Source organism: Flexithrix dorotheae DSM 6795, assembly GCF_000379765.1.
In the GTDB taxonomy this organism is placed as follows: Bacteria; Bacteroidota; Bacteroidia; order Cytophagales; family Flammeovirgaceae; genus Flexithrix; species Flexithrix dorotheae.
In genome coordinates this window covers 173,015-230,685 of record NZ_KB903435.1, presented here as the reverse complement: position 1 = coordinate 230,685, position 57,671 = coordinate 173,015, and the positions used below count along the sequence as shown (strand labels likewise).

General features: G+C 37.0%; 43 protein-coding genes (2 of these 43 running past the window's edge). 25 read left to right on the top strand and 18 right to left on the bottom strand.

The annotated features are described in order from the left end of the window. From A3EM_RS0110710 to kdsA, 3 genes are all read right to left on the bottom strand, one after another. Nucleotides 1-604: the 5' portion of a hypothetical protein gene (locus tag A3EM_RS0110710; RefSeq protein ID WP_020528206.1), read on the bottom strand. Its footprint begins 74 nt before the window's first position; the window shows 604 of its 678 coding nt (coding positions 1-604); it begins with the start codon at nucleotides 602-604; its stop codon lies beyond the left edge, outside the window. Nucleotides 605-703: 99 nt separating this feature from the next. Continuing rightward, nucleotides 704-1,714 carry a transaldolase family protein gene (locus A3EM_RS0110705; RefSeq protein ID WP_020528205.1) on the bottom strand — a complete coding sequence of 337 codons (1,011 nt, stop codon included), beginning with the start codon at nucleotides 1,712-1,714 and terminating at the stop codon, nucleotides 704-706. A gap of 3 nt (nucleotides 1,715-1,717) precedes the next feature. Continuing rightward, a complete protein-coding gene (gene kdsA / locus A3EM_RS0110700) occupies nucleotides 1,718-2,551 on the bottom strand; it encodes a 3-deoxy-8-phosphooctulonate synthase (protein WP_020528204.1) in 834 nt (277 codons plus the stop codon). Nucleotides 2,552-2,942: 391 nt separating this feature from the next. Between kdsA and A3EM_RS0110695 the strand changes: the two genes are divergently transcribed. Next, nucleotides 2,943-4,382, top strand: coding sequence for an aldehyde dehydrogenase family protein (locus tag A3EM_RS0110695; protein ID WP_020528203.1), 1,440 nt, complete (start codon nucleotides 2,943-2,945; stop codon nucleotides 4,380-4,382). Between the two features lie 24 nt (nucleotides 4,383-4,406). Here A3EM_RS0110695 and A3EM_RS0110690 read toward each other — a convergent pair whose 3' ends face one another. Then, a complete protein-coding gene (locus A3EM_RS0110690; RefSeq protein ID WP_157637817.1) occupies nucleotides 4,407-4,706 on the bottom strand; it encodes a hypothetical protein in 300 nt (99 codons plus the stop codon). A gap of 210 nt (nucleotides 4,707-4,916) precedes the next feature. Between A3EM_RS0110690 and A3EM_RS0110685 the strand changes: the two genes are divergently transcribed. Next, complete coding sequence (locus A3EM_RS0110685) at nucleotides 4,917-5,459, top strand: TlpA family protein disulfide reductase (protein WP_020528201.1); 543 nt, start codon at nucleotides 4,917-4,919, stop codon at nucleotides 5,457-5,459. 80 nt (nucleotides 5,460-5,539) lie between these two features. Beyond that, nucleotides 5,540-6,583: a phosphotriesterase family protein gene (locus A3EM_RS0110680; RefSeq protein ID WP_020528200.1), complete on the top strand. Its 1,044-nt coding sequence runs from the start codon at nucleotides 5,540-5,542 to the stop codon at nucleotides 6,581-6,583. A 7-nt stretch (nucleotides 6,584-6,590) separates the two neighbouring features. On the opposite strand, the gene A3EM_RS0110675 is transcribed toward A3EM_RS0110680, so the two are convergent. Then, nucleotides 6,591-10,646: a hybrid sensor histidine kinase/response regulator transcription factor gene (locus A3EM_RS0110675; RefSeq protein WP_169513346.1), complete on the bottom strand. Its 4,056-nt coding sequence runs from the start codon at nucleotides 10,644-10,646 to the stop codon at nucleotides 6,591-6,593. A 167-nt stretch (nucleotides 10,647-10,813) separates the two neighbouring features. Here A3EM_RS0110675 and A3EM_RS0110670 point away from each other — a divergent pair, with 167 nt between their 5' ends. Together A3EM_RS0110670 and A3EM_RS0110665 are read left to right on the top strand one after the other, a co-directional pair. Further along, the gene (locus tag A3EM_RS0110670) at nucleotides 10,814-12,199 is read left to right on the top strand and encodes a 3-keto-disaccharide hydrolase (protein WP_020528198.1); all 1,386 of its coding nucleotides are present in this window, start codon (nucleotides 10,814-10,816) and stop codon (nucleotides 12,197-12,199) included. A 66-nt stretch (nucleotides 12,200-12,265) separates the two neighbouring features. Next, nucleotides 12,266-13,618 (top strand): Gfo/Idh/MocA family protein, encoded by a 1,353-nt coding sequence (locus A3EM_RS0110665; RefSeq protein ID WP_020528197.1) that lies wholly within the window; start codon nucleotides 12,266-12,268, stop codon nucleotides 13,616-13,618. A 61-nt stretch (nucleotides 13,619-13,679) separates the two neighbouring features. Here the strand turns inward: A3EM_RS0110665 and A3EM_RS0110660 are convergent, their stop codons facing one another. From A3EM_RS0110660 to A3EM_RS0110645, 4 genes are all read right to left on the bottom strand, one after another. After that, nucleotides 13,680-14,204 carry a hypothetical protein gene (locus tag A3EM_RS0110660; RefSeq protein ID WP_157637815.1) on the bottom strand — a complete coding sequence of 175 codons (525 nt, stop codon included), beginning with the start codon at nucleotides 14,202-14,204 and terminating at the stop codon, nucleotides 13,680-13,682. 241 nt (nucleotides 14,205-14,445) lie between these two features. Beyond that, nucleotides 14,446-14,619, bottom strand: a complete 174-nt coding sequence (locus A3EM_RS0110655; protein ID WP_020528195.1) for a hypothetical protein — start codon at nucleotides 14,617-14,619, stop codon at nucleotides 14,446-14,448. A gap of 177 nt (nucleotides 14,620-14,796) precedes the next feature. Next, entirely contained in the window at nucleotides 14,797-15,804 is a 1,008-nt protein-coding gene (locus A3EM_RS0110650) for a Hint domain-containing protein (RefSeq protein WP_020528194.1), read from the bottom strand. A 109-nt stretch (nucleotides 15,805-15,913) separates the two neighbouring features. Further along, nucleotides 15,914-17,479 carry a flavin monoamine oxidase family protein gene (locus A3EM_RS0110645; protein WP_020528193.1) on the bottom strand — a complete coding sequence of 522 codons (1,566 nt, stop codon included), beginning with the start codon at nucleotides 17,477-17,479 and terminating at the stop codon, nucleotides 15,914-15,916. 435 nt (nucleotides 17,480-17,914) lie between these two features. Between A3EM_RS0110645 and A3EM_RS0110635 the strand changes: the two genes are divergently transcribed. Then, entirely contained in the window at nucleotides 17,915-18,538 is a 624-nt protein-coding gene (locus A3EM_RS0110635; protein WP_020528191.1) for a hypothetical protein, read from the top strand. Between the two features lie 75 nt (nucleotides 18,539-18,613). Here A3EM_RS0110635 and A3EM_RS45705 read toward each other — a convergent pair whose 3' ends face one another. Then, complete coding sequence (locus A3EM_RS45705) at nucleotides 18,614-19,285, bottom strand: antA/AntB antirepressor family protein (protein WP_083925212.1); 672 nt, start codon at nucleotides 19,283-19,285, stop codon at nucleotides 18,614-18,616. Nucleotides 19,286-19,422: 137 nt separating this feature from the next. Here A3EM_RS45705 and A3EM_RS0110625 point away from each other — a divergent pair, with 137 nt between their 5' ends. From A3EM_RS0110625 to A3EM_RS0110615, 3 genes are all read left to right on the top strand, one after another. Next, the gene (locus A3EM_RS0110625) at nucleotides 19,423-20,739 is read left to right on the top strand and encodes a D-alanyl-D-alanine carboxypeptidase (protein WP_026210223.1); all 1,317 of its coding nucleotides are present in this window, start codon (nucleotides 19,423-19,425) and stop codon (nucleotides 20,737-20,739) included. Between the two features lie 642 nt (nucleotides 20,740-21,381). Further along, nucleotides 21,382-22,104 carry a CRISPR-associated endoribonuclease Cas6 gene (gene cas6, locus A3EM_RS0110620; RefSeq protein ID WP_020528188.1) on the top strand — a complete coding sequence of 241 codons (723 nt, stop codon included), beginning with the start codon at nucleotides 21,382-21,384 and terminating at the stop codon, nucleotides 22,102-22,104. Nucleotides 22,105-22,259: 155 nt separating this feature from the next. After that, nucleotides 22,260-25,709 (top strand): two-component regulator propeller domain-containing protein, encoded by a 3,450-nt coding sequence (locus tag A3EM_RS0110615; RefSeq protein WP_020528187.1) that lies wholly within the window; start codon nucleotides 22,260-22,262, stop codon nucleotides 25,707-25,709. Nucleotides 25,710-25,761: 52 nt separating this feature from the next. On the opposite strand, the gene A3EM_RS0110610 is transcribed toward A3EM_RS0110615, so the two are convergent. Both A3EM_RS0110610 and A3EM_RS0110605 read right to left on the bottom strand, forming a co-directional pair. Further along, nucleotides 25,762-27,507 (bottom strand): hypothetical protein, encoded by a 1,746-nt coding sequence (locus A3EM_RS0110610; RefSeq protein WP_020528186.1) that lies wholly within the window; start codon nucleotides 27,505-27,507, stop codon nucleotides 25,762-25,764. A gap of 261 nt (nucleotides 27,508-27,768) precedes the next feature. After that, nucleotides 27,769-28,977: a pyridoxal phosphate-dependent aminotransferase gene (locus tag A3EM_RS0110605; protein ID WP_052323348.1), complete on the bottom strand. Its 1,209-nt coding sequence runs from the start codon at nucleotides 28,975-28,977 to the stop codon at nucleotides 27,769-27,771. Nucleotides 28,978-29,112: 135 nt separating this feature from the next. On the opposite strand from A3EM_RS0110605, the gene A3EM_RS0110600 reads away from it, so the two are divergent. Then, the gene (locus tag A3EM_RS0110600; RefSeq protein WP_020528184.1) at nucleotides 29,113-29,646 is read left to right on the top strand and encodes a DinB family protein; all 534 of its coding nucleotides are present in this window, start codon (nucleotides 29,113-29,115) and stop codon (nucleotides 29,644-29,646) included. A 10-nt stretch (nucleotides 29,647-29,656) separates the two neighbouring features. Here A3EM_RS0110600 and A3EM_RS0110595 read toward each other — a convergent pair whose 3' ends face one another. The 5 genes from A3EM_RS0110595 to A3EM_RS0110575 form a co-directional block, all read right to left on the bottom strand. Beyond that, complete coding sequence (locus tag A3EM_RS0110595) at nucleotides 29,657-32,275, bottom strand: ABC transporter permease (RefSeq protein WP_020528183.1); 2,619 nt, start codon at nucleotides 32,273-32,275, stop codon at nucleotides 29,657-29,659. Continuing rightward, nucleotides 32,272-32,613, bottom strand: a complete 342-nt coding sequence (locus A3EM_RS0110590) for a PadR family transcriptional regulator (protein ID WP_020528182.1) — start codon at nucleotides 32,611-32,613, stop codon at nucleotides 32,272-32,274. Before A3EM_RS0110590 ends, A3EM_RS0110595 begins: the two co-directional genes overlap by 4 nt. Before the next feature lie 135 nt (nucleotides 32,614-32,748). After that, on the bottom strand, nucleotides 32,749-33,177 hold the full coding sequence (locus A3EM_RS0110585; protein WP_020528181.1) for a DUF1801 domain-containing protein: 429 nt from the start codon (nucleotides 33,175-33,177) through the stop codon (nucleotides 32,749-32,751). A 3-nt stretch (nucleotides 33,178-33,180) separates the two neighbouring features. Beyond that, entirely contained in the window at nucleotides 33,181-33,642 is a 462-nt protein-coding gene (locus A3EM_RS0110580; RefSeq protein ID WP_020528180.1) for a GyrI-like domain-containing protein, read from the bottom strand. A 12-nt stretch (nucleotides 33,643-33,654) separates the two neighbouring features. After that, nucleotides 33,655-34,407: a helix-turn-helix transcriptional regulator gene (locus A3EM_RS0110575; protein ID WP_020528179.1), complete on the bottom strand. Its 753-nt coding sequence runs from the start codon at nucleotides 34,405-34,407 to the stop codon at nucleotides 33,655-33,657. 921 nt (nucleotides 34,408-35,328) lie between these two features. Between A3EM_RS0110575 and A3EM_RS0110565 the strand changes: the two genes are divergently transcribed. The 13 genes from A3EM_RS0110565 (at nucleotide 35,329) to A3EM_RS0110500 (ending at nucleotide 53,611) form a co-directional block, all read left to right on the top strand. Then, the gene (locus tag A3EM_RS0110565; RefSeq protein ID WP_157637814.1) at nucleotides 35,329-36,498 is read left to right on the top strand and encodes a porin; all 1,170 of its coding nucleotides are present in this window, start codon (nucleotides 35,329-35,331) and stop codon (nucleotides 36,496-36,498) included. 91 nt (nucleotides 36,499-36,589) lie between these two features. Then, nucleotides 36,590-38,731 carry a methyl-accepting chemotaxis protein gene (locus tag A3EM_RS45700; protein ID WP_020528176.1) on the top strand — a complete coding sequence of 714 codons (2,142 nt, stop codon included), beginning with the start codon at nucleotides 36,590-36,592 and terminating at the stop codon, nucleotides 38,729-38,731. A 14-nt stretch (nucleotides 38,732-38,745) separates the two neighbouring features. Then, on the top strand, nucleotides 38,746-39,204 hold the full coding sequence (locus A3EM_RS0110555) for a chemotaxis protein CheW (protein WP_020528175.1): 459 nt from the start codon (nucleotides 38,746-38,748) through the stop codon (nucleotides 39,202-39,204). Between the two features lie 16 nt (nucleotides 39,205-39,220). After that, nucleotides 39,221-39,586, top strand: coding sequence for a response regulator (locus A3EM_RS0110550; RefSeq protein ID WP_026210222.1), 366 nt, complete (start codon nucleotides 39,221-39,223; stop codon nucleotides 39,584-39,586). 2 nt (nucleotides 39,587-39,588) lie between these two features. Next, the gene (locus A3EM_RS0110545; protein ID WP_020528173.1) at nucleotides 39,589-41,607 is read left to right on the top strand and encodes a chemotaxis protein CheA; all 2,019 of its coding nucleotides are present in this window, start codon (nucleotides 39,589-39,591) and stop codon (nucleotides 41,605-41,607) included. 7 nt (nucleotides 41,608-41,614) lie between these two features. Further along, nucleotides 41,615-42,751, top strand: coding sequence for an ATP-binding response regulator (locus A3EM_RS0110540; RefSeq protein WP_020528172.1), 1,137 nt, complete (start codon nucleotides 41,615-41,617; stop codon nucleotides 42,749-42,751). A gap of 50 nt (nucleotides 42,752-42,801) precedes the next feature. Then, nucleotides 42,802-43,635 carry a CheR family methyltransferase gene (locus A3EM_RS0110535; protein WP_026210221.1) on the top strand — a complete coding sequence of 278 codons (834 nt, stop codon included), beginning with the start codon at nucleotides 42,802-42,804 and terminating at the stop codon, nucleotides 43,633-43,635. Beyond that, a complete protein-coding gene (locus A3EM_RS0110530; RefSeq protein WP_020528170.1) occupies nucleotides 43,632-44,720 on the top strand; it encodes a protein-glutamate methylesterase/protein-glutamine glutaminase in 1,089 nt (362 codons plus the stop codon). Before A3EM_RS0110535 ends, A3EM_RS0110530 begins: the two co-directional genes overlap by 4 nt. 844 nt (nucleotides 44,721-45,564) lie before the next feature. Next, nucleotides 45,565-48,816: a SusC/RagA family TonB-linked outer membrane protein gene (locus tag A3EM_RS0110520; protein ID WP_020528168.1), complete on the top strand. Its 3,252-nt coding sequence runs from the start codon at nucleotides 45,565-45,567 to the stop codon at nucleotides 48,814-48,816. 110 nt (nucleotides 48,817-48,926) lie between these two features. Beyond that, on the top strand, nucleotides 48,927-50,432 hold the full coding sequence (locus A3EM_RS0110515) for a SusD/RagB family nutrient-binding outer membrane lipoprotein (RefSeq protein WP_020528167.1): 1,506 nt from the start codon (nucleotides 48,927-48,929) through the stop codon (nucleotides 50,430-50,432). A 75-nt stretch (nucleotides 50,433-50,507) separates the two neighbouring features. Then, nucleotides 50,508-50,933: a hypothetical protein gene (locus A3EM_RS0110510; RefSeq protein WP_020528166.1), complete on the top strand. Its 426-nt coding sequence runs from the start codon at nucleotides 50,508-50,510 to the stop codon at nucleotides 50,931-50,933. A 158-nt stretch (nucleotides 50,934-51,091) separates the two neighbouring features. Beyond that, on the top strand, nucleotides 51,092-52,264 hold the full coding sequence (locus tag A3EM_RS0110505) for a pyridoxal phosphate-dependent aminotransferase (protein ID WP_020528165.1): 1,173 nt from the start codon (nucleotides 51,092-51,094) through the stop codon (nucleotides 52,262-52,264). 216 nt (nucleotides 52,265-52,480) lie between these two features. Then, a complete protein-coding gene (locus tag A3EM_RS0110500) occupies nucleotides 52,481-53,611 on the top strand; it encodes an AEC family transporter (RefSeq protein ID WP_020528164.1) in 1,131 nt (376 codons plus the stop codon). A 93-nt stretch (nucleotides 53,612-53,704) separates the two neighbouring features. Here the strand turns inward: A3EM_RS0110500 and A3EM_RS0110495 are convergent, their stop codons facing one another. Then, on the bottom strand, nucleotides 53,705-56,683 hold the full coding sequence (locus A3EM_RS0110495) for a glycoside hydrolase family 9 protein (protein ID WP_083925211.1): 2,979 nt from the start codon (nucleotides 56,681-56,683) through the stop codon (nucleotides 53,705-53,707). A 207-nt stretch (nucleotides 56,684-56,890) separates the two neighbouring features. Here A3EM_RS0110495 and A3EM_RS0110490 point away from each other — a divergent pair, with 207 nt between their 5' ends. Both A3EM_RS0110490 and A3EM_RS0110485 read left to right on the top strand, forming a co-directional pair. Next, a complete protein-coding gene (locus tag A3EM_RS0110490; protein ID WP_020528162.1) occupies nucleotides 56,891-57,652 on the top strand; it encodes an SDR family NAD(P)-dependent oxidoreductase in 762 nt (253 codons plus the stop codon). A 10-nt stretch (nucleotides 57,653-57,662) separates the two neighbouring features. Next, nucleotides 57,663-57,671, top strand: partial view of a TRAP transporter substrate-binding protein gene (locus A3EM_RS0110485; RefSeq protein WP_020528161.1) — the beginning only. It continues 981 nt past the right edge of the window; the window shows 9 of its 990 coding nt (coding positions 1-9); the start codon lies at nucleotides 57,663-57,665; its stop codon lies beyond the right edge, outside the window.

Sequence of the window (57,671 nt, the reverse complement as noted above, 5' to 3'; positions counted from 1 at the left end):
CTCTTTTATCAAGTGTTTCCTCAAAGTTACCATTTACACCCATTATTAATTCACAAGCTTCCCTGACAGCCAATTGTCCACCTTCTGTAGCTGTATAATAATCAAAATGCTTTCTTTTTCTCATATAATCCAAAAACAGCGGGCTACTGTTTCTGCGTATCATAATTCTCAGTCCACAGGCTTGGGCAGCGGAAATATCAAGTACATCATCGAAAAAAAAGGCGATTTCATCAAGTTGTAAACCATGGTTTTTTGCCAGGTCTTCTATGGCCTCAATTTTATGCTTATAGCCCATGTATAGAAAGTTGAAATGCTCCCTATCGGCCAGGGCTTTGGCAACTGAATTGTTAGCTCCGGTGATAATACCCGTAACCGGAAGGGTTTTGCCCAGGGTAAGCCATTTCGAAAACCGCATCAGGTTGGTTCCCATAGAATCCCCTTCTGCATATTGACTTGGAGATTCCGGGCTTTTTATACCATTATTAAAAACTCCGTCCCAATCGAAAACGAATGCCTTTATCTTTTTTACCTTTTCCTCAAAAACAGAAAATGGGCAGAGGAATTCCCCACCCATTTCTGTAAATACTGATTCCAGATGATTCATCTGTTAAATTTTAATTTTAAATAGTTGAACAGTATTTAATTAGTGCCACAACTATTTTATAATGAAATGAATGTACTCAATATAAAATAGTACTGGTACTTAAATCAAATCCTGAATATCAAGGATACCTATTGGTCTTCCACCATCGGTTACCACAATAGTATCTACTTTATGTTCCTTGAAAATTTTAGAAGATTCGAATAACAATTCGTTGGCATCGATAGTAATTGGGGATTTGCCAAATGGTAAAGATCCTAATGTCTTGCCAAGAACAGCCTCTCCTTCACTTTCCAACATTCTTCTTAAGTCACCGTCTGTAAAAACTCCTTTTACGGCATTGTTATCATCCACTATAGTAACAGCTCCAAACTTGGTTCTGGTCATTTCCACTAAAGCATCCATTACCGATTTATTCGCCAGAATAGTTCCTGAATTGTTGCTGATTACTTCTCTTACTTTCACAGTCATCAGTTTGGTATGCTCAAAGAACTGCTGGGTACCGATTTCAGTAAAGTTGTTTTTAGTCAACTGTTGCAATACTCCCCAAGGCACAGTGATCGTATGAACACCTAGTTTCAATCCATTTCTCACATGCTCCGGATATCTTACAGAAGAGAACATGATTTTAGAATTGTAACCATATTTATTCACCGCATTCACACATTGTTCAATCACGCCAAGTGCATCATGTCCCTGATCTTGCAATCTGCCCACCAATGGACAAACGTAATCAGCTCCGGCACTTAGCGCAATGTAGGCCTGCTGAACGGTATAAACCAAATGCAGGTTAACCATCATGCCTTTGTCCTTCAACATTTTACAGGCTCTTGCTCCTTCCAGAGAAATTGGAATTTTGAATACTGTTTTTTTAATATCCAGTCCTAAAGCCAGTAATCTTTCAGCCTCATCTAAGATTTCCTCAGCAGAATGTCCAAGGGCTTCTACCTGAAGTACAGGTACCATTTTGGACAATTTTAAGATCATGCCATCAATATCGGTGATGCCATCCCTGTGCATAAATGTAGGGGTGGTGGTCAGTCCGGCAAGAAAACCTAATTTAAAGCCCTCCTCAATTTCTTTCAGATTGGCTGAATCGAGATATAATTCCATGTTTTATTTGTTTCGGTATTTAACTTCAATATTATGTATTTCAACTAAAGGCTTGATAAACTCCTCCAAATCATAAACACACAATTGACTTGCAGCATCACAAAGTGCATTAGCGGGATCCGGGTGAGTTTCTATAAATAATCCATCGATACCAGCCGCAACACCTGATCGTGCAATTACTGGTAAGAACTCCCTTGCTCCTCCATTAGGATCGGCACTTGGAATTCCGTATTTTCGGATAGAGTGAGTAACGTCAAAAATTACAGGATAACCTGTTTCCTGCATGTGGTAAAAGCTTCTTGGATCTACAATCAAATCATTATATCCAAAAGTATAACCCCTTTCAGTAAGTAGAATTCCCGTATTTCCGGTGGATTCGATTTTCTGAACAGGCTTAATCATATTTTCAGGAGCTAAAAACTGTCCGTGTTTCAGGTTAACCACTTTTCCAGTTTTGGCTGATTCCACCACAAGTGTGGTTTGCATACATAAATAGGCAGGGATCTGGATGATATCTAAAACCTCAGCTGCGGCACTTACCTGCTCCGGGTAATGAATATCAGAAAGTAAGGAAAAACCAAACTCTTTTTTTATTCTATCCAGAATAGCAAGTCCTTCTTCCAGGCCAGGGCCCATATAATAATCAACAGAACTTCTGTTGTCTTTCATAAAAGAAGACTTAAAAATGATGGGAATACCCGTGTTTTCTTCCACTTTTTTAAGGTATTCAGCGGTTTTCATCATAATACTTTCGTCCTCAATTACGCATGGACCGGAAATCAGGAATAAATCATCTCCACCACAATCAATTCCATTTACGTTTACTTTTTTCTTCATTTTTGCTTCCTATAGTTAAACTAAAAGGTAATAAGTTGGCCTGAATATGAACGCCTTAGCTCCTAATTTTCAGGACTTTATACTCAAATTACATTTTAGTGGAAAAACCTTTCCATAAAAATGCGACTGCAAAGAAAAGAACATTATTTGAATTTTCTAAATTCCAGCGACTCAAAGGTGTTTCCTATCCGAAATTTGTGAAGTACAGAAAGTCATTTTTACGGTGGGAATTCTTCCCTTTTCCAAGATGAAATTTTAAGTATACACCAAACAAGTATATTGATGGTAATCTTTAATAAAATAAATAATTTTGGTTAATCAAGAATGAACTTTTTAAATTAGTAGTACATAATAAATAACACCTTAACCAAACTATAAACAACCACAGAAAATGATAGAAACAGCTGAAAATACTGAAGTAAAGGATGAAATTAAACGGATTTTCAATTTACAGCAGGCCAACCGCTTAAAAATAAGCCAAACCACAGCTAAAGAAAGAATTGAGAAGTTAAAAAAATTACATCAGTTAGTCTTAAAAAATCAGGAGAGTATAAAAAAAGCCATTTACCAGGATTTCAGGAAACCAGATTCAGAAGTTGACCTGACAGAAATTTATCCGGTTACATCGGAAATTAAACATGCAGTTAGCCACCTGAAAAAGTGGATGAAACTGAAAAAGGTAAGTACTCCAATGGTGTTTGCAGGAGCAAAAAGTTATATTCAATATGAACCAAAAGGTGTTGTTTTGATCATTGCTCCCTGGAATTTTCCATTCAATTTGGTTTTTGGTCCGCTGGTTTCTGCGATTGCAGCCGGAAATTGTGTGATGATTAAACCTTCAGAAATGACTCCACATGCTTCAGCATTAACGAAAAAGATGATTGAAGAAATTTTTCCGGAAAATGAAGTGGCCATTTTCGAGGGAGATTATAAGGTTTCGGAGGAATTACTAAAACTCCCATTTAATCACATTTTCTTTACAGGCAGTCCTCAGGTTGGGAAAATTGTGATGAAAGCTGCAGCTGAAAACCTGGCCTCTGTTACCCTGGAACTCGGTGGTAAATCTCCTGTAATTATTGATGAAACTGCTGATGTGGAGGAAAGTGCCGAAAAAGTGGCCTGGACTAAGTTGATGAATAATGGCCAGATTTGTATTGCTCCGGATTATGTTTTGGTGCATGAAAGCAAACATGATGGCTTTATTGAAGCATTTAAAAAAGTAGTGGGCAAATTCTATGGAAATTCCCCTGAGGATATAAAAGCTTCTCCCGATTATGCCAGAATTGTAAATCACCGGCACTACCAAAGGGTAAAAGGATTGATTGAAGATGCCAGAAATAAAGGAGCCAAAATAGAGTTAGGGGCAAATTTTGATGATGGTATGGATTTTATATCGCCCACACTGATCAGTAATGTTCCCGAAAATGCCAAGGTGATGGAAGAGGAAATTTTTGGACCGGTTTTACCAGTTTTACCTTACAGCCAGATGCAGGACCCTCTGAATTATGTCAATTCGAGACCAATTCCACTGGCCATGTATATCTTTAGTAAAAAGAAGAAAAATGTGAAAAAAATTCTGAATGAAACCACTGCAGGCGGTACCTGTATTAATGATTGTGGGATTCACTTCTATAACAATAATATTCCTTTTGGAGGCTCAAATAACAGTGGAGTTGGAAAGTCTCATGGATTCTTTGGGTTTGAAGCTTTTTCCAATGCGCGTTCAGTAATGAAGCAACCTTTTAAAAAGAATGCCACACATTTACTTGTGCCACCTTACAATGTGAAATTCAAACAAAAAATGCGGGAGTGGACCATTAAGTATTTGTAGGAAATGGCCAAAAATATCAGTTGATTAATCCCAAATACTCAGTTGGGGTTTGAGATTGAATTTTTTGCCATATTTTCTTCGCATTACATTGAATTGCTGATCGAACCTGAAATGGCATCTCTGGCAAAGGACTTTCAGGTTTTTCCGCTTATTGTGTTGCCTGTTTTGATCCAGATGGGCAACACCCAACACTGCCTTTTTACCATCTTTGAATGTTTCATTGTGTTTTATTCCACATTCCTGGCAAGTCCAATTCACCTCTTCTTTAAGTTCCTCCGCTAATTTTTTCCAATTCTCCGGGTAATCACTTTTTTGTTTGACCATAACCTTCTCCATTGATTTACTGAAATATAATTTTCCAGACCGTATGAGATTTACGGTATGTATAAAGTTAGATAAGATTTTATTCAAATTGATAAAAAATATTCATGAAATGATGCTACTCTTATCAATACTAAGAATCCAACTTTCTTTTCATTAAAATAATCTCTTCAAAAATCAGAGACTAATTTTTAATCAATTCAATCTTAAAAAATGATTATATCCAGTTTTATTAAGGGTTTAATAATGGGGATTTTACTTCTAAATATTTTTCTACCTGTAAAATCCGTTTCTCAAACGCTTCCAAGAGAGGGTCAATTTCCGATTAGTTTTTTGGATTCAGAAGAGTATCAGACTTCTTCACAACTTCTGGAAAAGTTTAAAGGAAGTATAGTATATATCGATTTTTGGGCAACATGGTGTGCTCCCTGTCTGGAAGAATTTCAACACCATGAAACTTTAGAAAAATTAGCCAAAAAGTATTCAGTGGCACTTTTACATATTTCTTTGGATAGAGAAAAACACGAGAAAAAATGGAAAAAGCGGATTTATGAATACAATTTAACCGGATATCATATTAGGGCGAGCTGGGGACTTCAAAGCGATTTTTGGAAGGAAGTTTTTCATCAGGAATCCCGTCCTTCAATTCCACGGTTTGTCCTTATTGGGAAAAATGGAGAGATTATAAATAATAATGCCTCAAAACCCACTGAATTTGAAATACTTGAAAGGGAATTCGAACTAATAGCCAGGTAAATTTAATTCCGATAATTTGTAAATTTTTGTTTTCAGTTGAAATTCATCAACTTTAAAAAAGTACTATTTCCTTAAATCTTATGAAAATAAATATAAATCTCCTCCCAAAAATTATAATCCTATTCATCTGTTTTTCAGCATGTAACCAGAACTATGAAGAAAGTACTGGTTATATCATGACCGTAAATGGGAAAATTTCCCCAGAACAAATGGGCATTAGTTTACCTCATGAACATATCACTACTGATTTTATAGGCGCAGAAAAAGTTAAACAACCTCAGTACCAGCAGGATAGTGCTGTGGAAATAATATTACCTCATTTAAATAAATTGTTGGAAAATGGAGTGAATACTTTATTTGAATGTACACCCAACTATATTGGCAGAGATGTGAAATTGCTGCAAAGGCTTTCCGAATTATCGCAAATCAATATCATTACCAATACCGGATATTATTCGGCTGTAGATAAGAAATTTCTACCTGCACATGCCTACACGGAAACTAAGGAAGAGATTTCTGCGCATTGGGAAAAAGAATGGATGGAAGGTATTAATGGCACTGGAATTAAGCCGGGATTTATAAAACTCGGTGTTGGCAAAGGTAAACTGGATTCCATAGAAGTTAAATTATTGGAAGCGGCTATTTTGCTGAGTAAAAAAAGTGGATTAACTATCGCCATGCATACCGGAGACGGGGAAGCGGCAAAAGACGAGCAAAGGATTTTGGAAGCAAATGGATTGGAGTCAGGGCAAATGATTTGGGTTCATGCGCAAAATGGCACTGATGAAGAAAGGGAATTATTGGCTAAAAAAGGAGTTTGGGTAAGTCTGGATGGCATTAGTGAAAAGCGGATAGAAGAGTATTTGCAAATGGTATCTTACCTTAAGGAGAAAAATTTGCTCCATCAATTGCTAATTTCCCATGATGATGGCTGGAGTGTGGAAAATAACGATGGTGAAATCAGTCTGAAACTTTTTGGCAATGGCAATTCAAAACCTTACAGCACCATTTTTGAAATTTTTGTTGAGCGATTAACCTTTGCTGGATTTACCCGAGATGAAATCACACAAATTATGGTGGAAAATCCTAAAAAAGCATATGTGATTGATCCAATAGGTAATTGAGATAAATTTACCTTACTGCTTTGAATTTAGAAGGCGTATCCCCAAATTCATTTTTAAAAGCTACCCGGAATTGAGCCTGGCTCTGGTAGCCCACCTCAAAACAAATCTGGGAAATGGTGACATTTCCTTCTTCCAGCAATGCCTTTGCTTTTCCCAATCGTATTTTCTTCAGGTATTCATTGGCCGATATTCCGGTCAGTTTTTTAAATTTTCGGTAGAAAGTAGACCTGCTCATTCCAAGTTGGTCCCCAAGTGATTCAATGGAAAATTCAGGTTTTCCCAGATTTTCGATCATGGAAAAGGAAACCTTTTGGATAAAGACCCTGTCTTCTTCTTTAATTTTCATTAAATCAGCGGAATTTAAAATACCCTGGTTAATCCACTTTTTCATTAATTCCCTGTTTTTGAGTAGCGCATTTACCCTGGTTTGCAGTAATCTGGCATCAAAAGGTTTTTCAATATAGTCATTCACACCCAGGTCAAAACTTTCAATTTTGGTCTCCATTTCTCCTTTTGCGGTTAATAAAATGATGGGAATATGAGCAGTATTTTGGTTTTCCTTTAATGTTTTGCACAAGGCAATTCCATCCATTTCAGGCATCATAATATCAGAAATAATCAGATCCGGCAATTGCTTTTCTAGAAAAGATAGCGCTTCTTTTCCATTGCTTACTTCTTCCACCTGATAATCCAGTACAAATATATCCTTTACATATTCCCTTAATTGTTTGTGATCTTCCACCACTAAAATGGTAGCCAGAGGAATATTGATATTTCGGGCAGAAGGCAATTCTTTCCATTTTTCATTTCCCGATAGCGGAATCGTTGAACTTTCCAGCAGATTATCAGTAGCCATGGTGAGAGGAAAATGGTCTTTCCCTTTTTTAAAAGTTAAAGTAAATTTGCTACCTTTTCCTTCCTCACTTTCCAAAGTAATGTCTCCCAGCATCTGTTCCACAAAAGATTTAACCAGGGTAAGCCCAATTCCATGACCGGGGGAATACCTGCTTTCATTTTTGGACCGGAAAAAACTATCAAAAATAAATGGCTGTTCGCTTTTTGGAATGCCAATGCCGTCATCCTTAAGTATTATGGAAATGGTATTCTTTTTTTCTTCCAGAATCAGAGCCACCTGTCCGTTTTCAGGCGTATATTTGATGGCATTGGAGAGCAAATTGTACAGGATATGTTCTGTTTTCTCTCTGTCCAGCCAGATTTGATTTTCTTTTAAAAAATTGAATAGTTGGAGATTAATGTTTTTTTTCTTTGCCAATGCTTCAAATCCAGAGAGAATTTCCTGGCAGAATTCCACCAGTTTAAATCCGGATATATTTAAAGAAGATTTTTGCTGATCATTTTTCCGGATTTCAATGAGTTGATTTACCATTCGGAGCAAACGCTGGGCATTTCCTTTAATCACACCAATAGATTTCTGCTGGATTTTGTTCCCCTTCCCTGCATGTATGAGCATATCCAGATGCCCCAATATCAAAGTAAGAGGCGTTCGGAATTCGTGGGAAATAGTGGTGAAAATATTAAGCTTGGCCTGGTCAGTTTCATGAAGTTTTTGCGTGATACTCACCATTTCATCTTTCTGTTTTACAATCCGTTTATTCTGATCTTTGAGTCTGGCCGTCTGAATTTCTACCTGGTTTTTTAGGTAGACATTCAATTTTTTAATTTGAGAAAGTCGATAATAATAGAAAGAAATAAGCATCACGATCACCACACCTGCAAGCAGTATTCTGAACCATGTTTCTTCCCAAAAAGGGGGCGTAATCGTAATTACCAATTGTTTTTCAACTTTTCCCCATTCTCCATCGGACAAAGAAGTATTAATTTTCAGGGTATAAACTCCCGGGGGCACGTTGGTAAAGGCAGCAGACCTGTTTTCATTATTGGCATAAATCCATCGGTCATCATACCCCTGCAGCATGTATCGGTATTTCAGCTCATTGGGAATAAGCACTGGCTGGGCATTAAATCCGAATGAAAAAGTATTGGTTTTATAATTGAGTTGAAGGGAATCAATTTTGTATAAAGGCTTGTCCAATAAAACTTCCCCTTCATAAGTACCATCTGGTTTGACTTCCTCATTAAATATCCTGAAGGTGTGGATAAAAGCCTGGGGAATAAAAGCGGGTTCATTAAAGTTTTTGGGATCAAGAGACACGAACCCGTGATAACCACCAAAATATAATTTTCCATCTTTCCCTTTCACAAAAGCATCATCCATGAAATAGAAATCAGGGAGATAAGATTTGATTTCCAGAGTAGAAACATTTATCCGGTTGAGACCTTTACTTGTACTCACCCAGACATTCCCTAAATCATCAGGGAGAATGCCATAAATTACATTTTCTGATAAACCATTTTTTTCGTAAAGATGGACAGTTGTACGCTCTTTTAAATCGATGATATTGAGACCATTATGTGTTCCAATCCATAATTTGTCAGGTGTTTTGGCCAGGCAATAAACTTTGTCGTTGGTAATCTGAATTTCAGTTGTAGAAGTAGAAAAATGATTAATTTCTTCTCTTGTATCAGGATTGATACAAAAAACGCCATTATTATCGGAGGCTATCCAGAGGAATCCTTCATCATCCATTTCCAAATCCCTGATATTATTGCCCAATTTCTTTCTAACAATGGTTTGAGATTGTTGGGATTTAAGATTGAAACGGGTTATTCCATTTCCTCCCAGGTACAATTCGCCTTTTTTAAATTCTTTGATTACCCTGTAACCTGTCAGGTCTGGTAATTTAAATCTGGTAGTGGCATCTATTGACTGGCCACTAATTTCATTAAATATGAATATGCCGTTCAGACTTCCATACCAGATGCTTTCCTCAGAATCCCTGAATATGGACCTGATTTCATTTACATTTTCGGAGTCTTTTTGCTCTAGTGGGATAAAATATGACTTACTCTCGGAATCTGTAATTTTTCCCAGGCCGGAATGGTCAAAACCCACCATAATTTCCCTATTTTCCAAAGGATAAATAGCTCTTACCGGATCGGTATAATCTTCTTCGAATTTCTGTGGGATATAATGAAATTTAAATCTGTTTCTACTTTTACTATAGACATTCACCCCGGTTTTCAGGGTAACAATCCAGGTATTATTTATCTTGTCCTGAAATAAAAATGAAGGTAACTCTCCTACCAGGCTTCCTTTTTTATTGGCATCCACTTCATGACTGGAAAAAATATATTTTCCATCCAGGCTGGTGACGCTGAAAAGTTTTTCATCGGCAATAATCCAGAATTTTTCTCTATCAAAAGAGATTTGTGAAATAGCGCTTTCATCTACTTTCCCCCCGCTTAAACCTGAAATATTAAAATACTTTTTCTTCTCAGTATGATTAAATTTTTGGGAAAAGCACCCGTCTTTAGTGACATATATAATTTCATCTCCCAAAGAGGTACAGGCGAAAGTTTTATTTGGAATCACAAAGTTTTCTGGTTTCACATCACCCAGTCCATTTATTGAGATATCATAAAACTGAATTTTTCCTGTGCTTCTGATCCCTACAATAGAAGGTGTTACCTGAATCAGCTCCATATTGCTAGAAATAGAATCTATAAGGGTATAAGTTCGGGTAACAGGATTAAATTCCGCAAGTGCATTTCTATAATTGAGCAGTAGGTTTCCATTAGGTTCTTCCAGCATTTGGAAAATAGTATTCCTTTGAGGCAGAAGGGAATCCGGATAAATGATGAACTGCTCTTTTTCGGCATTGTAATAATTAAGATCACCGAGGTTGGACAGGGCCCAGATATTTCCATTTTTTCCTGCAGCCAGAAGTGCTATAAAATTACTACTTATAGCATTGTTAGTACCTGGTTCGGGTTTGTATACTTTAAAATCATGACCGTCAAAACGATTTAGGCCATTGATGGTTCCGAACCAGATATAGCCCAGATCATCCTGTACAATACTGTGAATGAAATTTTCTGACAAACCATTGGCAGTACTGTAATGATAGAAAAAAATATGATCTGCCTTTAGAGGGAAGACAGAGCAGAAGAAAAGAAGAAATATAATAAGTCTGGAAATCATTAAAATAAATCTGGGAATAGTCAAAAATAAGAGATAAATTCCAACTAGACACAAATCCATCTGTTTTTGCAACAAATCAGACCCCATCCTCTATTGATGCTGCTTAGCTTTGGAAAATAAACATTGTTTTAAATTAATTCATTCTAAATTTTATAATCAGACTGGAAATGGAAAAAAGGAGAATTATAGCATTTATTCTAATCGGGATACTTCATGCTATTTGTGTAACGGCCAATGATGGAGATTGGAAACCGCTTTTTAATGGTAAAAATTTTAAAGGTTGGAAAGTACTGAACGGCACCGCAGAGTATACTATTGACAATGGTGAAATTGTAGGGACTTCAGCGATGAATACCCCAAATACCTTTTTAACTACAAAGACGCATTACGGAGATTTCATTTTGGAATACGAAATGAAAATGGACAGAGGATTGAATTCTGGTGTGCAAATCAGAAGCAACAGTATTCCTGAATATAAAGATGGAAGGGTTCATGGCTATCAGGTAGAATGTGATGATTCTGAAAGAAGATGGGCAGGAGGAATTTATGACGAAGCCAGAAGAGGATGGCTTTATCCTTTGGAATACAATCAGGATGCGAAAAAGGCTTTCAAAAACGGGGAGTGGAATAAATACAGAGTGGAAGCAGTTGGGAATTCAATCAGAACCTGGATAAATGGTATTCCCTGCTCTAATCTGGTAGTAGATTTTACAGCTTCAGGATTTATCGGTTTACAGGTGCATTCTATTCACGATGAAAAACATGCAGGGAAAACGATCCGATGGAAAAACATCAGAATCAAAACTGAAAACCTGGAAAGTGACAGGAAGCAGATGGAAGGCATCAGGGAAGTAAGTTACCTGAACAATCAATTGACGGAAACTGAAAAAGCAGAGGGATGGAAACTATTATGGGATGGCGAAACTACCAATGGGTGGAGAGGTGCTAAAGATGATAATTTCCCCTCAGTTGGCTGGGAAATTAAAGATGGGATGCTTTCAGTGATCAAAGGAGGAGGAAAAGAATCTGCAAATGGTGGTGATATTATCACTAAAGATAAGTACAAAAGCTTTATCCTTGAGGTAGATTTTAAATTAAGTGAAGGAGGAAATAGTGGAATTAAATACCTTGTGGATCCCGGATTGAATAAAGGATCAGGTTCGGCTATTGGTCCGGAATTCCAGATTTTGGATGATAAAAAACATCCAGATGCTAAAAAAGGAGTGGAAGGTTACAGAACACTTGCATCTCTTTATGACCTGATTCCTGCAGATGGAAGAATTTTTAATCCTAATTTGAAACAAAAAAGATTTAATGGAATTGGATCATGGAACAGAGCTAGAATTGAAGTGAGGGGAAACCAAGTTCAGCACTTCCTGAATGGTGTAAAAGTATTGGAATATGAAAGAGGTACCCAACAATGGAAAGCGCTTGTAGGCTATAGTAAATATGCCAAGTGGCCAAACTTTGGGGAATTAGAAGAAGGACATATTTTATTGCAGGATCACGGTGATAAAGTTGACTTTAGAAATGTAAAAATCAAGACACTTTAAAAAAATAATTCATAAGTTTATTGACGTACAGGTTATCACCGACTTCAATAACTAATTTTCACGAATATGAAAAAAATGAAAAGTAAAAATTCAAGAAGGGCATTTATTAAAAATACAGCCCTGGCTTCGTCTGCAATTTCTGTAGGGCTTGTAGGTGGAGTTTCAGCAAAAAGTTATAGTAGAATTCTAGGTGCCAATGACAGGGTTACTGTTGCCCAGATAGGTTGTAAGCGAAGAGCTGGTGCTATGAAAGATGCATTCAAAGCGATTAATGATAAGCTCAATATCAAGTATGTTTGTGACATTTATAAGCCACAAATGGAGAAATTTGGTAATGAGATAAAGGAGGAGACCGGACAAACTCCTCAGCACGAAGGAGATATCAGGAAATTATTGGAGGATAAGGAGGTGGATGCCATTTTCAATGCCACTCCTGACCATTGGCATGCTCCGGGTACCTGGCTGGCGCTGGAAGCAGGAAAACATGTTTATGTGGAAAAACCATGTAGCCACAATCCATGGGAAGGAGAATTGCTGGTAGAGTTCCAGAAAAAGTATGGAAAAGTAGTGCAGATGGGTAACCAGCAAAGATCGGCTCAGGAAACTCAGGAAATTATTGCCGAAATTCATAAGGGAGCTATTGGTGAAGCTTACAAAGCGGTTGCCTTTTATAATAACTCAAGAGACAGCATTGGAAAGGCTAAAGCCGTTTCTGTTCCCGAAGGTTTTGACTGGGAATTGTTCCAGGGACCAGCTCCAAGAGCAGAATATTTAGATGTTTATTTTGACTACAACTGGCACTGGTTCTGGCCATATGGCACCGGGGAAACTGGAAATAACTCTGTGCACGAAATAGATATCGCAAGATGGGCATTGCAACTGGATTTCCCGGATACTGTTTCCGTAGATGCCGGAAAATATCATTTCAAAGATGATTCATGGGTGATGTATGATACTATGGAAGCTCGATTCGAATTTGGGAATAAAACCATTGTATGGGATGGAAAATGCAGAAATAACTACCCTACTTATGGTCCGGGCAGAGGAACTATCATTTATGGTTCTGAAGGAAGTGTGTTTGTAGACAGAAATGGCTATAAAATGTATGACAGAGGCGGAAAATTAGTGAAGGAAGCCGATGCTGCTGTAAAAAGCTCTACTACTGGCTTAGGTGGTGGGGGTAATGCAACCAATGTCCACGTGAATAATTTCATTGAAACCATTAAAGGAACAACTAAGCAAAACTCTCCAATTGATGAAGGTGCAAAAAGTACATTGCTTGGGCATTTAGCTAATATTGCTTACAGGGCAGATTCGGTAATTAAATGTGATCCTAAAACCGGACAACTATTAGATAAAAAATTGATGAAAACCTACTGGAAAAGACAATACGAGCCAGGATGGGAACCTAAGTTATAATAATTACATATTACATGTTTTTTGTTTTTGGAAAGCAGTGACCAGTTTTGGTTACTGCTTTTTAGTTTTTCATCAATTCTGAAATTTCCTGTTCCGTCAGGTTAAACTGAGTCTCAATAGAATATTCATTCAATTTTTTCTGGTTTAGTAAAAAGAGGGTTTTATCACCATCAGTTTTTATTAATTCTTTTTTAGTAGTTAATCCTAATGCCAGTCCCAAAGCCGTAGAGGCAATGCCAATGCCTGTACCATAAAGATACATTTTATCCTCTTTGGAATATGATAAAAAACCTGGGTCATCATCTCCTTCAATTAAAGCTACTAATACCCCAGTTCCTACTCCAATTGCCATTCCCGTAAAGAGACTTTTAATTACTGCGTCTCGTCTCCTAATTTTAATTGATTTGATATTTTGAGAGGGAACAATTCTTATTCCCGAAATATTGATAGGATGATGATAGTTTTTTTTAGTTTTCTTAGCTCGCTCAGCCAGAATAAGGGTATCTTGCCGGACAGCCAGTAAAAAACCAATATCTTTTTTCCCCACATAAGTTTTGAGGAAAGTTTCATAAATTTTAGGCGTCATTTCTTCTTGACCAACTGAAAAATTAGCCAAAGACAGAAACAAAATGAAATAAATTAATTTGATAAGAGATTCCATTGCCAAGCATAATAGTGCCGACAATGTAACATATTTTTTAGGAAAAAAAATCTAATCTTTTATTGCAAATTGAATTAAAAAAATAAGGGAGGAAAGGTGAAAGGAGTAATAATGGAATAACAATAAAAAACCCCCCAAAAAATAATTTATCGGGGGGTTTCAGTAATTATTTTTTCTTGTTCTCTAGAACTTCTTTTCTTACGTCCTGAGCTAGAACTTTGATCTCTTGCATAGCTTTTCTAACTCTGGTTCCAGCTGCGCCATTTCCTTGGTTAAAAAATTTCTCTGCGTCTTTTTCTGCGTTTAAAACGATTTCTTTGATTTGATTAAATTTTTCCATTATCTGTTTTTTTTAATTCCGAATGATGCGAAGATATATTTATGTTTAGATATTTACCAACAATTTTCGCAATTCATTTCAAAAAAAGCTGATTTTTTTGATTTTTTTGACATTATCAGCCGTTTCAACGCATTTATAGTACAATTTTTTAGATTTTTCTTAGTTTCCCCCAACTTTTTATTTGACCTTCACCCCCACTCCATCTGCTATGAAGCCACCTCCTTCGGTCTTTAAATTATAAACTTTTGTTACTTTTTGCCCATTTTTAAGTATATGGAAAACCTGATATTTCATTAATTTCTGATCATTTTGGGACCAGTAAAAAATCTCATCACCACTTTTAATTTTTCCCAAAGGCTTAATTCCATCAGTGGTAATAACCGGATGATTTAAAGTAGCTCTAAGTTCAAAAATTTCAGATAAATGGACTGAAGAAGAACTCATCAAATGGTGTGGGAGAAAATACAAAGTTCCAATCTGAATTTCCACTCTTTGATGAATATCAATTCCGGTGATTTTAGTGGTGGTTACTTCTTTTAATTTCCTATCCAACATTAAAACTTCCTCTCCAATATTCACCTTATCAATGGTTTTCTGGCTTCCATCAGCCATGGTAACCAGAGCAGTTTCGGGAAAACAGTATTCATATTCTTCTTCGGCACTTACTTCAGCAGCCTCCATTCCATTTTCCATAGCGTAAAGCAGGTTTGATAATTCTTTGGAAAAAGCAAATGCTACAGTAGGCAATAATCCGGCTTCCTCTTCTCCCCTATATTTCAATTCGTCAATAAATAATCCCCAGCAGGCTTTGTCAGCCCCAACACCCGGAATACAAATATTGTAGGTTTTACCATCATCAGCATTAGAATAGATCGCCAGGAAACCAATGGTATTCATCTCTTCCGTTTCATAGACATTATACAGATAAACCTTCCGTTCTTTCCCATCTGCAAAATTAAAAGCGTATGGCTTTTTCAATTCATACCTGTCCAGTACATAACCCTCATCAAACTTCACATAAGTATCCTTTTCCAGGTTTTTAATTTTAAGGGTTTTGATTGTTTTGAAATCCTCCTCAGTCATGCCCTTGGTTGTCCCTTCATCCTGGGCCTGAATCAACATGGGAAAAAGGAAAAAAATTGCCGCAGTCGTCCAGTATTTGATTTTTAAATATTTGAATATCATGATTATATGTTTATGTATTAATTAATTGGGTAAAATTTAATTTATCGGGTTGAGGCCGAAGTTATTTATGAGGGAATTGAAAATGCTCCATATAAAATAATGCTGCTACTTAACCTTTAACTACCCTGTCCTGAATATTTTCCACTACCCTTTGAGCCGATTCGAAAGCACCAGCCATCCAGGCGGTGAGGTAAGTGGTATGTTCCCCTGCAAAATAGAAATTTCCATCGGGTTTTAATAATGTCTGAAAATGATTGTTTCTGCTTTCTTCGGAATAATTGGCCCAGCCTCCTAAGCTATAGGGGATTTTATGCCAGGCAAGTGAAAAAGCATTATCGAACTCTGCTTGATATTGAGGATGGATTTTTCCTCCCTGATCCAGGGCGAGTTTTTCCCTTTCTTTTAAGGAAAGATCCCCCACTTTCTCTGCCAGCCGGTTAAAATTATAATAGCCTTTCAATACCCCTGTTTTTGCCAGAAAATCTGAGGAAGGATAAAAAATCTGGGTGATATCCATATTGGTTTTGGTGATGCCTCCAAAAATTTTATCATCTTCTTCCCAGAACCTGCGCTTAAACTGGATGCCAATTTTTCCGGTTTTCATATACTCAATTTCCGAAATAGCGGCTTTTACCGGCTCAGAAAAATCATTGGGAATATCCTTTAATACAGGTAGGGGAATAGTGCAAATACAAAAGTCTGCCTTTAGCTTTTTGGCTTTTCCCTGAGCATCCAGATATTCAATGTTTACACCCTTTTCAGTTTTCCTGATAGCCTGAACAACAGCATTCAATTGAATAATATCTTCTAATCTGGAAGCAAATGCTTTGGGCAAAGTATCTGTACCACCAACTACCTGTAATAAAGTAGGTTGTTGATGATAAGTATATTCCCCCACATTATGAAAAGCGGGATGGGTAAACCCGGAATATAAAATTTCCCGCAATAAATATGGATCTGCATAAATAGGTTTGCCCGTAGCTCCCTTTGCCAGGGGATAGCCTCTTCTTTCCGAACCTTTGTAGAACATATCCGGAGATAAATCTCCTTCGGCTCTTAAATAGGCCAATAACTTCTCCACATCTTTGGGAGACATGGGAAGGTCCAATGATTTTTGATCAATGGCTTTGGCCAGAAGTTCGCAGGTATATCCACGGAAATCCGATTTAATTTCCCGCATGCGAATGCTTTTATTGTTCAGAGGGCCTCTCCCTTTGCTGTAGAAATAAGCCGCATCATTCACATTGTTGAAAATCTCCAGTTTTATTCCGAGTTCTTTGCAGTATTTCAGAGAAATTTCGTGGTGATGGGGGATTCTTGCTGCTCCGGCATTCAGGTAATTGCCATTGGTAAATTTGCAAATCTGTTCCTGCCCATCCACTTCTGTTTCCCGTGAACCTTCTCTAAGTGTCCAGACCCGACCTCCTACCCTGTCTCTGGCTTCCAGAATGGTACAATCGTAGCCCAGTTTTCCCAATTCATATGCGGCAGTCATTCCGGCCAGACCAGCCCCTAAAATAATCACTTTTTTGCCCTTAGCTTTGGGACTATTCTCTACATTCAGACCTTTGGCGGGACCAGCTTTTATCAATCCCAGGGCAAATAAAGTGGCATATCCGGCTCCTCCAACCACGGAAGATTTATTGATAAATTCCCTTCGGGTAATTCCTTTCATGTTGTTTGTTTATAGGATAAAGTTTCAGTTAAAAATAATCGATCAAGTTTAAAAATATCAGTAATTCCCAATGTGATAAACATGGGCTTGTCCAACAGGGTCTGTGCTTGTTTAACCCAGAGTCCTTTCCGCTTCAGAAGCTCGATTTACACAAGGTCTTTACTGAAGACTTTGCTGGGTCAAAGCGTTTTTTGGGTACATGGGGAATTGCGGTAAATATATTCTATTTTGCTGCATTGGAAAAGATTAAAAAATGAAGATTTAATCCAGCATCACAAATACTGGATTTTTGGCTGTTGAAATTTAAATGCTTCTGAGTTTGGTTTTCAGTTACAAACTGAAAATTATATAAAGGCTTAAGTTTCAAACTTAAGCCAGGGAAAAAGTACTTGAAATGAATTATGGTTATTTTTGCAAATCCCAAAGCATAATTTTATGAAAATTCTTCAAATAGCCCTAATTATTGGAATTTCCTATTCCTGCTTGGATTCAAAAAGACGAAAAAAAGCGATTGTAAAAGAAAAGATGGAATTTATTAATCAATCTCTTCACAATCAAAAGGCCACTTATGATAGGTCTGAATTATTAAATTTTATAGAAAATTTTAATGATGAGTTACTTTCACAGAAAGCAATTAAAATTTATGATTTTACCTCTGAAACCTTAGAGTATTTAGAAAACTTTAAGTCAGAATTAATCGAATATGCTGGAGGTTATGATAGTTTGGGAAGGATTTTAAATACATTTGAAGTTGAAAAACAAATGGAATTTACCATAGGAAAAAATGAAGATGGAGAAGGATATAATCTTATGAAGAATCTGGAGAAATTTACAGAAAGTGTGAATCATTTGGATTCTACCTTTAATTATAAATTAGTATATCATGGGAATGAATTTGAAGTTTTGTCAAATAGCGAGGCGGAAAAGGCAGATTTCGTGTCACTAAATTTTGAAAATACGCCATTAGTTACTGCTCTTGCTATTATTAGTCAATTTGAAACTCAGGTTAAATTAATTGAATCAGATGCTATTTCCAGACTAAAAAAATTGGATAAGTAAACTTTCTCTAGTTTCAGTTTGTAACTGAAACTCCTTAATAAAATGAAGTTTACAACTTCACAAAGCAAAAAACCATTATTCATCTAACTTCTTGATTTCCTGATCCGGATTGTAGTCCTCAGGGAGCTTTCCTGTGTTTTGTTTGAGAAGTTTCCTTACATCTTCATGGTTGTGCTGATGGGTTTTGGAAATATTTTCTAAATCTGAAATCTGATTTTCTTCCAGAATTTCCTTTGACATTTCCACTGCAAAACTTCTGGCAGTTAACAAAATATTGGGTAAAACTTCATCAGGCAGGGGTTCCCCATTGAAAAGTACTTTTCTACCCTCATAATCTACCTGCACATAGTTTTCCTCTGAGTGTCCTTTTCCCAAAATATAATCTTTGAAAGCGGCTTTCACGGCTTCCAGCTTCTGCCAGTATTCCATCCGCTGGTTTTGCTGGATATTTTTTAGCGTTTCTTCTGCTTTTATGAAATATCTTCTCGCTTCCCGTCCCCTGTCATTATTTTCCACCATGGAAAGCTCCTTAGCCATATTGAGGGATAGGGCGTAATCTATACTTTCCTGCTTTCCTCCAGGGGTGTCTAAAATTTTAGATACCCTTTGGTAATCTTTATTTTCAGTGAATTCGTACTTTTTCACCCGGTTGCGGAACCAGTCCGCAAACTTGCTTTTGGCTCCCAAAAAAGCATGTAATTCCTTCGCTGATACTACATTTCCCTGATAGATTTTTATCAATTCCATAGCTTCTTTTTTTACCAAGATAAGGCTTATTCGGGGAAAATGTTAAATCCTTTACCTTTTCAGTAATTTTTTAGAAAAAGTTCTCCTAATTTTAGACAGTAAACCACATTATTGAACAACTATAAAATAACAAACACTTGCAAACACTTCGCTATTTACCGACCTTGTTGGCATTGCTATGCCTTTTTTCAGGATGTAAAACCTATAAAGTCCGGAAATCACTTGATAAAAAACTGGTGAAAAATGAAAAACTGAAACACAATTTTAGTGGCCTGGCTGTGTATGATGCCACCAGTGAAAAAATGATTTATGAACACAATGCCGAAAGGTATTTTATCCCCGCATCAAATACTAAAATTTATACTTTTTATACTGCCCTGAATAGTCTGGGAGATTCAGTACCGGGAATCGAGTATATCATTCAAAATGATACCCTTACTTTTTGGGCAACCGGAGCTCCGGATTTACTCAATACTTATTTTGAAAAGGACTACGACCGGGTATTTGAATTTCTAAAATCCCGAAAGGAAGTTTTGGTATTTGCTGAAAGGCCATATGAAGATCCTGCCAGCGGATATGGTTGGGCCTGGGATGATTATAGTTCTTATTATTCTGCAGAAAGAAGTGCTTTTCCGATTTATGGCAATGTAGTTCATTTTGAAAAGGACAGCGGAAGTGCTCTGCTAACAGTCATTCCCTCACTTATGGGTGATTCCCTTGTGTTGGGAAAGCCGGGGAAATATCCTTATGTAAAGCGGAAAAGGTTTGCCAATCAGTTTCAGTATTACTTTGCAGATAGTGATGCCTATAACAATGAAATTCCTATGATTACGGATTCCAGACTGGCTATAGATTTATTAAAAGATACCCTGCAAAAGGAAATTGGCTTTACCCAGTTTGATTCGACTCTGTTAACTTTTCCTGTAAAAACAATTTACAGTATTCCCACCGATACTTTATTGCTTAGGATGATGCGACCTAGTGATAATTTCCTGGCAGAGCAAACCATTATTTTGTCCAGTCATGTAAGACTTGGTAAGTTAACCACTGGGGAAATGATTCAGTTTGCTTTGGATTCTCTACTCCCCGATCTTCCTGACAGGCCTCGTTGGGTGGATGGTTCCGGGCTTTCCAGATATAATTTATTTACGCCCAGAAATACAGTTCATGTGTTCCACAAACTATATCATCAGCTAGAAGAAAATCGGCTATTCAACATGCTGGCAGCAGGTGGGGAGTCTGGTACACTTAAATACTGGTATGGAGCAGAAAAACCATATATTTTCGGAAAAACCGGGACTTTATCCAATAACCATAGTGTAAGCGGTTACCTGAAAACCAAATCCGGCAAAACATTGATTTTTAGCTTTATGCATAATAATTATATGGTATACAGCAGCGCAATCAAGCGGGAAATGGAGAAGATTTTTGTGTATTTAAGAGATCATTATTAGCTGTAGAGTTGGTGTTACCAGGTTTAGCTTTACTGCACAAGTAGCACCAACTTTTCCATCAAATCACCATTTTCATCACGTTTTCACTGCACAACCAGCACCAACTTTTGGGGAATTTTAAGTACAATCTTTTAAAATGATCTGTTTCCGGGAAAGAAGACTCTTTTTCCCGTGTTCCCTCCGTGTAGAAAAAATCACAATGCTCAATGATTTTTTGCCTGAAATTATGATAGTCAATAGAAAAGAAACACAAGGAAGAGGCTCAACAAAAATGGGAATCAGCATTGTCTGCTAATTCCCATTGAAGATAGTTTTAATAATTGTTGTTGTAATTTAATGTAGTTGTTGTAAATAAAAATTTGTGTTCATTTTATGTGGTGATGTGTTAAGCCACCACTGTTGTTTGGTTGTTCAAAAAGAGGGCAAAATCTATAAACTTTCCTATGAATTTATTTGAGTTGTTTTCCTCTGTTTTGATAAGGCAAACATATAACTGAAATATTTACCAAACAATACCTTGGGTAAAAAAATATCCATTTTTTTCAATTATTATAAAATTTACTTAATTAGTGGGTAAAATATTTACGTAAAAAATATAAATTTACGTAATAAATGTATTTATAGGGTAAAATTTAAACTCATATGAATCTATTAATCACATTTGAAGCAAGAAATGGTAAAAATCTACCCCTTAATTATCAAATTGCCATCAGTAAATGGTTGAAAGAGGGTATTGGGTTATCTGAAAACTTTACCTTTTCAAATATTTTGTTGGAAAGTACTTTAATGAAAGCTACACCAGTGAATATTAATTTAATGTCAAGGCATTTGAGTATTCAGGCCAGTTTATTCCATCAGAATCTTGATTTGGAATCCATTAAAAATACGCTCGCACCCCAGGAAATTCATTTGAACGAAACCAATACCACCCTGAGCTTAAAGGAAATTACCCCACTTCCTGAGTTTTCAGTGGATGGTAAGGTACAATTGGTAGGATTATCTCCAATAATCATTACCCAATCTGAAAAAAAGAAAAAAGGGAAGTTAGTTAGATACATTGCACCGGATCATCCGGATTATGCCCACTTGTTCTTTAAATCCTTAATAAGGAGGTATGCTCAAAATGAATTGGAAAATGGAAGAAAGTTTTATTACAATGCTAAATCAATTGCTTCCATGAAACTGAATGTTTTGGGGAAAATACCAAAAAAGAAAAGTATTCAGGCGTTAGGTCCGGGAGAAAAAATTTCGGGATATCAATTTGAATTTGAAATAGAGGCACCTTCTGAATTGGTAAAATTTGGACTAAAAGCCGGTTTTGGAGAGTTCAACCAATTGGGATTTGGTTGTTGTGCAGTGGCTTAGTTCATTGGATAGTCTCTGGAAAAGAATCCTTTCCGCTTATTTAAGTCAGGGAAGGATTCTTTTTTTCGCACTGTTTTTTAGTGGCTATTTAACTGGTTTCACAAGATGCATACACCAGTAAAACTTTGCCTGTGCTCCCTGCAATTTAATTGTTGATGAAGGGTTTAATTAATATTTATAAAGCAATTTATTTGTCGGCAAACCCTTTTGATTTACGAATGATTAAGCACCTAATTACCACAATTTTTCTTTGTTTATATTCAATAGTTGGAATTTCGGATAACATCGGATTAACGTTTAAGCATCTTTCCAAGAACGATGGCTTATCTGCCAATGAAATTTTAACCATTTATCAGGACAGTGATGGCTTTACCTGGATAGGAACCGTGGATGGATTGAATAAATATGATGGCTATGACTTTCAGGTTTTCAGAAATATAAATGGGGATTCATCCAGCATCATTAATAATGTAGTCAGGAGTATTATTGAAGATCCTGATGAAAACATACTTTGGATTGGAACTGCTGAAGGGCTTACAAAATTTCGAAAAGATACTCAAAGTTTTGAACCTTCCTCTATAATAAATGAAGGAATTTCCTCCCTGTTTGTGGACAGTTCACATAACCTTTGGATTTGCACTGATAATGGAAATGTATTTTTAAAAGAAAGAGGCAAGCTTTCCATAGCAATTTATGAACCTTTAAAGGATTATAATCTGAACAAAATCCTTGTGGATAGTAAAGGAAATTTTTGGGTAACCGAAGCCAGGCGAATGGGACTTTTCGATCCGCATACGGGTAAAATAAATTACCTGATAGAAGAAATAAAAGTTGATCATTTAATAGAAAGTGCCGAAGGGCATATTTGGGTTGGGGCCAAGCATGAAGGGTTATACAAAATTGAAAATGGAAATACCCAAAAAATTACCCGATATGGGAAAAAGGAAGGCTATTTTATTGCAGATAATATTTCAGGAATAGTGGAAATCAGCCCTGGAAAATATTGGGTAGCGATTCGAGATGGGGGCCTTTATTTGCTTGATGAGCAAAACAATACCTGTGAAGGCTATTTTTACGATATTCATAATCCAAATGGACTTAGTACAAATGCGATTACCTCAATCTATAGGGATAATTTGGGTAACCTCTGGCTCGGTACTTTTAATAAAGGGATTAATTTTCTGGACCATTGGAAGAAAGCTTTTGTGCATTACAAATTCAATTTTAAAGCCAATGGACTACCCAATAACAATATTAGAAGCATTTATCAGGATAGAGACGGGGATATCTGGATTGGTACCAAAGAAGGAGGCAGCCTGAGTAAATTTGATCCTTTAACAGGAACATTTATTCATTATTCCCATAAAAAAAATGATTCAAATAGCATTAGTGATGATTTTATTCTTTCCATTCACGATGCCCATCCCGGTTACCTGTGGGTAGGAACGCTCAAAGGAGGATTGAATCTATTCAATAAATCAACAGGGAAATTTATCCATTTTAAAACTGATAAATATAATCCTCAAAGCATTGTTCAAAATGCAATTTACAGCCTAATAAGGGATAGAGAAAACCAGCTGTGGATAGGCACCGGCTGGAAAGGACTTGATTTGTTAAAAACAGAAAAAGGGCCTTTTTTGCATTTACCCTCCGATCCTAAAATTGATGGTAGCCTGCCACATAAAGGCATAAGAGCTATTTTTGAAACAAAGGATCATCAGATTTGGATCGGCACTAAGAAGGGGCTCTCGGTGTATGAGTCAACAACCGGGACTTTTAAAACTTATAAGTCCAATCCAAAAGATGTTTATAGTATCGGAAATGAAAACATTATCTGTTTATATGAAGATTCCAGGGGTAATTTCTGGGTAGGTACACAAAACGGTTTATTCCTGATGGACCGCAAAACAGAAAAGTTTATCGGAATTTCTGAAGATGATGGATTGCCCAGTAACACCATTATTGGAATTTTGGAAGATGACCATGGGAATTTATGGCTCTCAACTTCAAATGGAATATCAAAATTTACACCCTCTACCCATTTCAATTTCAATGAGTTATCAGAGAATTTAGAAAAAGGAACATTTAGAAATTTTGGTCTGAATGATGGTTTACAAGGAAATGAATTTGAACAGAATGCTTTTTTCAGGTTAAAAGATGGAAGAATGCTGTTTGGTGGTGGAAACGGGTTTAATATATTTCATCCCGATAGTATAAAAGATAATCCAAATGTACCGGAAGTAAGATTCACCGACTTCAGAATTTTTAATAAAAAAGTGGAAATTGGAAATGAAAATTCTCCTCTCAATCAGGCCATAGGAAACACTGAAAGTATTACTTTGGCCCATACAGATCACACCCTTACTTTTCATTTTACGGCTTTAAATTATTCTTCTCCAGAGAAAAATCAATATGCATATAAGTTGGATGGACTTGAGGAAGATTGGAATCTGGTGGGTAATCAACGGTTTGCCACTTATACCAACCTGAGCCCTGGTAAATATATTTTTCAGGTAAAAGCCTCTAATAATGATGGCCTATGGAATGAAAAAGGGATTGAGTTAGAAATTACCATTTTACCACCGTGGTGGGAAACCTGGTGGTTTAGAATTACGGTTATATTGCTGGTGGTTGGTCTTGCCCTAACTTATTACAGAAGGAAAACCCTGGCCTTAAAAAGAAGGCAGGAAGAATTGGAAAGACAAGTGGTGGAAAGAACGTCTGAAGTAGTTGCGCAGAAAAATGAGATTCAGGCACAAGCAGAAGAATTGCATCAGCAAGCGGAAGAATTACAAACACAAAGGGATCATCTGGAAGGGGCGAATCAGGCGATTACTCAGAAAAACCAAATGATAACCGATAGTATAAATTATGCGAGCAGAATCCAACAGGCTATTCTACCAAGTGAGGAGATGTTGAATACAACATTTTCTGATCATTTTGTATTGTTTAAACCCAAAGATATTGTTTCAGGAGATTTTTACTGGATGGCTGAAATAGAGGGCAAAACTTTCGTTGCGGCTGTGGATTGTACTGGTCATGGTGTGCCGGGAGCGTTTATGTCATTAATTGGTAGTTCTTTGCTCAATCGCCTTGTGAAAGAACAGCAGGTATTTGCTCCTTCGGTTATCTTACAAAAACTTGATCAGGGGGTTAGGGAGATATTAAAGCAGAAAGATGGTCATTCCCAGGATGGTATGGACATGGCCTTATGTGTTTTGGAAAAAAAGAATGGGGAAATTGAAGTGAAATTTTCCGGAGCCAAAAGTGATTTGTTCTATAAAAAGAAAGGTGATCATAAAATTAAAAGGCTAAAAGGAACAAGGACTTCTATTGGTGGAAGGTTTGACAAAGAGAAGTACTTTCATGAGCACGAGTTTCAGCTTTCTGAAGGTGACCAGATTTACCTGGCAACCGATGGTATAATTGATCAAAGTAATGTGGAGAGACAGAGATTTGGAAGTAAAAAACTGATTGAATCTTTCATTGAAGCACAAAACCTTGAAATGCAGGCACAACTTCATTCACTTGAAAAACACCTTGCGTCTCATCAACAGCAAACTGAACAAAGGGATGATATTACTGTGATTGGCTTAAAAATATAATGTTAAAAAAAACCTTCGGAAGCAGATTCTTATAGCTCCGAAGGTTTTTTTATCAATCTATCAATAACTTCCAGTTTTGCCCAAAATAGGCTTTTACGATAGTGTTTTGGTCAATAGATGACTTATTTTCTGCCAAATTCATAAAATCAGAAAAAATATAAAATTGCAACCAATAACCGAATCTGTATTTTTCATTGAGGCTTTTGGGATACATGTACTGGGCATACCACTTATAGTTTATTCCAGCCTTTGCCGCAGCTTTCATAGCTAGTTGAGCTTGTTCCCAGGTCTGGTTTGCCGATTTCTCAAAAATATCATTAAGGTCTTCCGGTTGCATTTTGCCGGTATTGATTACCTCATATTCGGTATTTATATTAAATTCTTCCAGGTTGAAAGTTTGCTCAAAAATAGTGTCTCCATCCAGATCGTAGCGAATTTGATTAAAGAAACCATCCCCATTGGTATCATCATAGGCAATGGTGGGAAATTTTTCAGGGATTTTTTGAGACCTTACGTAACCGTCTTCGTATAAACCTCCCCATCCCTGATACGACCAGGCATCCTGATCGATTCTCCAATAGCCTTTCTCTGCTCCAAACAGGTGAATTTTTCCATCAAACCCAATGTAAAGATTTCCCTTACCAGAATTATCCAAATCCCATTCTCCCCTATCTCCGGAAGCGTCTGCCTGAGGGTTATTGTCAATTCCACCTTTATTCATCCCAATGATAAAGGGGTCTTTGGGTTGGTAAAACTCCACCCTTTCCCAGCGTTCACAATCATCATCCTCATCGAAAGTCATCCAGGCTTGTTCCCAATTCCCTTTATTATATACCAAATCCCAGGCAGCATCATGACCGGCATAAATCAATTCATCCATTTTCCGCCACCTGCTATCAAAAAATAAGCTATCTGCAGCCGGTAAACCACGCATGTTTTTAAATTGATGCTTTTGATCCGCATAGGAAAAACCTTCTCCTGAGAAGTACAAACTCATGTCAAAGTCAAATTCATTGGAAGGGCCATTATCATTATCCAGGTCAAATCCCATGTAAACATGATCGATCATGGCTGTAGGATAAGCATCCACCTGAGTGGAATCCAAAGATTTTTCCTCCTTGAATTTTCCGCTATCTTCTAACCGGATGGCTATTTCTGAAAGACCATCTTTATCTATATCGTAAAAAAGAAAAGGATTTTCCCAACTGTACCTCAGGTCATCGTATCTGTAGCTCTGAATATGTGCTTTTTGAAACAAAGTCTGGCCATGGTAATCTTCATAAAAATTGGAGGCCCCATAATGTGACCAGGCCTTTAAAACAAGGTCTTTCCAGTTGATATAGTGAAAGGTATCATCATTTTCCTCATCCACAATCCACATATAATTACTCGACCATTCCCAAAAATTGGTGGTGCCAGATTCCTTATTCTCCACAATCACCTGCATGTCAGCAGCGCCATCTCCATCGTGATCTACCCAGTCGAGGCTTAAATCTCCGGGACCGGCATAAACCCCATCTCTGTTTCGGTCTATAATCAGGCAATCATTATCCATGTCGCCTTCCAAATCACCGTTTTTCATATCATCATCATCATCAATCCAAATGAGAGGAATGGAATCCGAAAGTGAGGAATATATCAGGTCAGGGTCTCCATCCTTATCCAGATCAATGTATTTTAATTCATTAGAAAAATCAGGTTTGAAAGATCGGATAAAGGAATTTTGAATATCAAACGTCTGGGCATGGGAAAAGGTAGAAATAGACAGAAATGCGAAAAGAATTGTAATTTTTTTCATTCAGTTAGACTAATAGTATCAGAAAAATTTATGTATCTCAAAATTATTTCTTTGAGATTAAAAAGGACATAAAAATCCGATCTTATTAGCAATAATACTCGAAAACAGAAAAAATATACCGGAGATAAACGAATGTTTTAAATCCGGTATACCAAATCTGTTTTAAGTAACTGGAATTGTTAATTTAAGTATTTTCAACGAAGCTTCAGCCACATTTTAGTGGTAAAAGAGACAGGAAAAATACCAGGTTTTTATGGTTTTCTATCCTACCACCTCTTTAAAAGCTTCGGCAAATAGTTCTAATTCTTCCATTTTGCCTATGCTTACCCTACACCAGTGCTGTTTGGCAAATTTCCATTTTCTCACTCCTATTCCTTTTTCAAACATAGCTTTCTGGAATTGATCTCCGTGCATTCTAAGTGGAAAAAGGATAAAGTTGGTACTTGATGGCACGTATTCGTAGTCCATTTCCTCTAGTACTTTGTAAACAAAAGCTTTTCCTTCATTTGTTTTATCCACACAGGATTGAATAAATGCTTTATCCTGATAACTGGACATAGCTCCGGCAATTGCCAGTCCCGAAAGGGAAGAGGTAGAAAACTGTTTGGAAATGGTGGAAGAATATTTCATGATTTTATCCAACAATTCCTGCTGGCCTAGAATATAACCCATACGAATGCCGGCAAAACCATGAACTTTGGAAAATGTTCTGGCCACCAGGATATTATACCCTTCTTTGATTAAAGAAGCCATACTCTGTTTACCTGGGTCATCCACATAGTCGATATAGGCTTCATCTACCAATACAGTAGTTTTTTTGGACACTTCTTTACAGAATGAGGTAAGCTGATCAGTATCTACCACTGTTCCGTTAGGGTTTGCCGGATTACAAATATAAACCAAGGGTGTATCCTCTGTAACTTTAGCTGCCATGGCATCCAAATTATGCTTATTCTCTTTAGTTACCGGAACACCTTCCCAGTCCATTCCATGCTCAGCTGCAGAAATCATCAACCAATCGTAAGGTGGATCGGCACAAATTATTTTTCCCTTATTCTTTCCAGCTATTGCCAGATAATAAGCTACAGAGGTAAGTAGTTCAGTAGAGCCCGCCCCTAATAATATATTATCTTTGGTCAGTCCAAAACTTCCGGCAATCAGATCAGACAATTCTCCTGCACCAAAGAATGAATATTGATAGCCAATATCCATGGCTTTTACCATTTCATCTTTCGCTTTCTGGGAGGGACCAAAGGGATTTTCGTTGGCTAATAACCTTGCTTTAAGTTTGGGGAAATCATTAATGATTTTTGCTTCCTCAGCTAATTGGGAAAGCTGGAGACGGGATTTACTTCCTTGAGGTGTTTTTGCCAAAAGTGCTTCCCATTGGGAAGGGAGCAGCCCTAACCCTGCAGATAACATGGCTCCATTGCGTAGCCAGTTTCTTCTTGATATATGGTGTTTCATCATTGAATTGTTGTTTCAGGTGATTCGGATTTGTAATTGTGATTTTCAAGTTATAAAAAAAAGACTGGTATCCAAAGGTAATTTCCACCACAGTTCATATCTTTCCATATTCGGAAAATCTTCTCTTTATTTTAGCAAATGAATAATATTGATTTTTTAATTCGGCAAACCAGACATACTTATATGTGGTTTGATAACTTTTTGGAAAGTATTCCCCGGGAAAAATGGTTTGAAACACCACCAGTTGTGGAGACGAATGTCATCTGGCAGATAGGTCATATGATTTTAAGTCATCATTTTCATGCTATTCTGGTAATCACAGGCCCTCAGAAGGATATTTTGGATGCAGTTCCCATCAAAACCTACATCAAAGCATTTTCCTTTGAATCTCAGCCTTCAGCGGTAAACAAAGACCTTTCTCCCGATAAATTAATTTCCGACTTAAACCTGGTAAGAAATAAATCATTGGACATCAAAAGTGAGCTAAAACCGGAGAACCTCAATGATGAATTGATGCCCACCAGGGTGAAAATTCCCGAAGTCACCAATAAGGGAGAAGCTTTAACCTGGAATATTCAACATGGCATGTACCACTGTGGTCAGTTGGCATTAATTAAAAGAGTAATCCACGAACGATTTGATTATAGTTTGGTCAATTCCAAACCAAACTAGTTGCTAATCTTCAATCCGACCTCAGACTTTGTACGGGATTCATTAAAGCGGATTTTATGGTTTGGAAACTTACGGTCACTAGCGTGATGATCATCGCTCCCAAACTACTCAGACCAAATATCCACCAGGAAATATGAATGCGGTATTCGTAGGATTGCAACCAGTTATCCATAGCATAATAGGCTATAGGAATGGCTATAAAGCAGGAAATTAGAACCAAAATGATAAAATCAAAAGACAATAATTTCCACAATTTAAGTGTAGATGCTCCTAAAATTTTCCTAATCCCAATCTCTTTAGTCCTTTGTTCGGCTACAAATGAGGCAAGCCCAAATAGCCCCAGGCAGGAGATAAAAATAGCCAGTAAAGTAAAAACTCCGGATAAATTCCCTATTCTTTCTTCGGCAATAAATTTCATAGCATATTCCTGATCTGCAAACTTATATTTGAAAGGAACAGCGGGTAATACTTTATTGAAAACAGATTCGATTTTAGAAAGTCCTGTTTGGGTATTGACTTCCGGATTTAGGCGGATATTTATCCAATTCAGGTTATCCCCCTGATAGAATATGGTTGGCATGGGCGTAGCATACGGAGAACTCATGATCATGTCTTTTATCACACCAATAATGGTGTGGTTTTTACGGGTTCCACTCCAACTGACTCTTTCCCCAACAGGGTCTTCAAATCCCATTAATTTTGCAGCAGATTCATTGATCACAAAACCAGTTGAATCACTGGCCAGTTGCGGATGAAAATCCCTGCCTGCTACAAATTGCCAGCCTACGGTTTTTCCATAATGTGGGGTAACGGCTAATGTGGCAAAATCTTCCGGCTGCCAGTCAGGATCTTTTCCCTTCCAGTCAAAACCTCCGTTGGAAGACCAGACCGCAGAAACCGGACTCAATGACCTGGACATAACCTTAACTACACCAGAATTTAAAAGTTCGGTTTCAAGCGCTTCAAATTTGGTGTAAAACTCCTCAGTGGTCATCCGTACCATGAGCAAATTATCCCTGGAATACCCAATTGGCCGGTCTTTTACAAACTGAACCTGTTTAAAAACAACCAATGTTCCTATTATAAGTGAAACAGAAACCGTAAACTGGATAATTACTAATATTCGCCTGGGAATTACTGTTTTTTTACCAGATGGACTAATCCCTTTTAAAGCTTTTACTGGATTGAAAGCAGAAAGGAAAAATGCAGGATAACTACCTGATACAAAGCCAGTAAATGCAATAAATATTAAGCTTCCAAGCCAAAAATGCGGATTGGTCCATGGCATCTCCAACTGTTTACCCGACAATTCATTAAACCAGTTTAAGCAAATTAAAGTGAGTAGGATTGCTAAAATAAATGCCACTAAAACCATCAGGAAAGACTCCATGTAAAATTGAAAAATCAATTGGCTGCGTATGGAACCAACAGATTTTCGTACACCAACTTCCTTGGCTCTTTTCTCTGAGAAAGCGGTACTCAGGTTCATAAAATTAATACAGGCAAGCAGCAATACGAATAAACCTACAAGGCTAAACAACCAGACAAATTTTATAAGGCCTCCTGTGCTTTTTCCATTTTCCCATTCATTATACAAATGCCATTTACTCATGGGGTGGAGGTGAATCAGAGGATGGATTTTAATCATCTGAGGATCATCCTGTACTTTGTTAAAAAGGGATTCCTGAATATGGTTTGAAGCGTCATGGAAACTAACTCCAGGTTTTAATTCCACATAGATATTTAGAAAATTATTCATAAATCCCTGGTCACGAATCCAAGGGTTTTTTGCGAGATATAATGACCATGGCGCCAGGAAATCAATATTATAAAGCCTGCTGTTTTGGGGAAAATCTTTATACACACCTGTCACCTGAACAGCCATTTCGTTATCGAGGGTGAGGGACTGACCTATCGGGTCTTCATCCCCAAAAAGTGCCAAAGCAGCCGAGGAAGAGAGAAAAATGGAATGTAAATCTTCCAATCCATTTATTGTTCCACTGATCATGTCAAAGGAAAACATTTCCGCAGCGCCTTTCTGCATAAAAATTCCTGACCTGATAAGTTTTTCATTTGCTTTGGTGATCAGGTTTTCACTGGGTAAACTGGCCACAATGATATGTTTAAAGTCTTCGTGATAGGCATTTTGTAATTCCTCACCCAGGGCATAAGGCAAATACGGATAGGTAAATTGAGTTCCATTCAGGCTTCCACTTCTCATTACCTGAGCAATTCGCTCATAATTATCATGATTTTTATTAAATGATAATTCATCCCACACCCACAAGCCTATGAGGATAGCCACAGACATTCCAATCGCCAAACCACCAATATTTATAACAGAATAACTTTTATTTTTCAGAAGATTTCTCCAGCCAATTTTGAAATAATTTTTAAACATGCCGTAATGGTTAAGTTGATGAAAACCCGTAATTGGTTTGATGATCCCTGGCCTGAAAAGCATTAAAATATCAAGAATTATTTTCAGGTTAGCACCAAGCCGACCTGATCGCTTTAATTCATCCTGATACAATTCCAGTAAATCTCCTTCAATGTATGGATGAAGGTCTGGCCGGCAAAACCATTTGAAAACAGTTAGAAAAAACCCGGGTGGTTTTGATTCCTTCATTTACTAAACTTTAAATCCAAAACTATTTTTGGGATATCCTCCCATAGATTGTTGCGGGTATTTCTGGTGTATTCCAAAGCCATTTTTCCATAGGCAGTTATTTCAAAGTAACGTTTTGGTCTTCCTGCCCTTTCCTGAGTTTGTTCTCCTTCTTTTGAAAGGAGATAACCTTTTTTTTCCAGCCTGTTTAGTGCTGATTGTAAGGCTCCTACACTTACCTTTCTGGATAATCGTTCCTCAATTTCTTTTTTTATCGCTACTCCATATGCATTTCCATGCAAAACTGCTACTGTAAGCATTACCACTTCTTCAAATTCGCCTAAACTAAATTTTTTCACTTTGAATGTTAATTAATTCCTAATTGTAGTATTACAAAGTAAAGCTAATTTTACATTAATTCCTAATTGTAGTATTATTTTATTGAAAGCTTTTTAAAGCGTATGTTTATTTCCAGCGCAGGTCAGCTAGTTCCATCATATCCCCAGGGTTATCATATGTTTTACATTATGGTAAGTCAGGGAAGCTTTTATACATTCCTTTAATTCCAATTCTGGAATTTTTTGGTTTAATCCAAACACAATTGCCCTGTTGCCTTCATACTGAAACTTACCATCAAACACGATTCTGAATGTGTGAACCAGACGACTTGTACATTGGAAGTACATGGCATATTGTTCAGGAGATTTTTCTTTCCAATCCATTCGCAATGTACTCCCATTTTTGGTTACAAAGCTAGGTTCACCCCATTTCAAAGTTTCTTGCAATTCATCAACATCCTCCGTTTCTTCTGCAGTTTCTATGACCAACGCCCGTAGGAACTGCATTTTTTCTCTAACCTTTTCAGGATAATTGGCAAAAATTTCATCCACCTTACTATTTGTTTTCAATACAAATTTTCCCATGGTTTATGCTTTTAATGCCACATAAAAGTCTACTTCTACATCAGATGGGTTTTGGGCTTTTTCTCCAAATACTTCAAAATCTGCAGAATAGGCTCTATTCAAATTCATTTCCCAAATTTTTGCCCAGTGATTCACAATTAAACCTTTCATCAAATCACCTTTAGCTGTAGTTTTTGAATAAGTTCCGCCTTCAAATGCTTTTCCCACCATGCCTTCAGGAATTTCATTGAGGTCGGAAACTTTGCAACCAAGTATTGCGGTATAAGGCATGGTATGGTCACCTTCATATTCAGTGTAAAGAGAGTAAATAGTAGAATCAACTTTATTGGGGATTTTTTCCAGGATTTTTTCACCCAAAAAGCGTTGCCATAAATTGGCAATTTCATTGTCAGCTTTCTGTCCTTCGTTGCTAGTTCTGATGGCAATTCCAATCAACTTAAATGGTTCAGTTTTAACTTTTTGCATAATTATTATGTTTTAATTTGTGGCAAAGTTAGACTGGGCTTGTGACAGAGGTGTGTCAGGGGTGTTTGAATATTTTTTCCTGCATTCTTCAAAGTATTGTTCCAAAGTGATTTTATGGGGTTCAAAATGTTCTCCTGAAGGGGAAAGTTGCTGAATACGATCTAACCGAAATGCTCTAAAGTCATTCCGTTTCCTGCAAAAAGCAATTAAAATCCAATTATTATTGGTGGTGTATAAAGCAAACGGTTCAATATTTCTTTCACTTCTTTGGTAGTCCAAGGAATAGTATTCTATTTGTACAACCTGAAAGTTGGCAATGTGGGATTGAAGTTGGATGAGGTATTTGCTTGACTTCTCATTGTTTCTATTGTCTCTTATCTGAATGCGTTGGGCAAGAATATCTGCCTTATTTATCTGGGAGATCCGTAAGATAGATTTGATTTTTGTAATGGCATTTTGAAATTGGTCTGCCAACGATTTGTCATTATTTTTCAAAATCAAATGTTCGGCAGTCAGGAGTGCGTTGGCTTCTTCTTCGGTAAACATCACAGGAGGAAGTTTATAGCCTTCCATTATTGCATAGCCTTTCCCCTCTTCTGTGACAATGGGGATTCCGGATTCTTCCAGTGTCCTGATATCCCGATAAACCGTTCGTATACTGACTTGATGTTTTTCAGCAATTTCTTTTGCCGTTACAATCCGTTTAGATTGTAACTGGGTAATGATTGCTGTCAATCTTATAAGTCGTGGTTTCTCAACTGCCATTTCGGTTCTTTAGGTTTGGGGTGGAAACGAAAGTATAAATTAAGCGCATTTTTAAAGTTTAATTATTTCGAAAACCAACCTTAAACCTGGCTGTTTTTTCCAAAAAATCTTATAATAATGAATATAGCTGATGGAATGGAGTAATCCAAGGGATGATGGACTGAAGCCGCTTATCCAGGTCCAAAGCCTGGGGAATTTTGCTGAAAAAGTTGGTTTGTTATAGGTCCAGAAGTGGGTCCCGTTCCGGGGTGGAAAAGCTCCTTTAAAAGGTGTAGTTAAATCAAATCACCAGGTCTAATCATTAGTAAAAGTGTAAAATATTATTATACAATGGCTATATTCAACATTTTAAAGTCGGAGTACCAAAAACCTTTAATATCTATTATTCAGAGTTTCCGGATCATTGTATGCAAGCAGTAAAATATTCTCAAAATGAATTTAGTACAAATGAATGCGCTGGGATAAATATAGCATTATAAGAAAATAAAAATGAGTACACGAAGAAATAATTTATTTTTCTCTCATAATACTTAACGTTTTGGCTAACTGTTTTGGAAACTAAAAATAAAGTATTGATTTTAAGCTGGTTATAAGGAACAAATAGTCAGTTAATTTAGAAAAAATTATTATTCACATCCAAATTGCAAATAACCATTTGCAAAATTTAAAAACCAGATTCTTTTTCTTGGTCGAACCATAAAAATTGTACAATTCAAAGAATACGCCTTAACTTAATTTGGTGATGTACCATTCTCTGAAAAAATCCAAAAATCCCACTCCTTAAGCTTGAGGGAGTATTTTTCCTGTATTTAGATAAAAAATTCTTCAATTTGCGAATAATTACTATATGAACAAAATATTAATAAATCTTTAAGGTTAATAGACTTGGTTAACATAAAATTCAACTAAAAATAACTTCAGATGTTTAAATCACCTTTAATAGGGCTATTAGCCTTTATGCTGATATATTCATTCAAAATCCATGCTCAGGATAAAACTAACAACAAATTCGGAAAAGGAATAAAAGTAGTTGCAGCAGACTCTTCTTTTGCTGTAAAATTTGGTTTTAGAACTCAAAGTCTTTACGCAGGGGTACTCAATACTCAAACTCAGGATTATACCGACAAATTTTTAATTAGAAGGGCCAGGCTGAAATTTTCTGGTTTTGCTTACTCCCCCAAATTAACTTACAAAATAGAATTAGGACTATCCAATAGAGATATTGGTGGAGCAGACCTGGCGGAAACTGGGAATTCTGCCAATATTATTCTTGATGCCGTTTTAAAATATAATTTTTATGGCAAATGGAGTGTTTGGTTTGGTCAAACCAAGTTACCGGGAAATATAGAAAGGGTAGTTTCTTCTGCGAATCTTCAGTTCGTTGACCGTAGCCGGTTAAATTCCAGGTATAATATTGACAGGGATATTGGTATCCAGTTACATTATAATTCCCCGAATTTCAGGTACAAGGGAGCCGTTTCTACCGGAGAAGGGAGAAATATCACTGTGGATAACAAAGGCGGATATGATTTCACCAATAGAATAGAATGGCTTCCTTTTGGCCCTTTTACAGGGAAAAAGGAATATTCAGAATCCGATTTGTTAAGGGAAGAGAGCCCCAAATTAATGCTGTCCATAGCCCATGACTACAATCAGAGAGCTTCCCGTGAGAGAGGACAGAAGGGAGACTTTGTGGAACAGGAAAAAACACTTCAAACATGGTTTGCGGATGCGCACTTTAAATATAATGGATTTTCTGCGCTTGTGGAGTATGTTAATAAAAACTCAATTGACATTGACAATGTAGAACCTGTTGCAGAGGTGACTTTGGAGCCTTTTTATGTGGGAACAGGTGTGAATGCCCAGGCAGGTTATTTATTTAAAAATAATCTTGAATTGGCAGCCAGGTATACCGATGTTACTCCTCTTGAAATTACCCAAAGGAGCCAAAACAAACAATATACAATTTGTTTGTCCAAATACATTGTAGGCCATGCTTTGAAAGTACAGACAGATGCCACAATTATTCAGGAGGAAGGTTCTCCGGAAATGTTCATGTATAGATTTCAGGTAGAGTTTTCTCCATTTTAAACCATCTGTTAATCAACCCTATGTTATAAAAATCTACAATTGTTCAAATAGGATTTAAAAAAATCAACAATTATCGGTTAAATCATAAAAAATGAAACTTAAAAAATTACTTTTTAGCAAAATCAAAGGAAAACTTTTGCTTGCGTTTGGAGCGGTTTTACTTTTTTCCAGTGTGCTGGCAGGATTAGGTTATTTCTCAATAAACAGGATTTTGGAAATCCGCCAAATGAAAGAAGGTTTCATGTCGGTGAACGAAATTGTACTTAAAATGAGAAAAGCAGAAAAGGACTTTTTTCTTAGAGAAACCTCCAGTGAAAGTTTTATGAAAAGCGGGGAAAGTAAATATTTATCCTCTATAAATGCTTACATAAATGATCAGGATTCATTGTTAACCATTCTTGGAAAAAATGATTGGGCAGAGAAATTAATGATCAACAAGGAATTATCGGCTCTGAAAGAAAATCTTGCCGGATATGATCAGACCTTCCGTAAAATAGTGGATGCGTACCGCACCAGAGGATTTAAAGATTACGGTGATGAAGGGGCTTTACGATCGGCTATCCATTCCATAGAAAAATCAAATTTAAAATTCAACAATGTAAGAATGCTTACCCTCAGGAGGCATGAGAAAGATTTTTTCTTAAGAAACGACCTGAAATATGTGGAAAAATTCGATAAGGAAATAGCTGCTTTTGAGTCTGAATTAAATTCCTCCTCCAAAAATAAGCAACTGAAAGAAAAGCTGGATATCTACCAGGAAAAATTCCATGCGGTGGTAAATGCAGAAAAAGCAATTGGTTTTGATCAGAACAGTGGATTGAAAGGTGATATGAGGGCATATATTCATAAAATAGAGCCAATGATTCAGGACCTTGAGGAGGTAATTGAAGCTAAAACTGAAGAAATTACTTTCCAGACCTTGTTGACATTTTTTATTGTGTTTTTTATACAGTTAGGGTTGGGAATAATCATAGCGATGCGTTTTTCAAAATGGCTTACCGATAATATTTTATCTATCCAGGAGGCTGCACTTATGTTGGCTGAAGGTGTCATTCCGGTCCATCTTAAAGTTAAGAGTAATGATGAATTAGGTGAAACTCAGGTTTCAATGAATGAATTAATCGATAGCCTGAACGATAGTATTGTGGTGGCGAATCTGGTGGCTAGTGGAAACCTTCACAGTGCCAAGTCAACCGCGGATGCTAAACTTGATAATGGCCAGCTTGATAGTGCTTTAAAAAATATGATCCGGAAACTGATAGATATCGTGAATAATATTACCCGGGGTGCTGATGAAATCACTATTGGTTCTATGGAAATAAACAGGAGCTCACATGCAGTGGCCCAGGGAGCCACAGAACAAGCAAGTTCACTGGAACAAATTTCCTCTTCAGTAGAACAAATGGTAGGAAATATCAACCAGAATGCTGAAAATGCTTCTCAGGCGAGAGAGATGTCACAAGAGGCTGCCAACAAAATGGCTCAGGTAAAAAATGCTACTAAATTGACTTTCGATGCCATAAAGGAAATTACTGACAATATTGAAATCATAAATGAAATTGCAGATAAAACCAATTTATTGGCTATAAATGCAGCCGTAGAAGCTGCCAGGGCTGGTGAGCATGGGAAAGGATTCGCTGTAGTAGCCAGTGAAGTAAGGAAACTTGCTGAAAGAAGCCAGCAATCTGCAGAGGGCATTATTAATCTTTCTAAAAATTGCATTAAGGAGGCTAAACACTCTGATCAGCTTTTGGATGAACTGGCTCCGGATGTAGAAAAATCATTCCAGTTGGTAAGTGAAATCTCAAATTCCAGTTCAGAACAAAGATCTGGAGCAGAACAAATCAATGCAGCACTTACACAACTTAATCAGGTAACTCAGCAAAATGCCTCTTCCTCTGAAGAATTAGCGTCTGCTTCAAATAACTTCAACAATCAGGCAGAGCAACTGAAAACTACAGTTTCCTTCTTCAAATTGGATAAAAAGGATGAGTCAACCTTTAAACGGGAACAAATAATTAACCAGATTGAACAATTGAAGGCAATTTTAGGAGATCAACCTGGAACTGAAGAATACACCCAGACTAAAAGTTTAAAAAGCGAAAATACTCATAATCTGGGTGGAGGACCAACCATTGAACTGGATGATTTTGATAATGAAAATGGGTTTTCAGGAAAAATAATGATGGATGATGAAGAACAGGGTGATGACAATTTAAATTCAACCAAATAAACCGGAATCAAATTATGAAAAATGATATACACGGTTTATTGTTTTCATTACAGAAAGAATTCTTTGGAATCTCGGTAGAGAATGTCCTTAGAGTGATAAACCTGGAAAATTTAATTCGTATTCCCAAAGCACCAGAATTTATTTCAGGGGCTATAAATCTGGAGGGAAATGTGGTGCCCGTAGTGGATCTTGCTAAAAAGATTGATCTTGGAAAAACACCCATTCATGATAAAAGCAAGGTGATTATCTTAGAAATTAATAATGATGAAGGAGATATTCAGGTGGGGGTAATTATCGATGATGTGTTGGATGTAGTACATATTTCGTCTTCAGAGATTCAGGCTCCGCCTTTGGAAAACATGGGATTTGATACCAATACCCTCGATGGAATGTATAAATCGAATGAACATTTTTATATGATTCTGAGTGCAAAGAAAATTTTTAAAAGAGAATTAGCTGAACTTGTTCAGTAATAAAATAAATACAGACATGAGCAAGAAAATAGTTGTTGCTGAGGACTTTAATGTGTCCAGAAAAATTATAGTGAATTTATTGAGTAAAGCAGGGTATTCAATTTTAGAAGCCGCAGATGGACAAGAAGCCTTACAACACTTCGATGGGCAGGATCTGGACCTCTTGATTACGGATTACAATATGCCGAATATGGATGGGGCTGAGTTGATAAGCGAGGTCAGGAAAAATGAACATTATTCTTATATCCCCATTTTACTTCTTACTACTGAGGTAAAAGAAGAGAAAATTCAAAAAGCATTGGATGAGGATATTACTGCATGGATAAAAAAGCCTTTTCAGGCAGATGGATTTCTTAAAATTGTAAACCGAGCTCTAAAATAAGAATGGATCTTCAACAGGAATACATAGTAGAGGTTAAAGAAATTCTAAAAAACCTGGAACAATCCTTAATGGAATTACAGGAGTCTCCCAATAATCCTGAGGAGATTAATAATGTATACAGGTATTTACATACACTTAAAGGAAGCGCTGGATTATTTGGTTATGAGGATATAGAGAGGCTTTCACATGAAATGGAATACCTTTACTCGGATATCAGGGATGGTATTATCGATCAGGATGATTTTATTTTGGACCTTACCCTCCACTCTGTTGATGTATTTATTGATCTGATCGATGGGAAAAACGCCCGGAATGAAATAGAAAAGATAGTTGGCGATATCCAAACACTTTGTGACAGTAGTCAGAGTAAAGAATCTTCTAACATTAATCAGGAAATTAAAGCCAGGTCTTCAAGTGCTTATATAGTAATTTTAAAACCTGGAGAGAATATCTTTAAAAGGGGAATAAAAATTCAGGCTATACTTGAAGAAGTTGAGGAGTTGGGTAATTCAGAAACAATTATCCATAATGAAACTGTCCCTCTTGAACAGCAGTTGGCCGATAAAAAACTGGTTAGTTTTTTCGAATTATTAATAGCTACTGAAGATGAACCTGATGAGATTAAGGATATTTTTATGTTCTTAAAGGGAGATGAATTTAAAATTATTCCCATTAGGAGTAAAGCCGATTTATCCATTCCTCCTTATAGCGATTCCATAAAACTGAGTGAAAAAGAAATTGAAATCAGGGTGGAGAAGTTTACCAAGTGGATACCGGATTTATTCCATACACAGGCAAAAAAAGAGGCTGTGGAGATTTCTGCTGAGCTCAAAGAAATGAGACAAGAGGAAAAAGAAGACACCATAGAAATTGTTTCGGGTAAAAAGAGAAAAAATGGCCATGTAAATGTATCCACTGAAAAATTAGATTCCCTGATCAATATTGTCAGTGAAATGGTTACTTTTCGTTCAGAACTTCAGCATTTAATGCAGGACCAGAAAAATCACAAACTGAATGAAGCTATAGAAAAACTGGAAAGGCTTACTTTAAAGTTAAGGGATTCTGCATTTAACATCAGACTTGTTCCACTTAATATCATTAAAGTAAAACTCCAAAGGTTAATCCGGACGATTTCCAAAGATCTTGGGAAAGAAGTAGAATTTATAACGGATGGTCTTGATACCGAACTGGACAGGGGTATGATTAATGCCATTGAAGCGCCTCTAATGCACATTATAAGAAATGCCATCGACCACGGACTTGAAACTCCGGAAGAAAGACTTCAGCACAATAAAGAAAAAAAAGGACTGCTCAAATTTTCCTCATTTAATAGTGGAGATCATGTTTTTATTCAAATTCAGGATGATGGGAAAGGATTTGATTTGGAGAAAATCAGGCAAAAAGGTATTGAAAAAGGAATTTTAAATAAGCATAAGGAATATTCTGACAAGGAATTACTAAATGTAATATTTTTCCCGGGCTTTTCTACAGCAGAAAACGTCTCAAAAATTAGTGGAAGAGGTGTGGGGATGGATGTAGTGAAAAAGGAAATTTCTTCCTTAAGAGGAGAAGTGGAAATAGAAACTGAAAAAGGCTTAGGAGCAATATTTACCATACGCTTACCTCTCACCCTCACCGTACTTGATACCCTTGTGGTTAATGTTTCTGAGCAAAAATATTTAATTCCTATTAGCGAAGTAGAATATTGCTATGTAGCAGAGCACGAGGAATTATTCGAAAAGAAAAGCAGGCAAATTCAGTTTAATGGGCAATTGACCCCATTTGTTTCGCTCAGGGAATTTTTTGGAAAAAAAGATTTCCCCAAAAATGAAACTGTAGTGGTGATCAATAAGAATGATACCAAAATAGCGGTGGTGGTAGATGGCATTATTGGCAAGTTGCAAACTGTATACAAACCCCTAAATGAATTACTAAAATCAGTGGATTGTTTTTCAGGCGCTTCCATACTGGGTGACGGGAGTACAGCCTTATTATTAAATGCATTAAAACTCCAAAATTAAGTATTCAATGGCGTATAAAATTTTGGTTATTGATGACATGAAAAGTGTCTTTAATGCGGTAAGGGAAATTCTCGAACCCAGAGACTGTTTAGTCGATTTTGCTGCAGATGGCCATTCCGGAATTGAAAAACTTATAAATGGAGCCTACGATTTAATTATTCTTGATATTCATTTGCCCGATCATAATGGGTTAAAATTATGCAGAAGGATAAAAAAACTTGATTTTTATGGACATATTCCTGTACTGCTTCTCACCTCGGATATAAAAAATCTAGATGAAGGACTGAAAGTTGGTGCTTCTGATTATATTTTGAAACCTTTCAATAAAGTAGAAATGATTGCCCGGGTATTCACTCAAATAAGATTGAGCCAAAAAGGCAAACTGTTACAATCAGAAAAAAAGCAACTCAAAAAGGATTTAGAAGATAAAAGAGAACGATTAATTGAAATTGAAAGCGATTTACAACATTACTTTTACCAAACATCTCATAAGATTCGCTCTCCTATTTGCTCCATTCAGGGCTTAATCAACCTTTTAGGACGGGATTTCCCGGAAGTATTGGAAAATGTTTACTTCCAAAAGATAAATCAATCAGTTAACCGGATAGAATCGGTTAATGAACAACTGGCCATTATTGGAAATATCAGATCGAATGAACCATGTCCATCTATATTTAATCTCCATGACTTAATTCGCGAAATATTAGATGAAACGCACAGTGTTCTGGGAGGAGTACAAATAAATATTGATATTACTCCAGATGTGGATTTATTTGCTGATCGTGAAATTTTTAAAAATGGCTTGATTCCCATTATTGATAATGCTGTATTCTACGCCTCAAAATCCCTAAATGGGGAGGGTAGAGTTAATATCGAAATCGCAAAATTGGATCAGGCGAAGGCTCTTGTTATTCAGGACAATGGCTCTGGTATAAAGGATAAATATCAAAATAAAATATTTGATATGTTTTTTATAGGAGATGAATATTCAAAAGGTAACGGACTTGGGTTATTTATCAGCAAAATTGCTTTTGAACAATTGGGATGGAAACTGCACATTCAAAGTGAAAAAAATTTATTTACAAGAGCAATCATAAATTTTCATGTTTCGGAAATGACAGTTAAACGTACACCATTAAACTAATAATTACTATGACAATTGTCCAGGTTAACCATCTTGAAAACTATCAAAACTTGAATAAATCAAAAAAATTAAACGATGATCAATTTTATGCCTTGGCGCATTATTTAAAAAAGAAATATGGATTAAATATCCCTTTTTCCAAGAAAATGATGATTGAATCCAGACTGCAAAAGAGATTACATCTTCTTGGACAGCCCTCATTTGCGTCTTATCTAAAATTTATTTTTGAGCAAAGTTCTAAAATTGAGTATAATAATTTTATTGATCTGGTAACTACTCATAAAACTTATTTTTTCAGGGAAGACTATCAATTTGAATTTTTAAAAAATTCACTACCACTTTATTTTCAGCAATCTGGAAATAAAAAAAGGTTGAATGTGTGGAGTTCTGGCTGTTCAACAGGAGAAGAAGTTTATTCCATTGGCATGATTATGAACGAATTCAGAGAGAAAAATTATCATGCAGATTTTCACATTATAGGCACGGATGTTTCCGTTCCTTCTCTCCAAAAAGCAGCGAAGGCAGTTTTTCAGGTAAAAGAATTGGAATATCTTCCTGAACATCTAAAAGATAAATATCTTGATCCTATTTTAGAGGGTGGTGAACAACAACTAAAATTCAACAACAGGGAAGTTTCTTCAAGAATTAAGCTGGGTGCACTGAATCTGAATAACTCAAATTATAATTTGCCCGTAAATTTCGATTTTATTTTTTGCAGAAATGTAATTATTTATTTCGATATGCCAACGCAGCATGCTGTACTCAAAAAACTAGTGGATAAGTTAAAGCCTGGAGGATTTTTATTTTTAGGCCATTCTGAATCTGCTATAGGCACTAATCTACCCATAAAAAGTATCAGACCAACTATTTATCAAAAAATATGATCTTGAATAAAATTAAGGTTTTAATTGTAGATGATTCTTCTCTTATTCGCCAAACTTTTAAATCTCTTTTGGAAAGTGATCCGGGGATTGAGGTAATAGGTACAGCCAGTGATCCTTATATTGCTGTACAAAAAATACAGCAGGTAAAACCTGATGTGATTACCCTGGATATAGAGATGCCAAAAATGGATGGTCTTACTTTCCTTAAAAAAATAATGAAACAGGCCCCTATGCCTGTGGTAGTAATCTCCAACCAAACGATAAAGGGTGCAGAGGTGGCTCTAAAAGCGCTTGAATACGGAGCAGTAAACGTTTTGTCGAAGCCAAGAATTGCAACCGAAATTCAAAGAGAAGAATATAGGATCAAATTTATCGATTCCCTAAAATCTGCTTTTTTTGCCAGGAATCCCAAGGTTAAAATTCCCATTACAAAAAAAGTAAAAGACCCGGTTTTAGCTACCCCAAAGAAAGAAATTGCCCAGAGGGAAGTTTCCGAGGAAATTATTTCGGAGGGTAAACCTTCTCTAATAGTTATTGGTGCATCAACTGGTGGTACTGTTGCCATAAAAAAAATTGTGGAGGATTTACCAGACCAGGTCCCTCCTATTCTCATTGTTCAGCATATGCCTGAAAAATTTACAACCAGCTTTGCCAATAGTTTAAATGAATGCAGTGGGTTATATGTGAAAGAAGCCGAGCACAATGAATTAATCCAGCCTAATACCATTTATATTGCCCCAGGTAATTACCATATGTCCATCTGGAAAAGTGGAAGTAAAAAAAGGATAAAAATTTCTCAGGGCGATCTGGTGAATAGACACAGACCCTCAGTAAATGTATTGTTTGATTCAGTGGCTCAATATGTAGGGAAAAAAGCATTGGGAATTATGCTTACAGGAATGGGAGATGATGGTGCTACTTCTATGCTGAAAATGAAGCAGAGTGGAGCACAAACCATTGCCCAGGATGAAAGCAGTTGTGTGGTATTCGGAATGCCCAGAAAAGCGATAGAGTTGGGCGCTGTAAGGCAAGTACTACCTCTGGATAAAATTGCAGGGGTGATAAATAAAAGATTATTGGGGTAAATTTTTTACTTCCAATTGGAGGAAACCATGAAACCATCCATCACTAATGATTTACTGATGGATGGTTTTTTATTAGGCGGGTGGAATGAAAAAATCACCATTCTTGAGGAAATCCCTTCTTTTTGAGAAAATTAGCTGGTGATTATGCAAAAACCATGTAGTAACAAATACTTAGTTTAAAAATAACCCTATTTTGCTTAAAATTGTGATATTTATACAGAATAAGGGTATTATATTACCCTAATATTAAAAAATTGATGGTTTTTAGTAATTTTCACAAAAAAAATCAGCCTATCATTGATTTTTTACAAAAACGTTTCTAAGTTTACTTCATCAAAACAAATTAACACACTTTCCTTATCACCACACAAGAACTTTAGCAAATAGCTCAACAAAGAGCTTTCGCAGAATATTTTTCATCCAGTATAACAATTACTACTATCTAATCAGAGAACTAAAAGCACCCAAATAATAACAAAAGTGGATGTCTGATTCAGATAACACTTCTATTTAGTTCTAGAATTAAATAACCAATAAGATTAAAATACAGACATAAAATAAACACAACTTATTTTTAATTTAAAAGCATTGATTATGGTGATTTAAAGCATACGTTACAACTAAATTTAATCTATTATTATTCCGAATTTTTCTATTTGTCTGGTTAAAATCAATTGGTCTGCATAGCGCCATATTGAGGTTAACAAATTTTCTGCTGTTATTCAAAAAATGATTGAATGATAGAATGGATATCTACATCCTTTTTTTAAAATCTTTCCAGATTTTGATCAGGTGCTACAGTAGATATAACAAAGTACAATCGTCAATTTTTAAAATTTATAACATGAAAAAAACTTTACCTTCAACTATTTGCTTTCTGTTGGTTATTTTTTGCCATTTTGCGTTTGGGCAGGAAAGAGTCATTACAGGAACATTAACCTCAGCCACCGATAATGAGCCTTTGCCCGGTGTATCTGTTATAATTAAAGGAACCACCATTGGTACTGTATCTGATATCGATGGTAATTACTCTATAGAAGTACCTTCGGAGTATAACTACCTGTTATATTCCTATATCGGTTTTGAAACTCAGGATATTGAGATCAATAACCAAACTACCATTAGCCTGGTGATGAAAGAATCAGCCCAGCAATTGAGTGAAATTGTCGTTACTGCATTCGGTATTGAGAGGGAGAAAAAAGCCCTTGGATATTCCACCCAGTCAGTAGATAGCAAAGAGCTGGCTGAAGTGAGATCCACTAATGTGGTGAACAGTTTATCGGGAAAAGTAGCTGGTGTACAGGTTTCCCCTTCCAGTGGTGTAGGTGGCGGTTCTCAGGTGACCATTAGAGGAAATTCCTCTGTTCTGGGGAATAATCAGCCGTTATACGTAATTGATGGTGTACCTATGGAAAATACATCTCCTTCTGTAAACCCTGGTTTGGCCTCTTCGGTAGGAAGCGATGAGTTTTCGGAATCTCCTGCTGCTGCCAATATGTATGGTGGCGGTATTTCCGATTTAAACCCCGACAATATAGAATCAATCAGCGTATTGAAAGGACCTAATGCGGCTGCTCTTTATGGATCAAGAGCAGCTAATGGTGTGATTCTGGTTACCACAAAAACAGGGAGTTCTTCCAAAGGACTTAACATAGAGTACAATCTTAATGTTACCTTCGAGGAGCCACTGGTTAGCCCCAAATTCCAAAATACTTATGGCGGAGGTAATGGTTATGTTTCCTGGTATGCTGATGGTAGAAATGGTGGGATTACTGATCCCCTGGCACTGGAGCAATTCAGAGCAGTTTACCCAAATGCTCCTGCCAATGGAACCAATGGAGTTGATGAAAGCTGGGGTGCTCCGATGGATGGCAGAATGATCAGAACATGGTGGTCAGGTGAAGCAACTGCTCCATTAGTGCCCGTACCTGATTCCTGGGATAACTTCTGGGAAACTGGTAGCTCAGTTACTAATAATGTGGCAATTTCTGGTGGAAATGATAAAGGCAATTTCAGATTATCTTTCGGTCAGCTGGACCAAAAAGGAATTGTTTATAACAACGATTACAAAAGGAATAACTTCCGAATCAATACAGCCTATAATATTACGGATAAATTCAATGCAAAAGTAAGTGCCGAATACATAAAATCCGGATCCGGAAACCGTCAGAATGAGTCTTACTGGGAACTTCAAACCTGGCACCACAGACATGACGATTGGGGGCTGTTAAAAGATTATGAGCAATTTATGGATGTGCATATCACCAGACCAGATGACGAATACCAATATGCGAACTGGCAACATTCCTTTGCGAATAACAGATTCTACTATTCAAAGTATATGACCAATTCAAATGACAAGGACAGAATATTAGGGAATATCGCTTTGACCTATGATTTTACCCCTGACTTATCTTTAATGGTGAGATCTGGAACTGATATGTGGACGGATACCAGAATCAATATCACAAGAGATGCCAGAATAAAAAGTGGTACTGCAAGAACTGAAGCCTTTTACGAAGAAGTTTTAAGAAGACAGGAGACAAACTCAGATTTCATCCTTTCTTATAATAAAAGATTTGGTGACGGGTATTCTATAAATGCTCAGGTTGGAGGAGCCAACAGAACAAATTATTACAAAAGAAATTTTACGGCTGTTAATGATGTAACCATCAACGGATTATATAACCTGGCTAACAATGCGTCTCCAAACACAAACAGGAGTGCAATTTCCGAAAAAGAGGTTAATAGTTTGTTTGGTTCATTCAGCTTTGGGTTTAAAGACTATTTATTTGTGGATGTAACTGCCAGAAATGACTGGTCGAGCACACTGCCTGCAGACAATAATTCCTATTTCTATCCATCTGTTTCCCTAAGCGGTATTGTTACAGAGATGCTGAATATCCAGAATGATGTGCTTTCTTTTGCTAAAATCAGAGGAAGCTGGGCCCAGGTGGGTAACGATACTGATCCATATAGCCTTACTCAGGTATATGCTTCTTCAGATCCCTGGAATGCAAGCACTCCGGTTTTTACCCAAAGTGATGGAATTGCCAACAGCGAATTGAAACCAGAAATAACCACAGGAAAAGAAGTTGGTTTGGAAATGCAATTTTTGAATGGAAGAATTGGTATTGATGCATCTTATTATGACCAGACCAGCTCCGATCAAATTGTAAGAGTTGCAGTATCAAAAGCTACCGGTTTTGATAGCAAGTTGCTTAACGCAGGGAAAATCGTAAATAAAGGTGTGGAACTTATGTTGAATGCTCAGGTTGTAAAGATTAAAGGATTTACCTGGGATATAAACCTGAATTATGCTAAAAACACCAATGAAGTGGTAGAATTAGCAGAAGGACTTGAAACACTGGTATTACACTCCAATAGGGGTCTGAGCCTTGAAGCAAGAGTTGGAGAGCCTTATGGCACCTTTTATGGCTCGGCATATAAAAGAGTAGAGGGCGGAGAATTTGATGGTCAGATCATCTTTGAAGATGGTATCCCACAAGTAGAAAGTTCACTGCAAAAAATCGGGAATGTAACTCCGGACTATATCTGGGGTTTCCAAAATTCATTTGCTTACAAAGGTTTGTCACTAAACATTCTGATTGATGGAAAAATGGGGGGCGATATTGCCGATGAAAGTACCAGTACGGGTATGCAAACAGGAATATATCCTGTAACTGCTCTTGGAAGAGAAGAAGGGGTAATTGGTATGGGTGTAAAAAATGTAGGTACTGACGAAAACCCTGTTTATGTGCAAAATGATGTGGTTCAGCCCACTAAATCAGTGACCAGAATGTACAGTGTGCGATCTGTAAATGAAGGAGCAATTTATGATGCCAGTTTCATCAAACTGAGGGAAATGAGCCTGACTTATGGACTTCCTTCAGATTTTACTAAGAAAATAACTGGAGGTTTTGTGAAATCAGCGAGACTTTCAATCATTGGACGAAACCTGGCTATTCTTTGGAAAAACCATCCTCATATTGATCCTGAAATCAATGCTAAAGGTGGTAACCTTCTTGGTGCACTGAACTATGCTATGACACCTACTACAAGAAGTGTAGGGTTCAACTTCAATATGACTTTCTAATCTGAATTTCAGATTTCAAAGTACTGAATAAGTGCCTGGATTTATCAGGAATTAAATAAATCAGGTACTTATCAAACACTTAAAAATTATTGAACACAAATCGAATTAACATGAATTTCCATAGCTATAAAAAAATCACAATTTCCTTACTCAGCTGCTTTGTGTTGCTTTTAGGAAGCTGTACCAGCGAATTTGAAGAACTCAATACCAATCCCAATGATCCTACGGTAGTACCACCAGAAACAGTTTTCCCGGGAGGCATCAGACAGGCTTTCAGGAGAATCCACGGCCATACTACCCGTTTGCAAAGACTTGGGCTTGATGGAGGAACACTTTGGGTGCAACACCTGGCCAGAAACCAGTACACCAACGAAGGAGATACCTACAATCCGGATGCTTCTATGAGGACTAATAACTGGAAAGGTTTTTATCAGGAAACTTTGGTAAACATTCAAACTGTAGTGGACATCACTTCAGATGAAGAAGGAAATTATAAAAATACAAACTTCGAAGCAGCAGCTATCATTATGAGGGAATATGTTTTCTCTGTGATCACTGATACCTGGGGTGCTGTTCCTTATCTTGAAGCGATAAAAGGAACTGAAGGTATTCTTGCTCCGGCTTACACTTCTCAGGAAGAGATTTATACCTCAATATTAGCCAACCTGAAAACAGCTTCGGACATGCTGGATGAATCGGGCGCAACCATTAATGGGGATATCCTTTTCAACGGAGATGTACTCATGTGGAAAAAGTTTGCAAATTCCCTAAGATTGAAATTAGCCAACAGGCAGTCTGCCAAAAAACCTGCTGAATCAGCCGCTATATTTTCAGAAATCTTAGGAAACCCTGCTGCTTATCCTGTTTTCACCAGTATTGATGATCAGGCGCTATTTGTTCATGAAGCAAGGAATAATGGCAATAACAACAATGCATGGCACGATATCATGGTTTTCCAGGCCAGAGAAGACTGGTCTCTGAGCAAAACATTAGTTGAAAAAATGGCTGATGCCGATGGAAATGCAACCGACCCAAGAATCACAGTTTATGCAAATGAAGCAGCAAGTGGAGATTTTGCAGGAAAATACTATGGAGCTCCAAACGGACTTCCTGAAGCATTAGCAAGTGCATATATCAATACTGCTTCCCGGCCAGGATCTTTTTTTACTCAGGAATTAACCCCATTCGTAGTTATGGGATACAGTGAGCTTTTGTTTGTTCTGGCTGAGGCTACTTTGGATGGTGATTACTCCGGTGGAATGAGCGCAAAAGAGTATTTAGACATGGCGGTAACGGCCTCATTTGAGCATTATGGTCTTGAGGTACCTGCCGGTTATCTTGCAGGTCTTTCAGCTGATAAAGAAACCATCATGACAGAAAAGTGGAAAGCCATGTTTGGTCAGGGAATTGAAGCCTGGACCGAATACAGAAGAACCGGCTTCCCAGTACTTTCTACTCCTGATCCAAATTCAATTTTTGAAAATGAGGGTAAAGTCCCCACAAGACTACAATATCCTGAATCGGAATATTCTCTTAATAAATCAAATGTAGAAGCCGCTGAAGGATTAAATGGAGGACCAAACGATAAACTTACAAAATTGTGGTGGGCCGAATAAATTATTACTGTAATCAGCCTTACCTGGAGAGGATTGATTTTACAAAAAAATATAAGCTAATAAAAACGAATTACAATGAAAGCACAAAATATACTCCTTTATTTACTCTTGGCAGTTTCCGTAGTACTCATCGGGTGTAATGATGAACCGGAATTAAAATTTGATATCATCGAATCGCCCGTTTTGGCTATGTTCGATGGTCAGTCCTTCCCGGAAACTGCTCCAGTTGATGTTACAGCAACATTTTATGACCTGGACAAAAGCGGAATTCTTGATCAGAATGTTGGAATAGATTCTATTCCTGTTGCTGGGTTAAACATCACTGTGTTTATAGATGAATCTGTTGAAATTGGAACATTCACTACTGACGCAAGTGGTACGATCAATTTTTCTAAATCCTGGGCTGAATTAGGAGGAGCAACCAGCAACTTAAGATTGGAATGGGTTGGCAGTTTTGATTCGAAACCATTTAGGATTTACCATATCGTAACAGTAGAGTAATTTAAAAATATTTCATGAGGAAGGCTATACCAACTAAAAGTAGCCTTCCTTTTTAAGGTCATTTTAAAAAAAGCTAAAAACTTATAACTACCTAAAAATCAGCATCATCCTATTAATTATTATTTAAAAAATTACCATTATAAAATTTAAATTTACCAATGAAAGCAAAATTGAACAGACGTGACTGGTTAAGAAGCAGTCTTTTAGCTACAGGAGGATTAGGTTTAGGTATGGCTTCAGTATATGGAGCTACTCCAAACGCAAAGCCATTTTGGTTGAACAAACCAAGAGTTATGGTAAAACCCTTTGCCTACGATAAATATAACCTGAAAGCCAAATTAAATGCCAATGAAAATAAATTTGGTCCTTCAAAATTGGCTTTGGAAGCTATCACTGAATCTGCAAGTATTGGAAACCTTTATGCCCACTATGATGTGATAAAGTTAAGGGAAATGCTTGCTGAAAAAGAAGGTGTAAAGCCAGAGCAAATCATTCTAGGTCCTGGTTCGACAGACTTACTTGAAAAAACAGCTGTGATCACTTTCCGTGATGGAAAAGGTAATATTGTTTCTGCAGACCCTACCTATATGTCTGTAGTAAGAAGTGCAAAAAGAGTAGGTGCTACCTGGAAAAATATTCCATGTAAAACAGACTGGTCGCACGATCTGGAAGGAATGATGGATGCCATTGATGACGAAACTCGATTGATTTATATATGTAACCCAAATAACCCTACCGGGGCTATTACTGATGGAAAAGCACTTTGGGATTTTTGCGCTAAAGCTTCGGAAAAAGCACCGGTGTTCGTAGATGAAGCCTACCTCGATTTTATGGAAGAAAAAGACCAGAAAAGCATGGTGGGTTTAATAGCAGAAGGAAAAGATATCATTTTGGCCAGAACCTTCTCAAAAATCCATGGAATGGCTGGTTTAAGAGTAGGTTATTTAGTAGCTAAGGAAGAAAGAGTTGAGTCTATCAACAATATTTTAAGATCTTCTTATAACCTGAGTATCACTTCCTTAAGAGCTGCAATGGCAAGTATAAAAGATGAAGAATACCTTAAAATGTCCCGAGCTAAAAATCTGGAAGCTAAGGGATTTGTTTATGAGGCTTTCAAGGAAATGGGTGTAGAATACATTCCATCTTCTACCAGTTTTATTTTCTTCAAATTGCCAGTGGAAGGAGAAGCCTATATGAAAAGTATGTATGGACAGGGTGTAGGGGTACGGCTTTTTGATATTGACGATGAGCCTTGGGGAAGAGTAAGTATGGGTACCATGGAAGAAATGGAATTATTTGTTCCCGCTTTAAAGAAAACGTTCGAAGCATAAGTATAAATCTAACAAAAAAGTGCAGGCGGTTTTGGCTTGCACTTTTTGTTTTAATGCTTAAAACTCAATTTAAAAAACCTAAAAACAAAGTACAAACAGATTTCTACACTCTTTTAATTTAATCATAAATGAATAAATCGATGCGCTTTTTTTAGCTGTGGCTAATTTATTCATTCCACTACTACATTTAATAAAAATAAAACCGCTATAAATTTTATGAATTCAGCATTTGCAAAAACCATTACCCTTCTAATTTTGATTGGTGTTGGCGTAATGTTAAGGGGGAAAATTGCAACCAAAGAAAAAATTACCGGAATAAAAAATATAATATTGAGTGTAGCCTTACCAGCCACCATATTTCTTGCACTTCTCAAAATAAATATTGATGTAAACCTGCTGCTATTACCCGTAATAGCAATAGTATTCAATTTAATTATTCTGGGTTTAGCCAGAGTTATTCTGGTAGCAACAGGGCTAAAGGAAGAACAGGGAAAGCTCAATTCTTTTATGTTTTTATTTCCATCACTGGCTCCCGGATTGTCTTGCTTTCCATTCCTTGCAGAATATCTTGGTGAAGAAAGTGTGGCACTGGCTGCTTTAGCCGATATAGGAAATAAAATTTTCGTTTTGATTATTCTATATTTACTGGCTATGCAATTGCACTATTCAATTTTTAAAAAGGGAGTTGAGGAAGAAGGCCAAAGTAAATTCAAATCGCTGCTACTGGCTCTGGTAAAAGAACCAGTTAATATGGCAATTGTAATTGCAATAGTTTTGTTATCCTTTGGCTTAACCATTACCGATCTCCCAGAATTTGTTGGTTCCTCAATAGGAAAAATGAGTGCCATCATGACGCCACTGGTATTGATATTTATCGGAATAGCTGCTAAAATAAAATGGAATGATTTGAAGTTGATTGTCAACTTGTTGGCCTTAAGGTCAGGATTGGCCTTCTTATTCAGTGGTGCCATCATTTATATATTTCAGCTTACAGATCCAGTTTACATTTTGGTGACGGTAACTTTTTTCCAAAGCTCGTGTAGTTTCTGGCCTTATGCTCATATTTGTGCTATAGATGCTATGGAAAAGGATCATGTGGCTTTAGGCAAACAGAAAACTTTCGATTCGGATATTGCCCTGGTAATGTTGGCGACTTCTCTGCCCTTTTCAACTTTGATTATGTTATCCATTTTCTCCTTTAGTGAAGTCATGCTCGATTATAAAAACAGCCTGCTCATAGGCATTTGTTTTGTGATTTTATCATGTATACCAATAGTAATTAAACTGGTAAAGAAAAGCCGGGCAGAAGAAGAAGTAAAAGTATTGGAGCCTGAAATGGCTAAATAACAGATAAAAAAGAGGCTTTTGTTCACCTGAATTTTGTTTTGGTAAATGAAAAAGGGAATAGTATAATGCTATTCCCTTCTCTTTTAAAACCTTCTAATTGATCAAAACTTTACTCACCTGCCGGGAAACTTCCTGCTGATTTTTCACTTCGAGCATTAAAAAATACATTCCTTTTTCAATAGCCTGCGGTAATTGAAGTTCAACATCCTGCTGTCCGGCATTTAATTTTCCGGAGAATAAAACCCCCAATTCCTGACCTGTAAAGGAATTAAGTTTTATCTTAACCTTCGCATTTGACTTAAGGAAAAAACTAGAAATTAATTTTTCCGATCCCGGATTAGGGTAAATAAATAAATCGAAAGGATTTTCATTTTTTTGAACATCAAATATTCCGGTCACTTTTGAAACCAGATTAATCACTTCCGAAAACTTCCATGCACCTTCTTTATCAAAAACTTTTGCCCGAAGTTTTACCTCATTATCGTAAATTGGTTTAACCAACTGGAAGGAAAAAGGAGCTTTATCAGACTCTCCTATTTTATGCCAGTCGTGGTAATATTCCACTCTGGAGATAGTTTCATCCCCATCAGGATCACTAACCGTCACTTCAATAGTTGGCATTTCATCATCAAAATCAAGTGTTTCTCCCTCCTTGTGCGAACTAATGGCAACAGCAGGTTTCGTATTTGGAACAAAAGTGCCATCAGCTTTCCCAGCTAAAAAGCCGAAAGCCACAGCAGCATAGACCATATTTTGATGAACCGTATATTCCGCATTAAGCGGAGTAGTATAATTGTTAAACCAACGTTCATGACCTGGCCAGTTTTCGATGCCTTTTGGAAAAATGGTTTTATAAGGCCAGTTCAAATCCCAGGGACCAAGAGCACCTGGTTCCTGATCTCTCCATGGCCCGTAAGGAACAATTCCCGGAGCCATGTCATCTTTGCCATTATACCAAGAATCCATGTGGAAAACTCTTTCCGGATACCTTTCTCCCAATTGTGTAACCCAGGTCATGTTCAGTGGGTTAGCTCCTAGAAAATAGTCACAGGTAGTGGCAATATACGACAGGTATTCATTGGCCTTTGATACATCATTGTCTTTGGAAATATGATAACCTATCATGCCTTCAAAAACCCAGGGAGTAGTTCCCTGACCTATCAACATGGGGAAATGCCAGTTTCCACCCCATCGCATGGCTCTTTTTTCTGCACTATAGATTAACTGTTGATCCGCGGTTGTAAGGATAGCCTCCATTATATTTTCCTTAGTAGCATCATCAGTTAAAAGCTTTTCAGGAAGCAAAGCATATAGATAAGGCCCCCATCTTCCTTCTTCGCCCAATACCGTAGTGCCTTCGATATAGGAAGCATCTGTAATAAACTGATTGTGGTAATCAACATTTTCAGTTATCCTGTACAAACTTGCTGCAGCATACAATCGGTAATCCCGGAGCAACTGGGATATAGCGGGTTTTTTAGCCCCATCCCCATTCCTGGTATTTTCTTTTGCCCATTTATAAGCTTCTATGGCCTCTTTTTCCCAATCCACTCCCTCAGGATCATCCATTCCCAATACATTTAAATTATAGGCCAATTGGGCGGCAAGCCCTGCATATTTATAGGTGGTATGAGGGTCTTCCCCCGAAACAATCCAGATCCTTTCCACATCATCATAAGAAGCATTTCCCTCTCCATCTCCTCCAAAATGATCTCCACAAACCCTGGAACCTATTCCCCCGGTACCGTAACCTTTATCCATCAATTCCTGTCTGGTGCGATGGAAAAACCGAATCAAAAAAGAGGCTTCATCCAAAATATCAGGAATGCCATTGCCACTTTCAGGGATATTCAATTCATCATCCAAAAAATTCTCAGGCTTCAATTCATAGGTCTGCATGAGCATATTAGGAATAGTCATATGTGTGATATAACCATCCCAGTCTCCTGCATCCTGATACCATCCCCAGGTATCCAGATCTCCCAGGATGCCCGCCTCAATTGCAGGTTTATCCTCTTCAGCATGATTGCCATCTTCCCAGTCAATAAATCGGGAGGTAGTATATTTCAGTTTTCCTTTGAAACCCGGGGTGATTCCCGGGCGGTGGGGTGCCGGACGGATATATTCAGTATAAGGCGCTTTTAATTCAATTCCACTTCTATGGTGGTATAATCCCCGAATGGTGGTAAAATAAGGCTGCCGGTAAACATCAGCATCTATTTTAAAGGGAAATGATCTTCCTATTCCCTCTACCGATAATACATATTCACCTGGAGTTTTGAACTGTGAAAAATCACATTCATAAACATCTGCCCCCACAAAATTATCTTGGGGTGTATCCCCGACCTGCCCAGTTTCCGGGTTTAAAGCATCCTTTCTAAAAGTTAAAGATCCTGTAAACACTTTTGCGTTGGTTTTTAAGTCAATTAAATGGAAGTTATTTCCTTCATAACCGCTTAAATCCAGCTTACCTCCACTACCCATCCAGTGATAGACATAACCGAATTTCATCGCTGCTGTAGGGACATATCCAATTTGATTTATGTGAATGGCTTCTGATCGTGAAACCGATTCATCATAATCCAAATACACATAATCAATGTTCCCAGCAAGCTTACCAAATTCAATTTTATACCGGTTCCCAGTTTGCATAGGAGTGGGCAAATGCAAATAAATCCAGTGCCCTTTCACATGGTCATCCGAAGTATTATTACACTGGTTATCCCCCCAATTTTCACATATCCAGGTGAATTCCACCCCTTTTGTTTTTCGGGACACACTTTTGGGATTTAATTGGGATGCATAATTGGGATCATCTTCGCTGCTAATAAAATAGCTGGCTAAAGTAGAAGCCTGGGAAGTATTTAGCGGCTCTAATACCACTTTGTCTTCTCCTCTCTTTTGTTTATGTCCGTGGTATTGGACATAACCATCTTTAAACTGGACCATAATAATCTGGTCCGTAAGCGGAATTACCCTCACAATATCAGAGGCGTAAACCGAAATTTTAAATAAAGTAAAAAGTGAAAGCAAAGCTATTGCTTTCATCATTGGCGCTTGACGAAATTTCATTTTCTTAAATGTTAGTTGTTTTATAATCAAAAATTAATTTTAGGGAAATTTATCCTTAAAAAACAGGGAATTTCAATTTTTTGAAATGCAGCTAATTATTTTTCTGTTTTTTCCAATTTTAAAATAACACATCATGCAAATCTCTAAAATGGTTGATTTTGTGGTTACTTGCATTTCTTTTTAACTTGGTGGAAAAAACTGATTAATATGATAAATAACCCATTTTCACTTGAAGGAAAAGTTGCATTAGTTACAGGAGGAGGTACTGGCCTGGGCCTGGGAATTTCTAAATGTCTGAATGCTGCCGGAGCAAAAGTGATTATTGTAGGCAGAAGGGAAGACGTGCTGAAAGAAGCCTTAAAAACTTTGGATGAAAAATGTAACTACATCGTAAATGACATCTCCAATCTCAAACAAATTCCGGTTATGGTAAAGCAGATTGAGGATGATTTTGGTGCCATTGACATATTGGTGAATAATGCCGGAATCCATTTGAAAAAATGGGCAAACGATACCTCAGATGAGGAATTTGCCAAGGTGATTCAAACGAATTTATTGAGTGTATTTGCCCTTTCAAGAGAGTGTGGAAAACGCATGGTGGAGCGAAAATCCGGCAGTATAATTTTAATCAGCTCTATGGCAGCCCTGTTCGGAATTGATCGGGTAATTGCCTACAGTACCGCAAAAACAGCCTTGACAGGATTAATGAATTCCCTGGTTACGGAATATTCCAAATCCAATGTAAGAATTAATGCCATTGCTCCGGGCTGGATAGAATCTCAGATGTTTTTCAATGCCATCAATGCAGATCCGGATAGAAAAGCAAAAATAGAAAACAGAATTGCCATGGATAGTTTTGGAAAACCAGAAGACATAGGAAATGCCGCAGTTTATTTGTCCTCTCCGGCTGCCCGGTACGTAACAGGGGTAGTTTTGCCAGTAGATGGCGGAGCTACGGTTAATTTTTAAAATTTCCATCATGAAGTTT

Bases quoted from the DNA above. Each gene is read 5' to 3' on its own strand.
- A3EM_RS0110705 (WP_020528205.1), bottom strand. From the start codon at position 1,714: ATGGAATTATATCTCGATTCAGCCAATCTGAAAGAAATTGAGGAGGGC.
- kdsA (WP_020528204.1), bottom strand. From the start codon at position 2,551: ATGAAGAAAAAAGTAAACGTAAATGGAATTGATTGTGGTGGAGATGAT.
- A3EM_RS0110695 (WP_020528203.1), top strand. From the start codon at position 2,943: ATGATAGAAACAGCTGAAAATACTGAAGTAAAGGATGAAATTAAACGG.
- A3EM_RS0110690 (WP_157637817.1), bottom strand. From the start codon at position 4,706: ATGGTCAAACAAAAAAGTGATTACCCGGAGAATTGGAAAAAATTAGCG.
- A3EM_RS0110685 (WP_020528201.1), top strand. From the start codon at position 4,917: ATGATTATATCCAGTTTTATTAAGGGTTTAATAATGGGGATTTTACTT.
- A3EM_RS0110680 (WP_020528200.1), top strand. From the start codon at position 5,540: ATGAAAATAAATATAAATCTCCTCCCAAAAATTATAATCCTATTCATC.
- A3EM_RS0110675 (WP_169513346.1), bottom strand. From the start codon at position 10,646: ATGATTTCCAGACTTATTATATTTCTTCTTTTCTTCTGCTCTGTCTTC.
- A3EM_RS0110670 (WP_020528198.1), top strand. From the start codon at position 10,814: ATGGAAAAAAGGAGAATTATAGCATTTATTCTAATCGGGATACTTCAT.
- A3EM_RS0110665 (WP_020528197.1), top strand. From the start codon at position 12,266: ATGAAAAAAATGAAAAGTAAAAATTCAAGAAGGGCATTTATTAAAAAT.
- A3EM_RS0110660 (WP_157637815.1), bottom strand. From the start codon at position 14,204: ATGACGCCTAAAATTTATGAAACTTTCCTCAAAACTTATGTGGGGAAA.
- A3EM_RS0110655 (WP_020528195.1), bottom strand. From the start codon at position 14,619: ATGGAAAAATTTAATCAAATCAAAGAAATCGTTTTAAACGCAGAAAAA.
- A3EM_RS0110650 (WP_020528194.1), bottom strand. From the start codon at position 15,804: ATGATATTCAAATATTTAAAAATCAAATACTGGACGACTGCGGCAATT.
- A3EM_RS0110645 (WP_020528193.1), bottom strand. From the start codon at position 17,479: ATGAAAGGAATTACCCGAAGGGAATTTATCAATAAATCTTCCGTGGTT.
- A3EM_RS0110635 (WP_020528191.1), top strand. From the start codon at position 17,915: ATGAAAATTCTTCAAATAGCCCTAATTATTGGAATTTCCTATTCCTGC.
- A3EM_RS45705 (WP_083925212.1), bottom strand. From the start codon at position 19,285: ATGGAATTGATAAAAATCTATCAGGGAAATGTAGTATCAGCGAAGGAA.
- cas6 (WP_020528188.1), top strand. From the start codon at position 21,382: ATGAATCTATTAATCACATTTGAAGCAAGAAATGGTAAAAATCTACCC.
- A3EM_RS0110615 (WP_020528187.1), top strand. From the start codon at position 22,260: ATGAAGGGTTTAATTAATATTTATAAAGCAATTTATTTGTCGGCAAAC.
- A3EM_RS0110610 (WP_020528186.1), bottom strand. From the start codon at position 27,507: ATGAAAAAAATTACAATTCTTTTCGCATTTCTGTCTATTTCTACCTTT.
- A3EM_RS0110605 (WP_052323348.1), bottom strand. From the start codon at position 28,977: ATGATGAAACACCATATATCAAGAAGAAACTGGCTACGCAATGGAGCC.
- A3EM_RS0110600 (WP_020528184.1), top strand. From the start codon at position 29,113: ATGAATAATATTGATTTTTTAATTCGGCAAACCAGACATACTTATATG.
- A3EM_RS0110595 (WP_020528183.1), bottom strand. From the start codon at position 32,275: ATGAAGGAATCAAAACCACCCGGGTTTTTTCTAACTGTTTTCAAATGG.
- A3EM_RS0110585 (WP_020528181.1), bottom strand. From the start codon at position 33,177: ATGGGAAAATTTGTATTGAAAACAAATAGTAAGGTGGATGAAATTTTT.
- A3EM_RS0110580 (WP_020528180.1), bottom strand. From the start codon at position 33,642: ATGCAAAAAGTTAAAACTGAACCATTTAAGTTGATTGGAATTGCCATC.
- A3EM_RS0110575 (WP_020528179.1), bottom strand. From the start codon at position 34,407: ATGGCAGTTGAGAAACCACGACTTATAAGATTGACAGCAATCATTACC.
- A3EM_RS0110565 (WP_157637814.1), top strand. From the start codon at position 35,329: ATGTTTAAATCACCTTTAATAGGGCTATTAGCCTTTATGCTGATATAT.
- A3EM_RS45700 (WP_020528176.1), top strand. From the start codon at position 36,590: ATGAAACTTAAAAAATTACTTTTTAGCAAAATCAAAGGAAAACTTTTG.
- A3EM_RS0110555 (WP_020528175.1), top strand. From the start codon at position 38,746: ATGAAAAATGATATACACGGTTTATTGTTTTCATTACAGAAAGAATTC.
- A3EM_RS0110550 (WP_026210222.1), top strand. From the start codon at position 39,221: ATGAGCAAGAAAATAGTTGTTGCTGAGGACTTTAATGTGTCCAGAAAA.
- A3EM_RS0110545 (WP_020528173.1), top strand. From the start codon at position 39,589: ATGGATCTTCAACAGGAATACATAGTAGAGGTTAAAGAAATTCTAAAA.
- A3EM_RS0110540 (WP_020528172.1), top strand. From the start codon at position 41,615: ATGGCGTATAAAATTTTGGTTATTGATGACATGAAAAGTGTCTTTAAT.
- A3EM_RS0110530 (WP_020528170.1), top strand. From the start codon at position 43,632: ATGATCTTGAATAAAATTAAGGTTTTAATTGTAGATGATTCTTCTCTT.
- A3EM_RS0110520 (WP_020528168.1), top strand. From the start codon at position 45,565: ATGAAAAAAACTTTACCTTCAACTATTTGCTTTCTGTTGGTTATTTTT.
- A3EM_RS0110515 (WP_020528167.1), top strand. From the start codon at position 48,927: ATGAATTTCCATAGCTATAAAAAAATCACAATTTCCTTACTCAGCTGC.
- A3EM_RS0110510 (WP_020528166.1), top strand. From the start codon at position 50,508: ATGAAAGCACAAAATATACTCCTTTATTTACTCTTGGCAGTTTCCGTA.
- A3EM_RS0110505 (WP_020528165.1), top strand. From the start codon at position 51,092: ATGAAAGCAAAATTGAACAGACGTGACTGGTTAAGAAGCAGTCTTTTA.
- A3EM_RS0110500 (WP_020528164.1), top strand. From the start codon at position 52,481: ATGAATTCAGCATTTGCAAAAACCATTACCCTTCTAATTTTGATTGGT.
- A3EM_RS0110495 (WP_083925211.1), bottom strand. From the start codon at position 56,683: ATGAAATTTCGTCAAGCGCCAATGATGAAAGCAATAGCTTTGCTTTCA.
- A3EM_RS0110490 (WP_020528162.1), top strand. From the start codon at position 56,891: ATGATAAATAACCCATTTTCACTTGAAGGAAAAGTTGCATTAGTTACA.